Origin of the sequence: Ferrimonas sp. SCSIO 43195 (assembly GCF_023716685.1) — a bacterium.
In the GTDB taxonomy this organism is placed as follows: Bacteria; Pseudomonadota; Gammaproteobacteria; order Enterobacterales; family Shewanellaceae; genus Ferrimonas; species Ferrimonas kyonanensis.
Map to the genome: position 1 here is coordinate 2,225,436 of NZ_CP072679.1, position 57,671 is coordinate 2,283,106.

Here is a 57,671-nt window from a genome sequence, read left to right on the forward strand (position 1 = left end):
AGAGCGTGCTGCGCACTGGCCTCAGTAAAGTGGGCCTGCCCGGTGCCGACATCGGCCTGCAGGCCGAAGACGGCACCATCGCCGAGATGCTCAAACCCCTGGGCTACGCCACCGGCCAGTTCGGCAAAAACCACCTCGGTGACAAGGATGAGTTTTTGCCCAGCAATCATGGTTTCGATGAGTTTTTGGGCAACCTGTACCACCTGAACGCCGAAGAGGAGCCGGAGCTGCCGGACTACCCGAAAGATCCCAAGTTCCGTGAGCAGTTTGGCCCGCGCGGCGTGATTCACTCCTTTGCCGATGGTCGCATTCAAGACACCGGCCCGCTGACCCGCAAGCGCATGGAGACCATTGACGATGAAACCGTGGCGGCGGCGATGACCTTCATGGATCGTTCGGTGAAGGCGGGCAAGCCGTTCTTCGTATGGTGGAACGCCACCCGCATGCACTTTCGAACCCACGTGAAACCCGAGCTCTCCGGCAGCACCGGCCTGGGTGAGTACGCCGATGGCATGGTGGAGCACGACAGCCATGTGGGCCAGTTGCTGAAAAAGGTCGACGATCTTGGCATCAGCGACGACACCATCGTGTTCTATTCCACCGACAACGGCCCGCACATGAACTCCTGGCCCGATGCCGGTACCACGCCGTTCCGCGGTGAGAAGAACACCAACTGGGAAGGGGCCTACCGGGTGCCGGCCATGGTGCGCTGGCCGGGTAAGATTAAGGCCGGCGAGGTCTCCAACGAGATCATGCACCACATGGACTGGTTTCCCACTCTGCTGGCGGCGGCGGGCGACGATGAGATTAAGCAGAAGCTGCTCAAGGGCCATCGCGCCGGTGACAAGACCTTTAAGAGCCACCTCGATGGCTACAATTTCCTGCCTTACCTCACCGGTAAAGAGGACAAGGGCCGCCGGGCCGAGGTGTTCTACTTCTCCGACGATGGCGATCTGACCGCGCTGCGCTACAACAATTGGAAAGCGGTGTTTATGGAGCAACGGGCCCAGGGCACCATGCAGATCTGGTCCGAACCCTTCGTCACTCTGCGCCTGCCCAAGCTGTTTAACCTCAGGCAGGATCCCTACGAGGTGGCCGACATCACCTCTAACACTTACTACGACTGGCTGTTGGACCACGCCTTTATGTTTGTGCCGGCACAGGCCTATGTGGGCAAGTTCCTGGAAACCTTCAAGGAGTTTCCGCCGAGACAGAAAGCGGCCAGCTTCAGCCTGGACCAGGTGATGGAGAAACTGCAGCAAACCACCAGTAAATAGCACTGGGGTTTACGGCCACAAAACGGCGGTTTGACCGCCGTTTTTTTACGCCTGTACGTTTTGCTGTACAACGGCAGCTGAATAGAAATGCGCCAACGGCGATTGCCGCTGCGCCGGGTTAGGCGTCATAGTGGTTCCTAACGCTAACTGCCAGCGAACGCAAGAGCAAAAACCAAATCGGTTCGGTGGCTGCACGAATAAGGATGATACCGTGACCCAGCATGCGCAGGCTTTTGACCAATGGATACGCACCGACTTTAAGGCCATCAACACCGAGCTGGAACAGCTCTACTTTCAGCAGCAGGACAAGGCCAACGTCGAAGGGGTTGGTGACGACCTCAAAGCCAAACTGGAGTCTGGCGGCCGCGCCTTTATCGAGAAGTTGCTGGCGGAAGGCAACACCGACGAGGGCTTCGACAACAACTTCGATCTGCTTGGCAACGTTGGCATGTACATGGCCGCCTGCCGTCGCCACGATCTGACCGAGCCGTCGCGTGAGCGCAAGTCGCCGCTGAAGGCCGCCTCGGCGCTGGCGCTGCACATTGGCGCCTCCCTCGGGGTAACGCCGCGGTTTGCCACCAGCCACCTGACCACCCACTGCCTGGCCAAAGCTGGGGTGCCGAAACGCTTCACCAGCCTCGACGACGAAGCACTGTTCATCGACTACAACACCCTGGCGGTGCTGGCCTACAAGCGGGCGGCAGACGCGCTGGTGCGGATACTGCCCATGGGAATCTCCCACCCGGTGGCGATTCATCTGCTGGAGGACGCTCGGCTGGCACTGGTGGACGTGGCCAAGTGGAACCAGGTGTTGTTTGACAAGCTCGACAGTGAGCGCTTTTTTAACAGCGTGCGGCCTTACTACAAGCCATTCCGCGTGGGCCAGCATGAGTATCGCGGCGCCAACGCCGGCGACTTTGCCGGCATCAATGAGATCGACATGCTGCTGGGGCTGTGTCAGGCCAACAACCCGTTCTACTCCCAGTTGCTGGTGGACAAGTTCCTGTACATGATGCCGGAAGACCAGCGACGGCTGCGCGACGTGATGCGCCGCCGCAGCTTTCTGGACGATCTGCTCAGCGCCGCCAACACCGACGCCGACAGCGACTGGTTTCAGCAGGTGTTGCCGGCGTTTCTGGCGGTGCAGCAGGCCCACGGCCACACCGCCATTCAGCATCACGATCAGTTGGTGAGCCGCTTTATCGCCAAGCCCTCGACCGAGATGGCCACTCAGCACTTAAAACAGGTGACAGCCAGCGGACCGCCGCTGGAGGTGTTGATGCGCTCGCTGCAGGGGCTTCGGGATCTGCGCGCCGCCGCCCCCCGGGACGACATTCCCAGCCGCTATCGCGACATCGATGCCTTGAGCGCCCTGGTAAAAGGCCAGCGCCATGAGTAAGCCCCTGCCGCAATTTGTGCCCATAGAAGGCATTTACTTGCTCAATCACTCCGTTGGCCGGCCATTGGCTAGCACTGCCGAGGCGTTGCAGCGGGGATTTTTAGATCACTGGCAGCAGCAGAGCGAACCCTGGCAGCATTGGCTGCGAAGCATTGATGAGTTTAATCAGGCCCTGGCCGGATTGCTGGGGGGCAGGGCGGAGCAGTTTTGTCCCCAGACCAACCTCTCCAGCGGTTTCACCAAGTTGCTGTTTGGCCTTAGCCCCGACCACGACCGCAACCAGATTCTGCTCAGCGAAGATGACTTTCCTTCCATGGCCTTTGTGGCCGAGCAGGCCCGCGCCAACGGCTATGAGCTGAAATTCATGCCCGCCGGCAGCGAGCTCACCGACCTAGAAGTCTGGCAGACCCACATTGATGAGCGGGTAGGGTTAGCGCTGGTAACTCACGTTCAGTCTAATACCGGCATGCAGGTACCGGTGGCCCGAGTGTGCCGGTTGTTGCGCCAGCACGGCGTTACCTCGGTGGTGGATGTGGCCCAGTCCATCGGCTGTCTGCCCATCAACCTGGACGACTGGCAGGCGGACGTGGTGCTGGGCTCGTGCGTTAAGTGGCTGTGCGGCGGCCCCGGTGCCGGGTTTATCTGGGTCAATGACCCGATGCTACCGAAACTGCAACCCAAAGACGTCGGCTGGTTCTCTCACCGCAACCCGTTTGAATTCGACGTACACAAGTTTGACTACCACCCCGGTGCCAACCGCCTCTGGGGCGGCACGCCGTCGGTAGTGCCCTTTGTCACCGCCGCCAACAGCATTCGCGTGCTGACTGAGGTGGGCATCGACGCCATCCGTCAGCACAACCTGGCGCTGACCCAGTCGCTGATCGACGGCTGCGACGATTCATGGATAGCCTCGCCCAAGCAGGCCAACCGCCGTGGTGGCACCGTGGTGATTCAGCCACCACAGAGCACAGTGGAAGCGGTAATCGAGGAGCTGCAACGCCAGCAAGTGCATTTCGACCGCCGCGACACCGGCCTGAGGCTGTCGCCGCACCTGTACAACACTGAGCAAGAAATCGACCAGGTACTGGCGTGTCTGCACCGGGCAGGACAATAAACCAGCACTCACACGCCAACTGCCGCAGGAGTAGGCCAGAATAGACCGCACAGTGAGCAAACGGCGCCACAGGGGCTTGCGCTGCTCGCTGCCGCGGTTACAATACGCCTCGTTGTTTAGCGACACTGGTTCGTTTAAACAGAAGATTTACGCGACACTAGCTCAGTTGGTAGAGCGCAACCTTGCCAAGGTTGAGGTCACCCGGGTTTGCAATAGCGAACCTCGTGTCGCAAAAAGGTCTCGAGGTACTCGAGCTCGTGACCCTAGCAATAAGACAGAACAGATTTACGCGACACTAGCTCAGTTGGTAGAGCGCAACTTTGCCAAGGTTGAGGTCACCCAGGTTTGCAATAGCGAACCTCGTGTCGCAAAAGGTCTCGAGGTACTCGAGCTCGTGACCTTAGCAATAAGACAGAACAGATTTACGCGACACTAGCTCAGTTGGTAGAGCGCAACCTTGCCAAGGTTGAGGTCACCCGGGTTTGCAATAGCGAACCTCGTGTCGCGAAAGGTCTCGAGGTACTCGAGCTCGTGACCCTAGTAACAAGACAGAACAGATTTACGCGACACTAGCTCAGTTGGTAGAGCGCAACCTTGCCAAGGTTGAGGTCACGAGTTCGAACCTCGTGTGTCGCTCCAAATATGGCGCGTTGGCAGAGTGGCTATGCAGCGGATTGCAAATCCGTGGACCTCGGTTCGACTCCGGGACGCGCCTCCATATTTCGACGAACGGCAACCCTAACAAGGGTTGCCGTTTTTCGTATGAGCATCCAAAAGTCTGTCTCCCCCACGAACCCTAAAATATCCTCCGTCGCCCTTGCGAACGCGAGGGCCCAGCGTCTTCTGCTCGTATTAGCAATCATCTACCATACTCTAATCAACCTCCCGTCGTGCCCGTGAACGCGGGAACCCAGCGTCTTCTGCTCGAACTAGCAATCAGCCACCACACTCCAACCAACCTCCGTCGCCCTAGCGAACGCGGTTACTCAGCGTCTTCTGCTCGAACTAGCAATCAGCCACTACACCCCAATCAACCCTCCGTCGTGCCCACGAACGCGGGTACCCAGCGCCTTTCGCTTAAACCAGTAGCAATTAGCCACCACGGCTCAACCAACCCTTCGTCGCCCTTGCGAACGCGAGGGCCCAGCGTCTTCTACTCGAACTAGCAATCAGCCACCACAGCCCAATTACCCCTCCGTCGCCCTTGCGAACGCGAGGGCCCAGCGTCTTCTGCTCGAACTAGCAATCAGCCACCACACCCCAATCAACCCTCCGTCATCCTTGCGCACGCGAGGACCCAGTGTCTTTGAATCAGCGAAACTCAGCCTCTCAAACGAACCCACCCAAAAACCTCCTCGTGCGTGATCTCTTACACGCGTAGTGTGATTTAACCCACTTTTAAACAGTCACTTAAGGGTGTACCGTTATCTTCCTATAAATCAGTTAGATACCAGATTTTATAGCCTTGCTGATGTGTGAAAACACTCATCGCATCGGCGGAGCTCGGTCGATTGAAAGTCACAACAAAATGATAGTTGTTTAAAATCAGCAATTTATGTGTTTGCACTTACTAACTTCTCAGTAAGCCCAAACCACTGGTCATCCACACAGTCATTGGTCGTCGCCGCTTTTCTTCGAGCCAGATCCGCCTTACTTGCTTTGCGACCATATGCGTAAAGATCCATAAGCTGTTTCATATCAGAATGTTGATAAGGTTCCGGCGAGCTTTGTGGGAATGATAGGCGGCAAGGTTTCTAAGGACGAAAGGCGGCGAATCGCCGCATAACATGCTGTTAGCTGCTAAACAAACATCGGATAAAACATGTCAATTTTCGATTTATTTTCAAAAAGGCAAAAAAGACTACGCGGTGAAGTACCGGATGTTTATGTGTATGAAGAAATCCCACAAAAATTTCGAGTACAAATTGTTCATATAATTCGTGACGCAATCGGAGTCGAAAGCGATTACAATCGAGCTACAAACAGTACCTATCATCAAATCCATAAGGTGTTATGTAGAGAGTATGGAGTATTCACATTAAAAGAATATGAAGACTCCAACTTTAAAGCTGTCTTTGACTATTTTTTAAAATCTGATAATTACGAACAATGCCTCGATATAATTGAACTCTCTTTCAAAGTAATTGATAAGCATGTTCGTGAGAATGAATGGAATTTCAGAGAGTTAGGAGGGAGAACTATAACTCCTGATCATGCGATCGAAGAGCTTAACGGGCGATTCAAAGAATCTGGCGTCGGCTACCAATTTGAAAGCGGTGAACTTGTTAGAGTTGACTCGCAATTTATACATTCTGAAGCAGTAAAACCAACTCTTAGGGTTTTGGGTTCTAATAAACAGTATCAAGGAGCAAACTCTGAGTTTCTTAAAGCTCATGAGCATTATAGACATAAACGATACAAAGAGTGTCTCGTGGAATGCCTAAAATCTTTTGAAAGCTTAATGAAAGCAATTTGCGAGAAAAACTCATGGAATTATGGAAAAACAGATACTGCAAAGAAATTGATAAATGTTTGTTTAACTAATGAGTTAATACCAAGCTACCTTCAAACTCAGTATGCATCGATTCGCACATTACTCGAAAGCGGTATACCAACAGTTCGAAATAAAGAAGGAGGACATGGTCAGGGCGTTGAAGTTAGTGAGGTTCCTGAACATTTAGCAAGTTATACATTGCATCTTACAGCAAGCAATCTTCTTTTTCTTGCTCAGTGCGAATCGCAGCTAACAAGTAAATCCAGGTGACGCCTACGGCGCACCTGATTTAGGCGTTATGACTTCAAATAAACTTCAAGGTAGTATTCGTGAAGATAAAATCTGTTTATATTGACAATTTCAAAGGATATAAAAAGTTTACTCTTTTCTCAGAAGAGTCATTAAATGTCGTTACAGGGACAAATAATAGTGGTAAAACAACTATTCTAGAAGCAATATCGCTCTGGTATGAATGCTTTAGGTTTCTTATTTCCAAAGCAAAGCGAAGTGATTCAACATTAAATTTAAGAAAAGGTGATTATCGACTTGGTAATAAAAATCAAAACTATATAGATTATCGAGAAATTTCATCAGTAAGAAGTTATAGGTTTGAGGATATTTTCTTTGATCTTGAAGCAACTCGACAAATAGAGATAGGAGTTACATTTCTCTGTCAAGAAAGCGGAGAAGAAAACAGCGTTAACTTTCTGATAAGAAGCGCAAGTGGTAACAATTATGAAATAAAACTCAAAGATCATGATGATTTTAATTTTTCATGGTTGAACAATTCCTTCCAGCACCTGCCAGACCCAATTGGATGCTATTTTGCGACACCTGTAGCAGCAATTTCCGTTGGTGAAGAATTCGCCTTGGATCAAAAAATAAGAGAAAAAGTAACTTCAAGGCAATCATTTATCTATATCAGAAATAGAATACACAGAATATCTCAAAAACCATTTTATAATGAATTTAAAGAAAAGATATCATACATACTTAATCAAGGTGAAAACCCAGTAAGCTTCAATATTGTTGGCGATATCAGTGAGGATATAAATATAGATGTAAACATTTCAATAGGGATACAAGGAAATCCCAAAGAAATATCATTGCTCGGGAGTGGTACTCTGCAAATCATCGAATTGTTATTAGCAAGCTTTGAAGAAGAGAGAGATTTAAATATAATTCTGTTGGATGAGCCTGATTCACATATACACAGGGATATACAGAAACGTTTAGTAGAAGTACTTTTACAGCGATCGTCCAAAACACAAATCTTCATTACAACCCACAACGAAGGATTAATTAGAAGCGTTGAACCAAAAAATATCTTCAACATTACAGGCAATGTTTCTAATGACGAAGAGTCAAATTATTACCCAGTAACAAGTCAATCCTTGCCTAGAAGAAGAACTGGTATTACAACAAGCTATCACAATACAGTGATGCAAAGTTTAGGTAATGAAAATTCATTAGATCTACTTAACGCTTTAGAAGCAGACTTGTTGGTTTTTGTTGAAGGTGCTGATGATTCTGATTTCATTGAAGAAATATTAAGGGCGAACCAAACAAACAAAAAAATTGTATATTGGTCATTTGGCGGCCTTGATACCCTTATAAAGAAGATAAGTCACTACAAAGATTTCTTACAACATATTGGAGCATCTTGCTCTTTGTGGGATAAGGCATTGATAATTATTGATGCAGACTTCATGACGGATCAACAGAAAACGCGACTAGCCAATAATTTTCAGCAAAGATTAAATATTAGAACTCATGTCTGGAATGCTTATACAATAGAGTCAACCATATTGTCTGATGATAATGCTTTGCATTCCATCATATCTAGGCAATGTGCACTATATGAACTAGAAGTAAACGAGCAAGAAATCACCGATGCCATAAATCAAGCTAAGCAAAATATTCTAACATCTAAGTCTAATTGTCTTAGAAATGATGCAGCTTATAGAGAAAGGATTTCGAGACAAATACAGAATAGAGCCTCGGCATTAAGAGACGATCTGAATTTTACCAACATTTTCTCTGGCGGAGAGGTAATGTATTTCCAGAACTTCGACACCTTTGCTTCAGAGCAGTTGGATCAAGGAAAAATAGATCATCTATGTGACAAAAATGATGTACAAGATTTCTTAAATACTGTGTTCACTCAGCTAGGTATCAGTGAAAGTACTCATGATACGCCAGAATTTGGAAGTTTAATCAATCTTGCTAACACATTAACTATGCCAATCGAATGGCAACGTCTTAACAACTTTATCGTGCAATGAAGTCATAACAAGTGGTCCCAGGTGACGCCTACGGCGCACCTGAACCAAGCGATATGATTCCCCCTGTCAATAGGCACAGATCTGTCCATGCCGGGCCCAAAAAGGCCGGCGTGGGCACCCTGATAAGCAACCTTTGGCAAGTCAATGTTCGGCGGTTGACCTTGCTGATATTCGCGGGTTTGGTTATCCGCATTACTTGTTTGCGCCGCTGGAGCCTTGCCTCATTCTATGATCGCGTAGATAAACGCCTAACGCCGTCGAGGATTGCTCTCACCGCTGCCGCCGGTTTGTCTCATCAGGGTGATAATCTCACTCGTTAGCCGAGGCGAACTTGACCCTCGGGTTCAAAGCGCTGGGCCAAGTCCCAGATATAACCCGTCAACTCTCGGGCAACCGCCGTCACGATTTTGTTGTATTCCTTGCCTCTGGTTTGGAGCTTGCGAAATCGGCTGCAAAGCCGCAGTTGTACCTCCTAGGAGCGTTGTTGCAGAGTAACTGAATGATGTTGCTGACGTACCTGCAGTTCGCGTGACACTTTGGGGCTGAAGCGATTGGCCCAAGCGGCTTCGATGAGAATGCACCGCGCGTGTGTATTGCCGCCACCGCGCTTTTCGCGTTGGCCACTAGAGCGTTCGCTTGGCGTAAGACCAATGAAGTTCATCAGTTGTCTGGGGTTCGAGAAGCGGCGAAGGTCACCAAGTTCGGCCATCAAGGTAATGGCTGACAAGAAGCGGTACCCCGCAAGGTGGCGTTATCAGCCCGATACTGGCGAACATCTACCTGCATTATGTCGTGGACATCTGGTTCGAGAAGGTGGTGAAACCTCGATTAAGAGGTGATGCGATGATCATTCGTTATGCGGATGATTTTGTGTGTGCTTTTCAACACGAACAGGATGCAGAAGCATTCTATCGGGTGCTACCAAAACGGCTGAAGAAATTCGACCTTGAGGTAGCCGAAGAAAAGACCAAAATCATTCGATTCAACCGTTATAATCCAGGGCGAGACAAGAAATTTCAGTTCCTTGGGTTCGAGTTTCTTTGGGAGTTGAATGCAAAAGGTAAAGCCTGCTGAGACGGCGCATCGCGCCAAAGAAGCAGAAAGCCACGTTAACGGAGTTCTATCTCTAGATAAAATTCAGTCGATTTAAACGGTTAAGAGAGTGGCTGCCCAGTCTCAAACGCAAACTGACTGGCTTTGGCAACTATTTTGGTTTGCCAGACAACAGCCGTAGCCTCACAGGCCTGTACAAGCATGTCATTGATAGTTTGTACAAATGGTTGAATAGGCGAAGTCAGCGGCGCAGTTACAACTGGGCTGGCCTGAAGCAGATGCTAATGTGCTTTGGAATTGGGGGGATGCGACTTCGCAGACGTATTAACGTTAAAGTGGACTGGTATCTGGGCGCGTGTATTACACGAGCATATGTATAACTGAGGAGCCGGATGCGGTAGTTCCGCACGTCCGGATCTGTGTGGGGGCGGCACGGGTAACTGGCCGCTCTACTACGACTAAATCTAAATCTAGCATGGAGTGCTAATGTCAGAATCCTGTAGTTGCGGCGAGAAGGCCGAAATTGGTGCAACAGTTAAATTTCATTGTAAAACCTGTGCAAGTGTTATTGAAAAATTCACGGTGAAAAAGCCACTAAAAGCTGCAGGTATAGCGGCAATACTTGCTTATGGTGGCAGTCAATTTATTGATTACGCAATAACCGATAACCGTTATCCTCTAAACGTCGAATACGCAGTTTTAGAAGCGTGCTCTAGTTCATATAAGGAACCGCTATCATATAGCAATTATGGTTCCAAGAAGAAGTTATGTCTTTGTGCTTTAGAGGATACGATGAACGAAATTTCATATATTCGATACAAAGTTGATGAAGAAGGTTTTTTGAAAGCTTTTGAAAGGAATGCTGAGCAATGTAAGTAGCTTGGGCAAGCCCAAGCTACTTTTATTTAATCATCCAAGTAATCATTGTTGTTTGGATTATGGGCATCAGCCCAGTCATCCATATCAGCATCGTTATTCGGATTATTGATATCTGACCAAAGGTTTAGCTCCTCGTCAGACATGTTCGGTGTATCTGGCATAGATACCCCTATTTGCTTTTTGGTGGATTGTTACCGCGACCACCGCCAGAAGGATTGCCAGTTTTACTTGGACCGTTAGGTGGAGGAGTGGAGCCCGATTGGCTTGCTGCAGATTGCGCTCTTGCAGCGAATGATCCTTTAGGGACTACTCCTCCATTTGCTTTTGCAGTTGCCGACTGAATTCGAGCAGCAGCGGCTTTTGACATTGAGTTTTTAGACATGATTTATTCCTATTGAGTTAAAGGATACTGTCCCCGCTAGGACAGCCAGTTAAAAGTAACAGAGGTATCAGAGACAAATGGGGACAACGGAGCTTCAGGAAGAAATTAAAAGGTTGTTAGGTAAGTTAAAGTGGTCGCAAAAAAGGCTTGGACGAGAACTTTATTATGCAAAATATAATGACGATGATGTTGTTGAAATAAGTCGTCATGAAGAGAAAGTAAAAAAAGACCTAATAAGGAAAAGCACTAAGACTGAGGTGTTACAATCCTACATGGATATCATTGTGAATCATTCTGAATTTCAGAATCTTGATATCATGGTTCCTACATACCAAAAAACTGGTGTATTAAGTGAATGTATGGAAAGTGGTATGAATAATATTTCAAGGCTGGTTGGCGACCTAATTTCTAAGTAAACGACTTATAACACATATAAGCCTTTTCTCAGTCAAAGGGTAAAGCACACCTCCACCGACTGAATTGGCAGTGTATCGGAAGTTGCTTCGCCAGTCTGGACTAGCGCTGACGTAAACACCTATAGAGGCTCTCTTATAAGACTTTCGGCTACTGCCAGCGGTGGTGTCGCTGCCGTTGTGGTATTTGATATTTATCGTTGGGCACTAGACATTCATTGTTGACCTCGGGTTGTCTTTTTAGAAAATATAGAGTGTACTGGCCTTGGTAGACTGCAATTTGAACAGCTTGTTGAAGGCTCTCAGATTGGTTGGGATGGTTCCGTATTAACAGACGGTATCACCAAAAAATAATGCAACATCCGTGCTTTCCTTGTGTACATTCATCCCGACGAAAAATGTATTAGCTTTAATCATGCCGACATCATTTCCTGTTTGATTACGTCATTCAATGAACAATATGGCTTTGGTTTTGCAGATTCACGATAAAACACATGAGGCCAAGATTTGCATAGGGGATTATGGTATTCACTTTAATTAGTGAATAAAATACATATGGTTTTTATACAGTTGTAATCATCCATTAATGAAAATATAGGGACGTGAAATGAATAAGCTTGTAGCACCGCTGTTACTTATTTCTCTTGTAGGTTGTTCGTCGAAATTTGATTCAAGTAATTCGTTAAATGGGAAAAGATTTTTGAATAATGACGTTACGCAGCATGAGATTGGACAAAGAGATAATAATTTAGGTGCAGTTCATTTCTCACTAATTTTGAATGATGCTTCAAATAGCACTGTTAAAGTCAATTTTGACCAACTTCCTTATCACTCAAGGTTTGATCTTTGTGAAGATACTGGCAATTACGATGATCTTAGTAAAGTGGTAACTAATAATAATGGTGACTCTCACCCCATTTATGAAAGAAAAAAGGTTGATTGCAATAGTGAAGTTTTTGTAACTAAAGATTCCCAAGGTAATTACCTGATTTCGTATAATTTGAATTTCTTAATTGGTTATAGAGTTGTATCATTAAAAGGTTATGATGCAATGCTACCCCAAACAAAACACCGTTTGCTCGAACGTCGTTTTGTGCAAAGTAACAGCGTACAACTGATTGATTCAAAGGCACAGATTTCTTTAGATATTTGAATTTGAAATTCACATATCATATATGAGCCATCTTCCAGTCAATGGGTAACGCACACCCCACCGACTGAACTGTCAGTGTGTCGGTGGGGTGTACGGTGCTGATTCGCTTGATTGAAAGAGCGCTTGCCGCAAACACCTATATAGGCTCTCTTACGCGACTCTCGGTTGCTGCTAGCAGCGGTGTTCCTGCTGTTGAGGCACTCGATATTCATCGCTGGTCTCGGGTCGGTTTCGTAGACAATAGAGAGTTTATTGGTCTTGGAAGAACTGCAGTTTTAACAATTAGTCGAAGGCTCTTGGGTTGGTAGGATAGTACCGTAGTTACACATGTTACCACCCGGCGTATTAGAAATTCATATACTATTAGTGTTTCTTTTATTCATTCAATTTAACAAATGTGTTCAAGTTTTAAGCATGTCGCAAAAGGAATCATGATGCCTATTTTTCAGGGGAATTATGAAGAAGTTATTAGATAGCGCAATCATCTTAGCTTTTATAACTGCATTTATTTATAGCGTTAGCACTGCATATTACCAAGGTTTTCTTAGTTACTTTAATTTAGACTACAATATACTTGATAGGAATTTCAATCAAACATTATATAATGGAATGTTAGCTGCCTTACCGTCGTTTCTAGCATTTCTCTTAGTGATGACTGTTTTTCTAGTTTTCTTCTCATATATGTTTTTTCCAGTTTTCATCTCATTTTGTAAAAATAGTTTTTTTATCAGCAAGCTTTATTGTCGAGCGTTAGATTTTTTCAAGACCGAACAAGATAATAATATCTACGTGACGAAATTATGCCGAGTTGCTGATTTGTCCTTAATTGCCTTTATAGTATCTATAGCTCCAATAGTCTATCTTACATACATTGAAGGAAAAGCTGTTGAAAAGGCTCAAAGTATTGAAAAGGGAATAGTTGATGGGAATTTTGACTCAAATGATTTGATGCGTGTCAAAGTTGGTGGTGAGCCAAAAAATTTATATGTTTTGGCTTGTGGTTCAAGAAACTGCGCCGGCTTAAACATAGAAACTAATGAAATTTACTACTTTGAGCAAAAAGAAATTTCATTCACACGAGAACTTAAGTATAAAAAGGAACCTTAGACGGGATTGAAATTAACCCAATTCATGCTATTTAAAGTTTGCTCGAGTCCAGACGCCATTGAGGTAAACTTGCCCACTTTCACTATGAGGCCAACTGGGAAAACAGCCGATGAAGAGTGAGCTCATTGAACTCGCCAATGAGATGCGGTCCATTTTTGAGCAGGCTCGAAAAGAGTGCGTTGCCTTGTTCGTGGGTTCGTTTCGGTTTCCGAATCGTGGTTGCGAAGGGGCGTGTCGTTACTTTGCCCATAGGGTGATGACTCAGTACCCCGAGTGTCGGGTGTCTGTGGTTGAAGGCTATGATCGCCGCAGTGACGAGCGGCACTTCTGGGTTGTGGTCGATGACCGCGTGTACGATTTAACCTGCGATCGCTTTGAGGGTGTGTCGGCGCCAATTCTTGGGGAGCAGGATACTCCGCTGAGCCAGCGCTTTAAAGAGCTGAAGTTTATCGAAGGTGGCGCCATTTTTGACAACTGGAACCCGGGTGAGCGATTTCAGAAGGCGAGGGTGCTCAGATACATCCACTACAAGTCGGCGCAGCCGCACCTGTATTTGGTAAAGTGCTGAATGGCTTCGATGTGGTTAACGGTGATTAAGTGCGATCAGCGAACTTTGGCTTGGCAAACAGGCACGTTGATGAGACCACCATTACAGATAAAACGCAGGAACCCCCATGTTTGAACCTATGGCAGAGCTTGAGCCTGTCCAAGTTGGTCTGGCCTTTGCGGACTCAATCGAGAGTCATCGTAGTGGCGCTATCCTACCGGTGCAGTTGTCGGCGACTCCGCTGGCCCAATTGTCGGCAACATCGATTGCGGCAAGCGGTCTGGATCTGCTGCTGGTGGGTGGGGCCAGTTCACAACAGATTGAGACGATTACCGAGGCCTGTGATAGCTGCGGCTGCATCGTTGCCTTTATAGATGGACATGGCGGTGACAAACAGGTGGCCTGGAATGCAATGGTCAACATCAAGGCTAAGCTGGAAGCTCACGAGATGCCGGCGAATCTTGGGGTGACCGATGTTCGCGAATTGGCAAGTCTTGCCGATGCGTTGCTGGCTTTTGACAGCGAACAAAGTCTGCTGGAATTTTTGCACGCCACCGCAACTGAACGCCACTGCGGTGTTATTTATCTGGCCAGCGGCAGTGTTGGTTTAGCGCGCTATAGCGAGATGAATCAGGCCATCGCCGCTGTGCTGTCACCTTCTGCCTATTTTGTTTCCAGTGTCTATTCCGCCAACAGCCACGACTGCATTGCCCTAGTGGGTATTCGACAGCCCTGATACGCCGGGGGATGCGCCGGTATCTGCGCGTTTCCCTCTTTCTACTTACCTCTTTCTGTACTCATCTTTTTCCGATCTATACCTTTCTCTATTCACCTATTTCTTTACCTAAGCCTTTCTCTACTCACATCTGGCTCGTTTTCTGATTCCCTCGCTGGTTTTTTTGTTTTCCCCATATCGTTTTGCGAGTCGCCTTTTCTTTCACGCCTTCCTAGATTCCCTTTGTTTCCTTTCTTCCATTTGCACCGGTTGCTTGTTCGCGGCTAAGGTAACGCCAGTTATGGTGTGAAAGGCGGTGAATGTGAACAAGGGCAGGGAGCCATTTTGGCAGCGGCTGGCAAAATGGGTGGTGGCAACAGTGGTGGTAACGGTGGCCCTGTATCAGGGGTACCTGTTTGTGCTGCCGTCCATCACCGTGATTAACGCCTCTGGCGGGGCTGTTAGCGTGACGGTGCGCCTGCCCAGCAATCGTCTGGATTTTGGCCGCATCGCGCCGGGGGCGGATAACACCCTGTATTACACCCTGGCTCAGCAACCGGGTGATTACCGCTATCGGTTGCAGCGCAGTGGCGCCGAAGTCACCGGCCACTGCGGCCGGGTGGCGGAGAACGAGGTGCACAAGCGAGTGAAGATGACTATTGGCAGCGATGGCCAGTTACGTTGTCTCAGTAATAACAACCTGGAACGCTAGTAATGAGAGAAGTGGTAGTAGTGGCGCATCGGCCACAATGGCGTGATGCCTTTATCAGTGAGTCGGCGCAACTTCGCCCGGCACTGGCGGGGCTCACTGTATCGATTCATCACATCGGCAGCACCTCGGTGCCCGGGCTGTGCGCCAAGCCGGTTATCGACATTCTTATCGAGGTGGAGGCGGTCTCGTTGTTGGATACGCCGGAGATCACCGCCCAACTGGCGAGGCTGGGTTATTCGGCCCGCGGCGAAAACGGCATTGCCGGGCGGCGCTATTTCGAAAAGGGCGGCGAAGACAGGACTCACCAGATCCATGCTTTTGCCGGTGGCAGCGCTGGTGCGCGGCGTCACCTGGCGTTTCGGGATTATCTGCGGGCGCACCCGAGTGTGGCCGACGCCTATGGCCAGCTTAAACAACGGGTGGCGCTGGGGTGTGACCACGACATTGTCCGTTACTGCCAGGGTAAAGACGCCTTCATCAAATTGCATGAGCAGCGGGCACTGGCGTGGATCAGCGCTCGCGGCCAATCCGCCGGTGGTTAATGCCGCTGCGTTGTTGATGGTTTTGGCCTAGGCGTCCGCGGTGGAGTGTGAGTCACTGTGGGTTGCCGGTTCCCCTTCGATGGTGTTCTATGCGCCAAGCATTTTCCTCTCAATCGATCGGCGTAACGGTGGCCGCGGTTTTTCGACAAGCCGATCAACAATCTATACTCAATCACCATAGACTCTAAACCGATCCGTCGACAGAAGAGGTGGTGGTGTGGCAACAACGGATGACCGGGCCGAAGCCGACAGCCTTCGGGACAATGACCGATTCTTAGTCCAGCCCCACAGCGTTGCCATCGATGAGGTGCTGGCGTTACTGCACAGTTCGCGCCAAGGTCTGTCGGAGTCCCACGCCAGTGAGCGCCTGACCCTGTATGGCCCCAATACACTTCCCAGTGGCAAGCCGCCGGGGATGCTGGTGATCTTTTTCAGGCAGTTTAAGAGCCCGCTTATCTACATCCTGTTGGCGGCGGCCCTGCTGTCTGCGGTAACCACCGCCTGGTCTGACGCGGTGTTCATAACCGCCATTCTGTTACTCAACGCCATCATCGGCTCGATTCAGGAGTACTCGGCACAGCGGGCCACCGAGGCGCTGCAGAAGATTGTCTCCGCCCGGGCGAGGGTGCTTCGAGACGGCCAGCTGCATGACAAAGACGCCAGCGTGTTGGTGCCCGGTGATGTGGTGGCGCTGGAGTCCGGCGATCGGGTGCCGGCGGATCTGCGCCTGTTCACCGTCCATGACACCGTCATCGATGAATCCCTGTTAACCGGGGAGTCTGAGGCGGTAAGCAAGAAGCCGGATGTGGTGCTCGAGCCGATGACGCCGCCGGGCGACCGCTGCAACATGGCCTTTGCCGGCACCATGGTCGAGCGGGGCCGGGCCTGGGGCGTGGTGGTCAATACCGGCTTGGCCACCGAAATTGGCCGCATCGCCACCCATGTGTTGCTGCGCCCGGTTACCAAGTCGCCGCTGCTGTTGCGGATGGAGCGATTCACTCGGCGGGTGGCGGTGTTTGTCGGTGTGGCGGCAATGGTGGTGGCGCTTATCTCCATTGCCCGGGGCACCGAGTTGGCAGAGATCTTCTTCCTGGCGGTGGCCCTGGCGGTCTCCGCCATTCCTGAGGGCCTGCCGGTGGCGCTGACCGTTGCCCTGGCCATCGGGCTCAGGCGAATGGCCAATCGCAACGTCATCGTTCGGCGCCTGATCTCGGTCGAAGCACTGGGATCGTGCACCTGCATCGCCACCGATAAGACCGGCACCCTGACCGTCAATCGAATCACGGTGAAGCGGGTTGAGCTGGCCGATGGCAGCCAACTGGAGGTGGCGGGCGAGGGGATCGTTCCCAGCGGCAGGCTAACCCTCAACGGTGACGCCCCCGGTGAGGCGCAGCAAGTTCCCCTAAGTCGGCTGGCCCGCGCCTCGGTTCTGAGCAATGAGGCCCAGCTTATGGTGCGCGATGGCGAGTGGACCGCGCAGGGGGACGCGGTCGATGTCGCCCTGTTGGTGATGGCGCACAAGCTGGGCATGGTGAAAGAGAAACTGGCGGTCCAGTGTCCCGAAATCGACACCATTCCGTTTGAGTCCGAGCACATGTTTTCCGCCAGCGTCAACCGGGTCGAGGCAAGCACCCTGTGGTCGGTGAAAGGGGCGCCGGAGACGATCCTGTCCATGTGCAGCGCCATGGCGGTGGCCGGCGGGGATTTGGCCATCGACCGGGCTGGCATTCAGCGGCGGGCCGAGGCGTTGGCGGCACAAGGCTACCGCATGTTGGCGGTGGCTGAGGGCCAGATGGACGAACCGGTTGAGGCGGCCGTGTCCGAGCGGCACTTAAGCAACCTGACCTTTTTGGGGCTATTGGGCATGGTGGATCCGCTGAGGCCAGAATCGGCTCAGGCGGTGGCGAGTTGCCAGCAGGCGGGCATTCGAGTGGTGATGGTCACCGGCGATCACCCCATTACCGCCCTTGCCGTGGCCCGGCAACTGCAGCTGGCAGACGACGAGCGCGCCATCGTCACCGGGGCGGATCTGAAGCTGGCCGACAGCGAGCAGGGGCTGGATCGGCTGACGGAATCGGCGCGGGTCTACGCCCGGGCCGAGCCGGTGCAAAAATTGGAGGTGGTTAAATCCCTGCAGCGTCATGGTCACTTTGTGGCCGTCAGTGGCGACGGCGCCAACGACGCTCCGGCGCTGAAGGCGGCCCAGGTCGGCGTGGCCATGGGTGCCTCCGGTACCGAGGTGGCCAGGGAGACCGCCGATCTGATCATCACCGATGACAATTTCAGCTCCATCCTGGCCGGGGTGGAGGAGGGGCGCGTTGCCTACTCCAACGTGCGTAAGGTGATCTTCTTACTGATCTCCACCGGCGCGGCCGAACTGGTGCTGTTTACCCTTGCCCTAATTACTGGCACACCGCTGCCGCTGATGGCGGTGCAGCTGCTGTGGCTGAACCTGGTCACCAATGGCATCCAGGACATCGCCCTGGCGTTTGAACCGGCCGAGGGCAATGAGCTGTCGCGGCCGCCGCGCCCGCCGAACGAGGCGATTTTTAACCGGGTGATGATCGAGCGAGTGGCGGTGTCGGCTTTGACCATCGGCGGCATCGCCTTTGTGTTGTTCCAGTGGTTGCTGATGCAGGGGTACAGCATCGAGGCGGCGCGCAACGGCACCCTGTTATTGATGGTGCTGTTTGAAAATGTTCAGGTGTTCAACAGCCGTTCCGAGACCTTGTCGGTGTTTCGCCATAACCCGCTAAGGAATCCTCTGCTGCTGTTTGGCACCCTGGCGGCGCAGCTGATCCACATCGGCTCGATGTACACCCCCGGCCTCAGTGCGGTGCTGCAGGTGCAGCCGGTGTCGTTTGTGCACTGGGCGCAGTTGTTGCTGTTGGCCCTGCTGCTGTTGGTGGTGATGGAGGTCCACAAGGCCGTTCGGGGTCAAGGCTAGCGCCAAGGTCACTGGCGAGGATTACAGCTTGCGGGCACTGAGCAGGTAGTTGACGTCGGCGCTGTGGCTCGGGCGCCAGCGGCGGCTGAAGGGGTTGTAGCTCATGCCGGTCAGGTCGTTGATCTCAAATCCCTGCGGCGCAATGGCCTGAATGATCTCGGTGGGGCTGACGAACGCGCGCCAGTCGTGGGTGCCACGGGGCAGGGCGCGCAGCACGTACTCGGCGCCAATAATGGCCACGAAAAAGCTTTTGATGGTGCGATTGAGGGTGGCCACGATCAGCAACCCGCCGGGTTTAAGCAGTTGGCCGCACTCGGTCAGCAGGGCCTGTGGGTCTGGCACGTGCTCCACCACTTCGGTGTTGAGCACCACATCATATTGCTGGCGTTCTTGAAGCAGGGCGGTGGTCAGGCAGTGGCGGTAGTCTACCTGGGTGGCGGAGAGTCTGGCGTGACGACGGGCCACCTCAATATTGTGGGCACTGGCATCGATGGCGGTGACGCGGTGGCCTTGGCGGGCCAGCGGTTCGGCCAGCAGTCCGGCGCCGCAGCCCACATCCAACACCGTCAGTGGCTGATTTTCACTGGTTTGGCCAAGGCCAGCCGCATCGGCCAGATGGGCATCGATGGCGTCGGTGATGTACTGCAGCCGAACGGCATTGAAGGCCAGCACGGTTTTGAACGGGCCGTCGGGATCCCACCAGGCTTCGGCCAGGGCATCAAATTTCTCAATCTCCCGCTCAGACAGATTGGCGGCCAGCTCCGGGCTGAGTTTGTCTCGATGCAGCATGGTATCGACTCAAATAAACGCAATACTGACAGGTACGCAGGGCACAGGGAAGGGGATCAACAACGGGCCTGGAGTCAGGCCCGTGTGGGGGCGGGTTAGCCGTGCTTTTTCAGCAGCGAGTCCACCAGTTCAACGTAGCGGCGCTTGCACTCGGCGGCGTCCAGTCCAGACAGCGCTTTCCAGGCCTGGTACTTGGCGTGTTCGGCCATCTTAAACATGGAAGGGGCGGAGCCGGTCACGTCACCGGAAACCGCTTGCTTGTACAGCCCGTACAGAGACAACAGGTGCTCATTGGCCGGGCGCTGGGTCAGGGTTTTGACTTGCTGTTGGGATTGTTCGAATCGTTGGTTCAGTTCTTCCATGTTGCGTTCTCCTTGTTAAGCAGTCTAAAAATTAGCGTGGATCCGCACCGAGGGAAAGGAGCCAGATCAATTAAGCGGTGAATAGTGTGGGTGGCGTTTATGACAGCATTACTGTTGCACCGTTATTTCGCAGGTTGCTCATTTTTCTGATTTTTAATTCGGTTGGCAACGCACTACGGTCCGGCTTGGACTACCCTTGTGGCTATCAGGGATGAGGGGAGTACAGGATGAAAACGAGTTTAGGAGTGGCTGCCTGCGTGGCGATGCCGTGTTGGGCCGCAGCGCCACTTTTCCCCGAGATGGGCAATCTGAGCGCCTCTACCGCCGGCGCCGGCTCGGCGGCCATCGCCGAAGGGGCGGAAACCGCCTTTGCCAATCCGGCGGGGATGGTGCGGTTTTCGCGCCCGGCCTGGGCGGTGCAGTCGCAACTGGTGTCCTCCAGCATTAACTACAAAGACAACGGCTCCAGCGGCCTGTTTGCCAGTGGCAGTGATGGCGGCGACGCCGGCACCAATGCGTTGGCGGCGGGGCTGTACTGGGTGCAGCCGCTGAACCGGGAGTGGGTGTTCGGCTTGGCGCTGGCGTCTCAGGGAGGCTCGGCACTGGACTACGGCTCCGATTTTCGCGGCGCCTTGCTGGTCACCGACGTCGAGGTGCTGTCATTGCAGTTCAACCCCAGCGTCGCCTATGCCATCAGCTCCCATTGGTCGTTGGCGTTGGGGGTGGCGCTGGAGTACGCCAAGCTGGAGCAGACGCTGGGGATTCCCGAGACCCAGCGGCAACTGTTCACCGACGGTGACAGCTGGAACATGGGCATCAACCTGGGGCTGATGTACCAATTCAACCACGATCATCGCCTCGGTCTCAGCTTTCGAATGGAAGCCGACCATCAGTTTGAAGGCAATGCCAGCCTGTCCGGTCGTGACGGCGAGGTGGCCGACAGCGTTAATTTTCCATTTCCTGCCACCGCCGTGCTCAGCGGAGTGCACGAGTTTCATTACCTGACCGTGCTGTGGAACCTGGGTTACGGCTGGTTGGATGCGTTCGATACCACCACCTTTGAGCTGGGGGAGCAGCCTCTGCTGGCGATCGAGCGTCAGTGGCAGGATACCTGGAACGGCGCGCTGGGCGTTCATGTGCCGCTGAACCGCTACTGGCGATTGGAGTTTGGGGTTGGTTACGAGCAGTCGCCCCAGGACGACCCCGCCTATCAATACCCGGATCTGCCGGTGGACACCCTCATTCGTTATGGACTGGGGGCCAGTTACCGCTTTAACGATCACTGGCGCTTGCAGCTGTTTTACGAGTATCTGGATGCGGGAGAGCCGCACATCGATCGGGCCTTTGGTGATCAGGGGCGCCTCGGTCGGCTCACGGGGCAGTGGAATAACGCTATCGAATTCATGGGCTTGGCGCTGAATTACCGCTATTGAGGTCTGACCAGAGGCCGTAAATCGGCTCCATTGGCCGACGGCCATGCCTATATAGAGGTAAATCACAGTTTTCATGGTGTCAGGTCAATAAACGCCGTGATGCGGGGGGTAGTATGGAGGCATCAGCGAGATTCAAGGAGGAGTTATGCACCAATTTGCCCATCGCGAGTCTGCTGCGGCCGTGCCCGCCATCAGCCACGCCGAAACCTGGCGCTATCTGAAGCAGGGATGGCGGCATTGGGTCCCGGATCAGGCCCGCACTCTGGCCTGGGGCGTGGAGCCGGAGCTGGCGGAGTGTCTGGCGAAACTGGGTTACCAGGTTGGCTATGTGGTGCCCCATAAGCCCGAGTGTGCTGATGACAGCCTCATTCAATGGCACGTCGGTAGCCTGAGCGATGTTCCCAACTCGGCCGACATCGAGTTAATGGTGGTGAAAACCGCGGAGTGCACACCGTCGCGATCCGCCGGATTGTTTGCCGAAGCCAAGCGGCTGCTGCGTTACTCCGGAGTGCTGGTACAAATTTGTGGACGCGGTGGCAAGGAGTCCGCCGGTCGCAACATCGTCCAGGGGTTTAAGGCGGGCTGGTCGCTGCGGGCCCGTTACGATGCCGGTAGCGCCGAGGGCGCGGTCACCCTGGTGTGGCAAAAGCTGTAACAGTTGTACAGTGGAAAAAATTGGTAAATCAGGGCAGTATCTTCAATCTTATTGATTTTAGGACCCTGTTATCATGTTGCGCACCTCTGCTCTGGCACTGGCGATGCTGTCGGCGTCTGCCTCGGCGGCCCCGACTCTGCCCAAAAACGTCATCTTCTTTATCGGCGATGGCATGGGCCCGGCGTACACCACCGCCTACCGTTACTACCAGGCCGACAGTGAGGTGGGCCAGGTGGCGCCGACGGTGTTTGACCGGCTGATGCTGGGCAGCGCCAGTACTTTCCCCCATGATGACACCGTGGTCACCGACTCTGCCGCCTCGGCCACCGCCCTGGCTACCGGAGTAAAAAGCTACAACGGTGCCATCGGCGTCGATGAGCACAAGCAGCCGTTAGACTCGATGTTGGTGGAAGCCAAGCGGTTGGGCTGGCAAACCGGTATCGTCTCCACCTCCCAGGTTAACCACGCCACCCCGGCCAGTTTTGTGGCCCACGCCGAACTGCGCAGCCAGTACGATCTCATCGCCGAGCAGTTTTACAGCCGCCGCCTGCAGGAAAACCAGCCGCTGGTGGACGTGATCCTCGGCGGCGGACAGAAGTACTTTCCCATGGGCGACGGCGGCCTGGGGCAATCGATGCTGGAGTGGGGCTACCAATACACCGACAGCCTGACAACGCTGGACAGCCTGACCCGGACCCCGGCCATGGGGCTGTTTGCCGATAAGGGGCTGGAGTACGCCATCGACTCAAACCAGCCTCATCGCCTCAGCGCCATGGTCTCCACCGCGCTGCGGCTGTTCGAGGGATCCCAGCAACCGTTCTTTATGCTGGTGGAGGGCAGTGAGATCGATTGGTGTGGCCACGGCAACGACATCGCCTGCGCCATGAAAGAGATGGACGACTTTGCCAAGGCACTGGAAGTGGCGGAAACCTATGCCAAACGCCATGGTGATACCCTGGTGGTGTTTACCGCCGATCACTCCACCGGCGGCCTGACCCTGGGCAACAACGGCGAGTACCAGTGGGACGCCAAGGTGGTGAAGCAGGTTAACGCCTCATTGCCGATCATTAGCAAGGCGATCATCAATCAGTCCGCCGCCGAGATGGCCAAGACCCTTACCCAGTATGTGGAGTTTGCCTTTACCGAGCAGGAACTGGCGCGCCTGGCGTCGCTGAATCAGGATAACGAGGCGCTGTACTGGGCCCTGTCCGAGATCATCAGCGATCGCAGCTTTACCGGCTGGACCACCAGCGGTCATGACGCCATCGATGTGCCGGTGGGCGCCATGGGGCCGCAATCGCAGCGGTTTATTGGCCACCACGACAACATCGACCTGTCCAAGCAGTTGACCGAGATCATTCAGGCTCAGCGCTGATGCAAGCCCCTGGCCGGTGCCGGACAGGGTCATTGAAGCGGGTTCTTTTCGATGTGGGCGCAGTGGCTGCCACTGCGCCTCATTGGCCCGATAGGGGTTTTGAGGATCTCTGGTCACTGCGGCGGTGGCTCATGCTGCTGCGGCAATTGAATACAGACAAAGCCTCTGACCACTCCATGTCGCTTTATCCCACTTTCCTGAACAACAACGAAACCAAGTTGCTGAAATGTAGTCCTAAATGGTCAGTGGCGTGATAAGTTAGCGTTTTAGGATAAAGGGAAGGGACTGACGGTGAATAGATTGAAAATAAAAACGACTCTCCTGGCCGCCGTGGTGCTGTTGTCCGGATGCACCGATCCCTCCGTTCCCCCGTCCGAGCTGGAGGCCTCCGACTTTACCCGTACTCACCAGAATATGGTCAAAGACACCCTGCCTCTGGATGATCCCACCGATTTTGACCGCGCCACCAAGGGGCTGATCGCCAGCGACGACAGCCTGATCATCAACAACGCCAACGGCGAACCGATCTGGAACATGGATCAGTACCGGTTCCTGCAGGGGCAGGCGCCCTATACCGTCAATCCCAGTCTGTGGCGCCAGGCCAAGCTCAATGCCATTCATGGCCTGTTTGAGGTGGCGCCGGGCCTGTACCAATTGCGCGGCTATGATCTGGCCAACATGACGGTGATTAAAGGCGAGCGTGGCTGGATCATCGTCGATCCCCTGACCACTGCCGAGACCGCGGCCCGGGCGATGAAGATGCTCAACCAGCAGCTGGGCAAACGACCGGTAACCGCGGTGATTTTCACCCACTCCCATGCCGACCACTTTGGCGGCGTGGATGGGGTGCTGGCGGGTCAGGATCGCGACGGCGTCGAGGTGATTGCCCCGGCCGGATTCATGAAAGAAGCCACCAGTGAAAACCTGCTGGCGGGGCCGGCCATGGTGCGCCGGGCCGGCTACCAATACGGTAAGGATCTGACAGCCTCCGCCAAGGGTCACGTCGACCTGGGGCTGGGGAAGTCCCTGGCCATGGGCAGCGTTGGCATCGAGGTGCCCACCCGCGAGGTGGATGACACCGGTGAGGTGGTCGAGGTCGATGGCGTCACCCTGCAGTTTCAGATGGTGTCCGGCTCCGAAGCGCCGGCGGAATTCACCTTCTATCTGCCGCAGTGGAAGGCGTTTTGCGGCGCCGAGTTGGTGTCGCAGACCATGCACAACATCTACACCCTGCGCGGTGCCAAGGTGCGTGATGCCCTGCAGTGGAGTCGCTACATCGATGAGGCGCGGCTGCGCTTTGCCGATGCCGAGCTGTATTTTGGCAGCCACCACTGGCCGGTGTGGGGCCAGCAGAGTGTGCAGGAGTTTCTGATTAAGCAGCGGGACTTGTACAAGTTCATTCACGATCAGACCTTAAGGTTTGCCAACCAGGGCTACAGCGCCGATGAAATTGCCGAGCGGGTGCACCTGCCGGACGGGCTCAAGCAGACGTTCTCGGCCCGTGGCTACTACGGCACCCTTAAGCACAATATTCGTGGCGTCTACCAGTACTACTATGGCTGGTACGATGCCAATCCCGCCCACCTGGATCCCTTGCCGCGTTCCACCGTGGCCCGGCGTTACGTGGAGTTGGCTGGCGGCGCTCAGGCGATGCGCGAGAAGGCCCAGGTGGCGCTGGATCTCGGTGAGTACCGCTGGGCGGCAGAGCTATTGAATCACCTGGTGTTCTTCGATGCCTCGGATCAGCGCTCAAGGCAGATGCTGGCCCAGGCCTATCGGCAGATGGGCTACCAGGCTGAGTCCGGTCCCTGGCGTGACGTTTACCTGAGCGGGGCCCAGGAGCTGATCGAAGGGGTGAAGCGCGATGGCCCCAGTCTGGAGAAAAACATGGCCGAAGTGCTGGCCAAAACGCCGATGGTGCATTTTCTGGATGTGTGGGCCACTCGACTGGATTACGAGGCAGCCGGTAATAAGCATTATCAGTTTGTCCTGGGCCTGACCGATAAAAACCAGTACTACCTGTTGGAAGTGACCAACGGCGTGATGACTTACCGACAGATCCCCGATTCGGTGCCGGACGGCGTGCCGGCGTTGGTGCTGACCCATTCTTTGTTCATCGATATCGCCACCCGGCGGATCGAGCTGCGATCGATCCTGGGTCACGACGAGCTGGAGGTGTCCGGTGATGTGGTCGACATCGTCAGCTTCTTCCGTCTGTTTGACAGTCCGGAGCCGGGGTTCGCCATCATCGAGCCCTAGGGCGGGGCGGCTGTGATGCCGCCTTTGTCACTTGGTTGTTGCCATCGAAGCGGCGTTGTCCGTCAGCGAGGCCGCAGTTGATCTTCTCGTGGTACCTCAGTAGTCTTGCGGGCCAATTGCCACCACTGGGGCTGTGCGGTGGCGCCGGCGTTTCAGTGATGGCCGCTTCGGGTCGTTGTGTTACAGAGTCCGGCAGTGGCTATTGGCCCCAAGCAGGGGCGAGTATTGGCCGTGAAGCGTTGCTCGGGAACTCCGGCAACGACTGGGGCTCTAAACAGGCAGCGGAATTTGGGGAGTATAAAAAGTGAAGTTTAAGTCCTTGTTGCAGGGGTTGGCGGCGGCGGTGTTTCTGTTTCCGCTGTTGGCGCCGGTGATGGACCTGCCGTTGGTGTTTGAAACCCAGAATCGCGGTATGCAAGTGATCCCGGCCAGCAACGAGTTGCAGCACTTTGCCCTGATCAGCTACTGGCTGCCCGCCTGTTGGTTGAGTGCGGCGCTGCTGCTGATTGCCTATGGCACGGAGCATGGTGCCGGATTGTTGCGGTTCGGCGCGCTGCTACTGGTGGCGTTTCCCTTGGTGCATTACGGGGTGGCCTGGCTGATCGCCGAGCTGATCGTCTCCTGTGGTGAGTGCCTGGTGTTCAGTGCCTGGGAGCTGGTTTTCGATGGCGTTTGCCTGCTGGCGGGATTGGCCGTCTTGGCCTACGCTCGGCGGCTGCAGCATCGAACGCTGGCCTGAGGGCAATACCACTCGATGATGAAGACCGCCGCGAGGCGGTCTTCGTCGTTTTGGCGCTGGATAAGCGCCAGCTGGCAACGACTGCTCGGCCGTGGTGAGGGCCTCGGTGGCAACTTAAGGGGACAAGACCAAGCGCTTGCTTGTTCGCGATCCCTTTGTTAGCTTGCACAGAGACACACGGCCAGCCCGTGAGCACCGAGCGCCAGCACCGACAGGGAGTGGCAATTGACCCGGCATCGACGGAGAGGCTATGCCAATACGACAACGATTTGAGTATCAGGGCGTCGAGGGAGCCAGGGTGGGGCGGCTCAATCGTGGCATCAATACCACCTTCGTGGTCTATCGCCTCGGCGAAACCGTCATCGACACCGGCCCCAGCAACCAGTGGTCGTCGGTGCGCCGTTTCCTCGATAGCCGGCCACCCCGGCAGTTGCTGCTGACCCACCACCATGAAGATCACAGCGGCAACGCCGCCCGCATTGCCCAGCGATTCGGATTAACCCCTCTGGCCCCGGAACTGGGCCGGGCCAAGCTGGCGTCGGGTTATCGCACCCCGCCGATTCAGCGCTTCATCTGGGGCCGGCCCTATCCGGTTCAGACCGAGCCCTTGCCGGAGCGGATCAGGCTGATCAGCGGCGACACCCTGACCGCGGTGGCCACCCCGGGCCATGCCAAAGATCTCACCTGTTTCCATTGGCGGGAGCGGGGCTGGTTGTTCAGCGGCGATCTCTATATCTCCAAATCCCTGCGTTACCTACGCTCCGATGAGGAGTTGCAACTGTTGATGCACAGCATTCATAAGGTGCTGCAGCTGGAGTTTGAAGTGGTGTTCTGTCCTCATCGCGGGGTAGTGGAACAGGGGCACCAGGCGCTGTCGGACAAGCTGGAGAATCTGAAACAGCTGTGCCATCAGGCCAGGCATCTGCGTCAGCAGGGGCTGGATGAGCAGGAGATGGTGCGACGGTTGTTGGGGCCGGAGGATTGGCTGGCCAAGGTGAGTTTCTACAACATCAGCAAGGGCAACCTGGTGCGCCAGGCCGCCCGAGTGTCCTTGGGCGGCCTGGGGGGTTAGTCGTTGATGCGGGGCACGCTGGCCTTGGCCCGCTCGGACAGGCGGTGAACGATCTGGTTGCTGCTGCCGCGGTACAGCAGCGACGGGTCGGCCAGATCCTGTTCGAAGCGGCCGTCCACCAGTACATCCAGGTAGGGCAACAGCTGCTGTTGGTGGGCACTGAGTTCATCCAGCCGATAGCCGGTCCAGCACCAGATGTCTTTGTCCGGGCACTCGGTATGGACTCGGGTCACCAGTGCCAGCACGTCATCGACGTTGGCCGGATGCAGCGGATCGCCGCCGGACAGGGTCAGTCCGCGCCGTGAAATGCGGGTATCGGACAGATCCTTGATGATCTGATCCGCTAACGCCTCGGGAAAGCGGTGGCCGGAGTCCAGGCGCTGGGTGCTTTGGTTGTAGCAGCCTTTGCACTGATGTTCGCATCCAGACACAAACAGGGTGCAGCGAGTGCCCGGGCCGTTAACGACGTCAACGCTGTGGTAGGTGTGATAGTTCATGGTTGCCTCACTGAAAAAGGGGCCGCAGCCCCTTTTTGTTATTGCTGCCTGATGCCTACAGGTGCTTGACCCGGCGTTTTACCTCTTCCTGCTTCCCTTCGTTGAACGGCCGTGCGTCCGGGCTGCCCAGGTAACCGCACACTCGGCGGGTTACCGACACCTTGGATGGATCGTGGTTGCCGCATTTCGGGCAGGTAAAGCCTTTGGAGGTGCACTCGAACTCACCGGTAAAGCCACACTCGTAGCACTCGTCGATGGGGGTGTTGGTGCCGTAGTACGGCACATGCTGATAGGCATAGTCCCAGACGTCTTCCAGCGCTTCGACGTTGTGCTGCATGTTGGGGTATTCGCCGTAGCAGATAAAGCCGCCGTTGGCGATGGCCGGGTAGGGCTTCTCGAAGTCAATCTTGTCGTAGGGATTGACGTTCTTTTCCACGTCCAGGTGGAAGCTGTTGGTGTAGTAGCCCTTGTCGTTGACCCCTTCCACCACGCCGTAGTGGCGCTGGTCGATCTTGCAGAAGCGGGTGCACAGGTTTTCACTCGGCGTGCTGTAGAGGCTGAAGCCATAACCGGTCTGGGCTTTCCAGGCGTCGGTGGCGGCGCGCAGACGCTCAACGATGGTCAGGGCGCGAGCTCGCAGCTCCTCGGAGTCGTACAGGTGCGCTTCGGTGCCGTACAGGGCGTTGACGGTTTCGTGCAGGCCGATGTAACCCAGAGAGATGGAGGCGCGGCCGTTCTTGAAGATCTCGCTGATGTCGTCGTCCGGCTGCAGACGCACACCACAGGCACCTTCCATATACAGGATCGGAGCCACTCGGGCTTTCACCCCTTCCAGACGGTTGATGCGGGTCATCAGCGCTTTCTTGGCGATGGCCAGACGCTCATCCAGCAGCTCGAAGAAACGGGTTTCAGAGCCCTTGGCTTCGATGGCGATGCGCGGCAGGTTGAGGCTGACCACACCCAGGTTGTTGCGGCCTTCGTGGATCAGTTCGCCATTCTCTTCGTAGGCGGACAGGAAGCTGCGACAGCCCATCGGGGTCTTAAACGAGCCGGTGACTTCAACCACTTTGTCGTAGTTGAGAATGTCCGGGTACATCCGCTTGGTGGAGCACTCCAGCGCCAGTTGCTTGATGTCGTAGTTGGCGTCGCCGGATTTGTGGTTGAGGCCGTCTTTAATGGCGAACACCAGTTTCGGGAACACCGGGGTCTTACGGTTTTTACCCAGGCCCACCATCCGCACTTTGAGGATCGATTGCTGAATCAGGCGGCACTGCCAGCTGGTGCCCAGGCCAAAGCCAAAGGTAACGAACGGGGTCTGGCCGTTGGCGGTGTGCAGGGTGTTGACCTCGTACTCCAGGCTCTGGAACGCGTCGTAACACTCTTTCTCGGTGCGGGCACGGGCGTAGGCTTCGGCATCGGCCACCTGCCACTCTTCGCCTACCTCGAGGTGTTTCTCGTAGCTCTTGGTGACGTAGGGCGCCAGAATCTCATCGATGCGGTTGATGGTGGTGCCGCCATAGATGTGGCTGGCCACCTGAGCGATGATCTGGGCGGTGACGGCGGTGGCGGTGGAGATGGACTTGGGCACGTCGATCTCGGCGTTGCCCATCTTGAAGCCGCCGGTCAGCATGCCGTGCAGATCGATCAGCATGCAGTTGAACATTGGGAAGAACGGGGCGTAGTCGAGATCGTGATAGTGGATCTCGCCATTCTCGTGGGCCTTGACCACGTCGCGGGGCAGAATGTGGCGGGTGGCGTAGTGCTTGGCCACAATCCCTGCCAGCAGATCGCGCTGGGTCGGAATCACCTTGGAGTCTTTGTTGGCGTTCTCATGCAGCAGCGCGGCGTTGCTCTGATCCACCAGGCCACGAATCTCACGGTTCAAGCGGCTGTTGGACTCTCGGGCGATGTCACGATCGTGGCGGTACTCGATGTAGGCACGGGCCACGGCCTTGTACGGGCCTGCCATCAGATGGTTTTCCACCATCTGCTGAATTTCGTCAATGTTGACCTGTTGCAACTCCGCCAGCTCGAGTTCAATGGTTTGGGCTACCCGCCCTGCGTAGTCGTCGTCTTTGACGTCGGCAGCCAGCGCAGCCCGACTGATAGCTTCGCAAATCCTTGCGCTATCAAAAGGGACATGGCAACCGTCTCGCTTAATCACAACTGGCATGACAAAATTTCCTTAAATTTGTGTTTTCGGTCTTGACAGGCACAACATATTGGTGTGTCGATTCAATTATGACCTATATGTAGGATGGACGTCGCATATTAGGCGCTAAAACAGCGGCTAATAAATTGATCCGGATCAAGAAGTTACCCAAGCGAAAAATGGCAAGCGTTGGTTTTTTGTGATCCATTGGCGAAGATCAGGTTTTGGTTAAGTAGCGGCTTTGTTTGGCTTGTGTTTCTAATTTGTGTGTGTTGGATAGAGAGTCAGCGACCGCTGCTGTTTCTTTGTAATAAAAAAGTGATTGACTCTGGAGCCGGTTAATCACCGCCATTTCAGTGGACAGAGTTCAGCTTGTGGAAAACCCAATTCACACCTAGGGCTGGCGCGCTCTGAGGCTGTGGTTAGATCTTTGTGATCATTCTGATCCAATAAACTCGATTCTGATAACAAAAAAAGGGAGCGTTTGCTCCCTTTTTGACCAGTCAAAAAATTGGCGTTATGGCTGGCGGTTGAGAATGGTTTCCATCTCATCCATGAGGCGATTCATGCGGGCAAACACCGCCTCGTAAGGCGCCGCGGTGGCCAGATCGACGCCGGCACGCTTGACCAGATCGTAAGGGTAGTCGCTGCCACCGGATTTCAGCAGCGTCAGGTAGCGGTCGTAGGCGGCGCGGTCGCCACTGAGGACCTCATCGGCAAAGGCGGCCGAGGCGGCGATGGAGGTGGCGTACTGATAGACGTAGAAGTTGTAGTAGAAGTGCGGCACGTAGGCCCACTCAATGCCGTAATCCTCGTCGATGGTCATTACCCCCTTGTCATGGCCATGGTAACGACGCAGCAGGTCGAGAAACAGCGCTGAGGCCTTGGTGTCGCTCAGGGGCTCACCGGCTTCCACGGTTTCGTGAATCGCCCGCTCAAACTCGGCAAACATGGTCTGACGGAAGAAGGTGCCGCGGAAGGTCTCCAGAGTCTGGCCGAGGAAGTACAGCTTTTCGGCGTCGTCCTTGGCGTTGGCCAGGGCGTAGTCGGTCAGCAGGTGCTCCTGGAAGGTGGAGGCGATCTCGGCGGTAAAGGTGGCGTAAGCGGCCGTGGGGTATGGCTGATTGGCGTTGGCGAACACCGAGTGGTTGGCGTGGCCCCATTCGTGGGTCAGGGTCGACACCGAGGCGTAGTCGTCGTTGTAGTTCATCAATACATAAGGATGAACGTCGTAGGCGCTGCCACTCATGTAAGCACCGGAGCGCTTGCCGGTCTTAGGGTAGGTGTCCATCCAGCGCTGCTTGAGGCCGGTACGGATGTTGTTGACGTAGCTTTCGCCCATGGGCGCCAGGGAGGACAGCATCATGTCGATGCCGGTGTCGATGGGGTAGTTGCGGGTGGCCTTCACCACCGGGGTGTAGATGTCGAAATACTGTTGGTCCTGCAGCTTAAGCAGGCGAGCCCGCAATTTCAGGTAGCGTTGCAGGGTATCCAGGTTGGCGTTGGTGGTGTCCACCAGGGCGCTGTAGACCTCAACCGGAATGTTGTCTTGGGCCAGGGCCGACTCCAGGGCGCTGTCGTAGTGGCGGCTCTGGGCGTTGAACACGTCGGCTTTGACGTTGGCGTCCAGCATCGAGGCGATGGTGCGGCGGTACTGGCTGAGGGTACCAAAGAACTGATCGAACGCCTGCTTGCGTACGGCCCGATCGCCATGGCTGCGGTATTTGGCATAGTTGGCTTGATTCAGGGTAACCGTGTCACCGGCCAGTTCCACCTGAGGCCAGGGCAGTTCGGCGTTAGTAAAGGTGGCGTAGCTGGAGTAGGGGCTGCCGGTGAGGGCGCCGGTGGCGGCCATGATCTGTTCGGTCTGCGGGCTCAGGGTGTGGGCCTTGGCCCGAAGGATGTCCTGCAGCGGAAAGCGGTACGGTTGCAGGCGCGGCTCCTGGTTGATCATCGCCTCGACCTTGGCATCGCCCAGGGCGATCAGCTCCGGCTTGATAAACGCGCTGATCTGATCGAACTGATTGGATAACATGTTCATCGACTGACGTTTGGCGCCATTGTCGGAGTTTCGCAGATCGGTATCGGCATTAAGGTTGGCATACACCGACAGTTGGGATAGGGTTTTGGCCAGATCATAATAGAGGTCCAATGCGTCGGCCAGTTGGCCTGCGCCGTTGCCCAACTGGCCCTGATAGCGACTCAACTGCTTCATGTCGCGGGTCAGGGTGTCTTTCTGTTGTTGCCATTGCTGCCAATCTGTATACAAAGGTGACAGATCCCAGTTTTGCTGGGAATCGCTGCTGGCCACCACGGTGGTGCTGCCGGCGCACGCAATCAAAAAGGTTGCGCAAATTAATGATTTTTTAAACATTCTTTGTCCATATTATCGTTATGGTTACTGGAATGCTGAGATTACCACGGTCGGTGTGCGGCCACCACTGAGACTCGGCCAGGCTGTGACTGGCATGGGCAATAAACGCATAAGGAACAGCGATGAGCATTAAGATGTCGCCCAAGCAGCAGGTGCTGGCGCTGCTGGATCAATGCCTGGCCACCGGCGTTCGCGGCCGGGTACAGGCGGTGATTAAGCAGGCCATTGCCGACATCGAGGGCCAGAGCAGTCAGCGGGGCTATCAGCACGCCGACAGCGACATCAATGAAACCGACTGCCCCGGCCTGATCTTCAAGGTGGGCAAACACACCCGCCGCTGGGTGTACCGCTATACCCCATCCGGTGCCCGCAGTACCCGCCAGGTAACCCTGGGTTACTACCCGCAGATGGATCGCGCCGCCGCCGTTGCGGCCTGGGAGGCACAGCGCCTCGCCCTGGCGGGCTCGGTGCCTCAGACTGAGGCACCGTTGAGCCTCAACGACGCCATTAGTCGCTACATCGACGACTACGCACGTCAGCACCGGCCGCAGTGGCGGCGGGAACGGCAGCAACTGGAGCGCTGGTTGGGGGATGAGTGGGGCGAGGTGGCCGCCGACGCCCTGACTCCGGACCAGGCTTTGCAGGTGGTTCGGCCACAGCAAAGCGGTGCCCGCCAGCGGCTGGCGCTGCTGCGTCACTTCTACCGGGTGGGACGCGGCTTGTGTGACGAGCTGCAACAGGGCTGGCTGCCGCCAACCCTGGCGTGTCCCTTTGAGCAGGTTCAGGTGTCTCAAGGCAAGCGTCATAGCGTTCAGGTTGGCTGGCCCCAGGTGGGGCGCTATCTGCGGGAGGTCAATGGGCTGGAAGACAGTGACCCGCGAAAACTGGTGTTGCAGCTGCAGTTGACCAACCTGGGGAGCCTGGCGTTCTGGTGCCAATTGCAGTGGCAGGACATCGACTGGCAAGCCGGATTGGCCCAGGTCGGCCAGGGCAGTGACAGCGCCATTATGCCGTTATCGCCCGCCAGCCTGGAGCTGCTCAAGCGTCGTCAGCGCAGTGCCGGCCCCAGCGTCTGGGTGTTCCCCAGTCACAGCGATGACCACAAATCGATGCCGCATCATTACCCAGCAAAACTAATGCAAAATCTGAGGGCAAGCCTGGGGCTGCCACCGCACTTCACCGCCAGCGCCCTGGCTCGTCTTGGTCAACACTGGCTGGCAGAGCAGGGCAGGGAGATCGACTCACCCCGCTGGCCGTTGGCCACCACTCGGCCATCGGCGGCGGTGTTGGCACAGCAAAATGACTGCCTTAAATTGTGGGTCAAAAGGCTACACATCCAAAAGCAGAGTGATTGATGATGCCGGGTTCAGGGTGGAATTTGCCACTTTTACCAAAATTACACGCTGTAACCAATTTTGTAATTAGTAGTTGTTTTAATGGTTTTAGCGCAGATTTATTCCATTAGGGGCTTTCTAACGGTCGCTCTTGAAGGCCTGGCCCTTCGCCGGGTTTCTCCGTGCTTTCCGAGACTAACGTTTGAATTGTTTAGCCTTGTTAGCCAGTGATTCGAGTCGTTGCCCTCATCGAGGTGACCGGCTTGGCGAAACGAAAATTCAGCTAACGGCGGCTGACGGCCGCTCTGTTTCATCGACCTTGTCATTGCGTCATCTCTCCTCGGCGAATGACCACTCTCCAAACTTCGCGGTATTCCTCATACATCACTCCAACTTATTCGAATAATTATTCCTCATGTATTGGTTTGATTTTTGATGACCGGGCGCGGGTATTCGACTAAATGATCATTGGTGTTCTGTTGGGCATTTGTTAGGGTGGTGTGTATTGGCAGGACGCCATGATTATAATTATTTGAAGTTAAATGGACCGCCTTGTTTATGACCGCAATTTTCATCCAACGATCGCACCAACTCGGACACCAGGGGATCCGGGACCTCAGCGAGAAGATGGCTCATGACCTGCAACGCCAGTATCAGATTCGCTGGCAATGGCAGGGCGAGCGGATGACCTTTCGTCGCATGGGAGCCCGGGGCATCCTGGTTCCCGAAGCACAACTGGTGACACTGGATATGAAACTGGGACTGATTCTGGTTCCGGTGGCCCCGATGATCCGCCAGGGAATTGAAGAAACCTTGGACGACCTGCTTATTTAGTCGCCTAATTTGATTCTGCTCAATTTCCCGAGGCGGATTAGAATGCTCCTTCTAATAACTTCGCTTACGGTAGAGATGAAAAGACAATTTAATCCGTAGTGGAGGCACCATGTTAAAGAAACTGTTTGGTTCAAAAGCAACCGCTGATGTAGACGCTCAAGAAGCGCTGTATCGCAAAATCTGGTTGGCCGGTCTGGGCGCGTACTCTAAGGGTGCAGAAGAGATTGGTCAGTTGTCTGAACGCGGCTTTGGCTTGTTTGATGAGCTGATGGAGCGCGGTAAGGAGCTGGAATCTTCTACCGTCGAGAAGGTGTCCGAAGCTTCAACCCAGACCAAAGAAGCGTTTGAGTCTCAGTTGCACAGCCAGGTTCAGAAAGTAACCGGGTTGGAGGTGGACCAGCTGGAAGAGCTGGAAACCAAGATTGATCGTCTGACCGCTCTGGTGGACAAGATGGCCGCTGAAAAAGCCGCTGCCGCCAAGGCCGCCGCTAAGCCAGCACCTGCCGCCAAGCCGGCCCCTGCCAAGGCTGCCCCGAAAGCGGCACCTAAGGCAGCCGCCAAGCCTGCGGCGAAGACGACCCGTCGAACCACCACCAAATCAGCTTAATAACCGGCGAATAAGGAGCACAGTATGAACAATGAACTTCATGGAATCCCCCCTGTAGAAGGCGTAGACAACGAACAGCTGGCACGCAACATCTGGTTGGCCGGACTGGGCGTATACAGCCGCAGTGTGGAAGAAGCGAAAGATCTGGAAGGCAAGTCCAGCGATCTGTTTGAGCGTCTGGTAGAGCGCGGTCGCGAGATCGAGTCCAACACCAAACAGCGCGTTGAAGACAACCTGGATCGCGCTAACGAAGAGGTGGAAGCCCGGGTTCACAACCTGTTCTATCGCCTCAGTGGTATTCACCCGCGCCAAATCGACGAGCTGAATGCGAAAGTAGACAAGCTTGCCGAGGCGATTGAAAAGCTGGCCAAGTAGGTGTCAGCTCCAAGGAGGGCCTAATGGCGTCATTGTCTCTATCTGAACTGGTGTTCCTGCTTTTTGAAAGCGACTCGACACCGCTTCACGTGTCAGGACTGATGCTGTTTCGTCCTCCCGTCGACCAACCGGATTTCGCCGTCACCCTGCACCAGCAGATGGTGAATGGCGGCCCGGTTGCCCCCCCTTTCGATCGCGTGATCACCAGTAACCGCCTCGGGCTGCCGAAATGGCGCAACGCCGAAGACGTGGAGCTGGGTTATCACGTGCGTCTGTCGAAGTTACCCAAACCCGGCGATACCGATCAGCTGCTGGAGCTGGCGGCGCGAATTCACAGTTACCGTCTCGACCGCAGTCGGCCGTTGTGGGAACTGTGGATCATCGACGGCCTGGCCAGCGGTGAAGTGGCGATGATGGTCAAGTTCCACCATGCCCTCACCGATGGCATGCGCGCGGTGCAGTTGCTGGAGCGCAGCTTTGCCATCAGCGAGCAACGCGGGCACCTGGTGCCGTTCTGGCAGCTGGGCGAGTCCATCAGCGACCACAACGACGATGAGTTCACCAGTGTGATGGCGGTGCTGCAGCCGTCATTCTGGCGCAAACAGCTCAAAGTCGGCTTTGACAGCGCTCGCCTGTTGGCCATGGCCGGTGCTGGCAGGCTCAAGCTGATCGACACCCCGATCAAACTGCCGTTCAGCGCTCCCAGGACCCCGTTTAATCACCTGGCGGCCGGTCGCGCCAAGCAGGTAACCCTGGCCAGCCTCAGCGACGCCCGCGTCAACCGGCTGGCATTGCTGACCGGTGCTCAGAGTGACGATGTGATACTGACCCTGTGCGACATGTCGCTGCACCGCTATCTGCAGCAGCATAACTGGCAGGAGAGTGAGCCGCTGGTGGCCATGGTGCCGCTGCGGGATCACGACACCGGCGAGCGCTTGCACATGATCTCCGTCGGCCTGGTAGAACTGGGCGGCGCCTGGACGGACCCCCTTGAGCGCCTGGGCCAGATTCAGCGTACTCATCAGGGAATTCGGCGTCAGACCAACCGTACCAGCCTTAAGGCCTATAACCGCTACTCGTCGGTCATTAACGTGCTGTCGCTGATGGTGGCCCGTTTCGACGATCAACAGTATCTGCCGCCGGCGGCCAACATGCTGATCACCGAAGTGGATGCCAGCCACACCGCACTGACCTTCCAGGGCGCGGAACTGGTGGCGACCTACCCGTTGTCGCTGTTGATGCCCGGCCAGACCCTCAACATGACCCTGTTGCGCTATGGTGGTCAGTTGCACTTCGGCCTGGTGTGCTGTCGTCACTCGCTGCCGGGCTTTGAAGCCTTTGGCGATTACCTCGAGCAAAGCCTGGATGAGCTGGAAGCGACGGTGGTCGGTAACTTGTCGCGGCGCCTGAACACCTTGGCCAGTTAAGGAAGCTGAATGTCTAGTTGGCGGGCAAAAGCACTGAATAAAGTGTTGTTCCGGGCGATCCGAAGTCGCCTGGAGCGGTGTAACGACATTCTCTCCATGCGCGGAGTCATCGCCGGGCTGGACAAACTCAACGCCTACATCGGCAGCCCCACCAACCTGGAGTTCATCGACGATCACCTCAACGGTGTGCCCTGTCAGTGGCTGGTCAAGGGCCGGCCTGCCGGTGATAAGGTGCTGCTGTATTTTCACGGCGGCGGTTTTTGCTTCCGCTCCCCCAAGGTGCACAACGCCATGTTGTACCACCTGACCCAGGCTACCGGCTCTCGCGGAGTCATGGTCAACTACCGTCTGGCGCCGGAGTTTCCGTTTCCGGCGGCGACGTCGGACTGCTTCAATGCCTATAAGGCGCTGCTGGACCAGGGCATTGCCGCGGATAAGATCATCATTGGTGGTGACTCTGCCGGAGGCAACCTGGCGCTGACCACCATGCTGAAGGCCAAGGAGAAGGGCTTTCCGCAACCGTTGGCGGCGCTGCTGTTCTCGCCGGCACTGGATCTGACCATGAACACCCAGTCCGGTTTTGTGATGCGCAATGAAGACCCGTTCTTCGATCTCGGCAGCCTGATGCTGCTGCGCAACAGCTACCTCAATGGCCATACCCCCTGTGATCCCATGGCGTCACCGCTGGCGGCGGATCTGACCGATCTGGCGCCGATCATGGTGCATGTGGGCAGTGTTGAGATTCTACTGGACGATTCGGTGCGCCTGGCCAACAAGGTACGGCGCCTGGGGGGAGAGGCAGACCTGACCATCTGGCCCGGACTGCCTCATGTGTTTACCCTGTTCTATCAACTTCCCGAGGCCAAAGAGGCCATCGATCGTTGCGGCCGTTTTATCGAACGCTGTCTGCAAAATTGAGCTGACGCTTGAGGTAGGGGCTGACCAGAGACATCAACCGGTTGGCCCCGGTTCGTACCATCTCCTCCTCCTCCTTCTCCGGCCCCAGGGTGGTTTCGAAGCACAGCCAGGACAGCCCCAGCAGAAACAGGTTGTCCGCCAGCTCAAACCGCTGTTGGGCACTCATCTCCACCAGGTTCTTTTTTTGCAGGGCAGAAAGGCTGTGGGCAGTGAAGTTACGCAGCTGCTTGATCAGCCGCTGGTTACCCCGATTGCCGACGGTGCTCTGTTCGATGGCTTGAAAGTCGAGGAACAAGAACCGGTAGTGCAAACAGACCCGCAGCAGTGAGTTAAGAAACACCCAGTACTCCTGCTCGCTGATGGCGTCGAGGTCGAGCCGCGCCAACAGTTTTCCCACCGCCAGTTCGCACTCCTTGAACAGTTGGGCGATGATCTCCTCTTTGCCCTTGTAGTGGTAGTAGAGGTTGCCGGGACTGATCTCCAGCTCGGCAGCGATGTCCAGACTGGTGACGTTGCCTGAGCCCTGATGATTAAACAGGGCCAGGCTGGTCTCCAGTATCCGCTCCCGGGTGCCCATATCAGGCGGTTTCCCTGGCCAGTTGCTGCTGCAGGTAGTCGCGCTCGGCATTGGCCATGCGCTCAATCTCATCGCAGACGAAGCGGGTCAGCTTGTTGCCGATAAACGGCAGGGCGCTCTTCAACTGCAGCTCGACGTGGTTGGCACAACCGCTGTCGGTGGGGGCGAAGTGCAGGGTGCCGGTGATCTTAATCGGCACGCCAACCAGTTCTACCGCCATCTGGCAATGGTAGTGGTCGCCGTCGATGCGCCACTGCTCGGCCTGCTTGGCGACGTTGCGAGCGCCGAGCAGACGCTTGAGTACCGAGGGCACGTTGCTTTCCATCTCCCGCTTGGTGGACAGCGTCAGGCCGTCGTCCTTCGGGGTCAGTTCGGTGACCCGAACGTTGTCACAGTCGATGTCACTGTACTTCTGGGTAATCAGGTCCGGCTCGCTGAAGAAACGAAACAGTTCCGCGGTGGAGCAGCTGTACAAGTGGGTCATTGCTAGTTTCATTGTATCTCCTAAAAGTGGATGCCTCTGAGCATCGCAGCCAAACCAATCATCTGTTGTTGTTCGGTGTAATTCAGTTTGTCTTCGTGAACCTCCCCGGATTCCGGGAACATGCGAAACAGCATGTTCATGCTGATCTCGGCCAATCGTGGTGACAGCGCGTGCAGCACGGCGCCAAAGATCCCCAGTTTGGTGGCGATGCGTTTCGGTCGATGCACCACCGCCTGGGCGATGAGTTCGGCGGCCTGCTCCGAGCTGAGGGTGGGCACCGCCTGATACAGCTGGGTGGGGGCACTCATGGGCGTATCTACCAGCGGCATGTTGATGGTGGTGAAGCGCACGCCGCTGTCTGAGTACTCGGCGGCGGCGCAGCGACAGAACGATTCCAGCGCCGCGTTGGAGGCCACATAGGCACTGAACCGCGGGGCGTTGGTCAGCACGCCGATGGAGGAGACGATGATGATGTGCCCCTTCTGCTGCTCGGCCATGGGCCCGATCAGCCCCAGAATCAGCCGAAGGGCGCCAAAGTAGTTGATGGCCATGGTGCGCTGATAGTCGTGAATCCGTTCCACCGAGGCGGCGACCGAGCGTCGTATCGAGCGCCCGGCGCAGTTGATCATTACGTCCACCTTGCCGTGGCGGGACAGCAGGGTCTGCACCAGGGTGTCGGTCTGAGCCTCGTCGGTGAGATCACACAGGTAACACTGGGCTTTGCCTCCCCGTTCGCGCACCTTCTGCTGCACTTGTTGCAGTCGCTGTTTATCGCGGCCGACCAGCAGCAGGTGGGCGCCGGAAGCGGCCAGGCGCTCGGCACTGGCTTCGCCGATGCCGGAACTGGCACCGGTAATCAATACGGTCTTGTGTTGCAGGCGGTGGTTCAGTTCGTCGTCGAGGAACAGGTCCGGATCCAGCTCCCGTTCCCAGTAGTCCCATAAGCGGTTGGCGTAGCTGGCCAGATCCGGGCAGCGGATCTGGTGGGCATCGAGCAGGGTACGGGTCTTCTGGTTGTCGAAGCGGGTCGGGTAGTTCAGCAGCGCCATCAGATCCGGTGGAATGCCGTAATCCGACAGAATGCGTTGGCCAAGTTTCACCAGCGGCGGGTATTGCGACGCCAGTTGCAGCCACGGCTGTGGCAGCAGGCTGGTGAGGTTCATGTTCATCTTCAGGGTCATGGTCGGTCCGCGCCCGGCCCGAGAGATGATGTTCAGCACCTCACCGGCGTGATAGGGGCGGGGATCAGTCAGGTGGAAGCATTCGCCGTCCTGATCCGCCAGGTGCATCAGGCAGTCGAAGGCATCGGCGACGTAGTCCACCGGCACGATGTTCAGAGGGCCGCCTTCAAACCCGGCCAGGGGAAACCAGCGCGGCAGGGCATCGCGCACCTTTTGCAGCAGTTTGAAGAAATAGTAGGGCCCCTGAACCCGGTTGGCGGCGCCGGTTTCGCTGTCGCCGATGACGATGCCTGGGCGATAAATGCGATAGGGCAGGCCATTGTGTTCGCGCACCGCCTTTTCGCACAGGTGGCGAGACAGGAAATAGGGGTGAGTCAACTGTTCGGCTTCGGCAAACATCTGCTCGTCGAAGCAGCCCCGGTACAGCCCGGCCGCGGCAATGGAGCTCAGGTGGTGGAAGCAGGTGGCTCCCAGCAACTCGGCGCAGGCCAGGGCGTGCTCGGTGGCGGTGACATTGGCCTTCACCAGCTCATGGCCGTTTCGGCGAAAGTCGGAGTGGCTGGCCAGGTGGACAAAATGCACGATCTTGCCCCGCAGCGATTCGGTGTCGCGGGGACACAGGCCCAGGGCCGGATCGTTGAGGTTGCCACGAATTGGCAGCACTCGATCCAGCGCCGCCAGTTCGCTGGCGCTCTTTCGCAGTCGCTGCTCGGCCTGGTCGTCTTTTACCAGGCAATAGAGGGTGCCTTCACGGGCCAGCAGGCGCCGCAACAGCTGTTGTCCCACCAATCCGGTGGCACCGGTAACAAAGTAGCTCATCTGGATTGCTCCTTCCTTGACGCAAGAGTGCCCAGGCACTCTCAGATGGCTGTCTAACTTTTCACCTAAGTTAACCCTCAGAGTAAATAAGTGCTTGACCAGAATCAATAAAGATCTTGGAAATCGGCCATAAGCGTTATGAATTATTGATTAAACAACGTTTCTTTTGAGTCGCTGCAGTGTTGGATATTCCAGCGGTTAAATGATCCGGCCGTTGGCCAGTGAGGGGGGATGATCTAAGATGGTTCGTTTTTCTTTCAGCCCCCGAGGAGTCACATGGAAACCGCAGCAATCATCAATGGGAAACAGGTCGCCGATACCCTGGTCGACACCATTGCCACTCGAGTGGCACAACTGGACGCCGAGGGTAAGCGGTTGCCGGGATTGGCTGTGGTGATGGTGGGCAGCAATCCCGCCAGCGATGTGTACGTGCGCAATAAGACCCGCCGCTGCCAACAGGCGGGCATTGTCGGTCAGGAGTTTCGCCTCGATGAGGCCACCACCGAGTCAGACCTGCTGGGGCTGGTGGATCGCCTTAACGCCGATCCCAGTGTCGACGGCATTCTGGTGCAGTTGCCGCTGCCGTCGCACCTGAATGAGCAGCGGGTGCTCAATCGCATCGCCGTGGCCAAGGACGTGGACGGGTTTCATCCCAACAACGTCGGTAAGCTCAGCCTCGGCGACGCCACCGCGCTGGTGCCGTGCACGCCACAGGGCTGCGTAACCCTGGCTCAGAGCGTACTCGGTGAGGATCTGTCCGGTAAGCATGTGGTGATCGTCGGTCGCTCTAATATCGTCGGCAAGCCGGCGGCGCAGCTGTTCCTGGCTCAGCACTGCTCGGTCACCGTGGTGCATTCCCGTTCCAGCAATGGCGCCGAGTTGGCCCGTCAGGCCGACATCTTGGTGGTGGCCGTCGGCCGCGCCGAGATGGTGGGGCCGGAGTGGGTTAAGCCCGGGGCGGTGGTGATCGATGTCGGCATCAACCGCATCGAGGGCGACGGCAAAGCCAAGTTGGTGGGCGACGTGGCGTTTGCGCCGGTGGCCAAGGTGGCGGCGGCGATTACCCCGGTTCCCGGCGGTGTCGGGCCGATGACCATTGCCTACCTGCTTGAAAATACAATGAAAGCCTATGAGATGAATCAGCATCAATGCGACTGATTTGGGTTGCCAAAGCGCGAGTTAGTGGCGATCATTGATGCTAAACAGCTTTCCAGGATAAAACGGTTACAGTTATGGTTATTCCCGGTTTTGAAGGTCATGAAGCCACCGAGTTTGCATTGATTCGGTTGCAGGTGTCGTTTGTGGTTGATCCGGCCCAGGTGCCGCCGCTGGAGCGCCTGCTGGAGCAGTACATGGAGTCGGCGACGTCGGAGTCCAGCGTGATGTCCAGCCAGTACGTGGGTCGGGAGATGCAATTGGAGCTGAGCTTCTTTGGTGCCGGCCAGAGTACGGTAAAAAGTGAGTTGGCCCGGCTGCATAAGGTGGTGCAAAGCCTGCTTACCCCTGCGCCGGTGTTTACCGTTACCGTCGATAAGGACTGAGTCTGAGTATGGACGCAGGCGAGGCCAACAAAGCCTACGGCAAACGGGCATTGGTGGTTGAAGGGGGCGCCATGCGCGGCATCTTTGCCGCCGGCGTGCTGGATGCCTTCATTGAGCAGCAGCACTACCCCTATGACGCCTGTTACGGAGTCTCGGCCGGGTCCACTGCGCTGGCCGCTTATCTGTCCGGTCAAAAGGGCCGCACCCGGGCCATCATCGCCGATTACTCCTGCCGGCCCGAGTTTATCAATTTTCGCCGCTTTTTCGGCGGCGGCCACCTGTTGGATCTGGACTGGCTCTGGCCCATTACCCTCAATGAGCTGCCGTTTGACTTCGATGCCTTTGAGCGCCGCGCCATCCCGTTGTTGATTGGGGTCACCGAGGTCAACAGCGGCCAGGGCCGTTACCTGCGCGCCAACCGCGATGATCTGGCGATGCTGATGAAGGCCTCTTGCTCGGTGCCGGTGGGCTACCGCGGCTTTGTGTCGCTCAATGGCCAGGCCTACACCGATGGCGGCGTGGCGGACTCGATTCCGGTGCGCCAGGCCTATCAACAGGGCTATCGGGATCTTACCGTGGTGTTGTCCCAGCCTCTGGGCTATCGCAAACGCCCGAGTCGTTTTCCCTGGTTGTTGAGATGGGCCCTCAGGGAGCACCCGCCGCTGCTGGCGGCCATGGAGGCGCGTCATCGACAGTACAACCAAACCCTGGCGTTTATCTCCGAGCCTCCCAAGGATTGCCGCATTCGAGTGCTGGTGCCGCCGCCGGCGTTTGCGGTTGGCCGCCTGACCCGAGCGCCACAGGCGTTGGCCAGTGGCTATGAGTTGGGTCGCGACTGTGGATTGGCGCATGTGCGCCGGCAGGCTGAGGCGGCTGCCGAGGTGCTGGCGCCATGAGCGGCGCCGGGCCGTCATCATCATTGAGCCAGTCGCCGTGGCCGCTGGTGATTGCGGCCATAGAGCGGGCCAATGGCCGCGGTTTTGCGCCGACCCAATTGACCCGCGTCGGCGGCGGCTGCATCAACCAGTGTTATCGCCTCAGCGATGGCCACCAAAGCTGGTTCGTGAAGCTGAACCGTCATCAGTGTCTGAGCTTGTTTGAGGCCGAAGCCGATGGGCTGGCGGCCCTGGGAGACTGGTCATTGCCGCCTCTGACTTTGGGGCAGGCGGGAGAACACGCGTTTCTGGTGTTGCCGTTTGTGGCGCTGACGTCTCACGGCAATCATTTTGAGGCCGGGCGCGCCATTGCCCGCCTGCATCAGGCCGACCCCCATCACCTCGATCCTCAGGGCTATGGCTGGCACCGCCACAATTTCATTGGCGAGACGGTGCAATACAACCACTGGCAGGGGTGTTGGGCCCGGTTCTGGTGGCAGTGCCGGTTACAACCGCAACTGACGCTGGCGCGCCAGCGCGGCTTTGGCAAGGCCCTGGCGCCGGCGGTGGCCGGACTGGAGTCGATCAGTGACCGAGTGCTGGCCGAGCATCAACCCCAGGCCTGCCTGGTGCACGGCGATTTGTGGCAGGGCAACCTGGGCTTTGTCGACGGCCAGGCGCGGGTGTTTGATCCGGCCTGTTACCTGGGCGATCGGGAAACGGATCTGGCGATGACCGAACTGTTTGGCGGCTTTGACCCCGAGTTCTATCGTGGCTATGAGTCGCAGTGGCCGCTGTCACCGGGTTACCAGCGGCGACGGCCTCTGTATCAACTGTATCACTTGCTCAATCACCTCAACCTGTTCGGCGACGGCTACCTGGATTCGGTGCGCGCCAAGCTACAGCAACTTTAGCCCTGACTGTCGACCTCGAAGCGGCGTCGGCGTGTGCGCTGCATCGGGCAACCGCCGCAATAGTCAACCTCATCGAGTCGAAAACGAAGGCAGCAGCGTCGACGCTGGCCACAGTGTGGTGGTGGCAGCATCAGCCGAGTTAATGGTCCAGCCGGTTTGGCCTGTTCATCAAACAGCAACCCGTGACGCAATGCCAGCGCCTGCTCATCCCCCACTTGCAGCAGTAACCAGTCCACGATTGCCGCCACATTTCCCCAGAGAATCTTCGGTGTTAACCCGGTTTGCTCAGACAAGCGCAGGATGTCTCTGGTGATGAGGGTAGTGAGGCTGTGGGACACCAGATCGGTACTGGCCTCAACGCTGGGTTGCCAGTGACCGCAGAATCCGCTCGGCTGCCCGCGTTCATAGCGGCCATGGAGTGAGTCGGGCTGCAGTTGATAGCGCTCGGTTCCCAGTGCCGCCAGCAGCAGCGGTGGCAGCAACAACCCAAAATGCCATTGTGACCACAGTGAGGCCAGCGATTGGGTTAGCGGCGGTGTCGCCGTGGTCAGCATGGCCGCCCCATACTCTCCAAGGGGGGCGACTAAGGCCGAGCGGCTGGCAACAGGACGCCAGTCAGCGCCTTGCTGAGGCTGCCAGGCCCTGAAGCAGTGGCTGGCGTAGCGCTGCAACCGGGTTGCCAGCGGCGTCGGTAACGGGGTGGCCATCAGCGACGGGTCATCATCAGCCATAACAGGTAGGGCCCTCCGATAAGCGTGGTGAGCAAGCCGGCGGGCAGTTGCCAGGGAAAGATCAGGTATCGCCCCGCCCAGTCGGCGCTGATCAGCAGTCCGGCGCCCAGAGGCGCTGCCACCAGCAGTTGCTGGCCCAGGGTGATGGCGCCGAGTCGACGGGCGATGTGGGGCGCCATCAGGCTGATGAAGCTTAAGGGGCCAACCGCCAGAGTGGCGGCGCCACTCATCATGGCGATCAACGCCAGCAATCCAAAACGCGCTTTCGCCGGGTGAAAGCCGCAGTTGCGGCAGTTCGCATCCCCTAAAGCCAGCGCTTGCAATGGTCGCTGTGCCACTGCCGCCTGAGTCAGCAGTAGGGCGGCGGCCAGGCCACAGGTGAGCGCCACCGGGGCACTGACCCGGTAGGTTGAGCCATTGAGCCAGCTGAGCAGGGTTGCGGCACGGGGATCGCCGCTGGCGGTGATCATGACGGTCGCCCCCTCCATTAGGGCACTCAGGGCGATGCCAGACAAGATCAGGGTGGTGGCCTGATACTGGTTGCGATGGTTGACGGCGCTGATGATCATCAGGGTGATAAAAGCCCCGGCGATGGCACCGCCGAGCTGACCGCTCAGTCCTGAACGGTCAAATACCATCATGGCGACGGCGATCCCCATGGCGGCGCCGGCGCTGACGCCAAGCAGCTCCGGGCTGGCCATGGGGTTGGCCAGCAAGCGTTGCATCATCACACCGGAACTGGCCAGCAGCACACCCGCACAGGCGGCTGCCATAACCCGGGGCCAGCGCCAGGGTAACAAGCCCGGGTCGAACGCCCAGCCCGCAAATCCGTACCCGGCCAACAGCGCAATGGCGGCCAACAGCACGCACAGTAGTGCCATGACGAGCGCCAGGGCGGTGGGGTGGTGGTGGCGCCGGGTTTGGCTGGAGTGGGATTGCAGCGCCGGCGGGGATTTGGGCAAGGTAAACAGCAGTAGCATCAGCAGTGGCGCGCCAAACAGGCCCGTCACTGCGCCGGTGGGAAGCAGGCTGCCCGCCACCGGACCGATGACCTGGACCGACAGATCGATACTCCATAGGGTCAGGGCACCGAGGATCGGCGCCCATAACAGCTGCAGCCCGAAACGCTGGCAACCACACAGACGGGCCAGGGCTGGCGCCGCCAGGCCGATAAAGCCGATGATGCCGACCTGGGACGCCACCATGGCACTGAGGACGGTGGCCAGAATCAAGGCGGTGATTCGAACGCCGCCCAAATGGACGCCCAGACCGACGGCAACCTGTTCGCCGAGGCTGAGCAGAGACAGCGGCCGAATCAACAGAGTCGAGAGCAGGGCGGTGATCACCAGCGTGATGGCCAGTGCGTGCACACTGTGCCAGTCATTTTGTATCAGTGAGCCGGCGCCCCACAGCAATACGCCAGCGAGCTGATCATGATGGATCAGCACTAACCCGGCACTGGCGGCGGCGCAGTACAGGCTCAACAGCATGCCAGCCAGGATCACCGCCAGCGGGGAAAACCGGCGTCGCGACGATAGCGCCAATGCCATGCCGGCCGCCAGCAGCGCACCGGCGATGGCCACCCAGGGGCGACCGATGACCAGCAAGCTCGGTGCGTAGAGGGTGGCCAGGGTCAGGCTAAGCTGCGCTCCGGCCGAGACCCCGAGGGTGGAGGGGGAGGCCAGAGGGTTGCGTAAGCACTGTTGAAACAAACAGCCGCTCAGCCCCAGCGCGGCGCCGCAGAGCAGGGCCACCAGTTGTCGCGGGGCCCAGCTGTAGTGCAGCAACAACCGTTGCCAGCCGTCCGCCGGGCCGTGCCAAAGCTGAGTCAGGGGCATGGCACCAGCGATGTGATGCAGAGAGACAGCCGCCAGCGCCACGCTCAGCAGCGCCATAAACAGGGTCAGCCGCATGGGAGACAGGATCATGGTGCCTCCTGCAGCAATGCGTCCACCAGCAGGGTGGCCATGCGCTGGGCCGATGGCAGCGCGCCAAACATCAACACCACCGGTAGCACCTGGTAGTGGTTGTCGGCAAACCAGCGTTGATGTCGCCACAGCGGTGACTGGCCCAGGGTGGCGACGCCACCGTGAGGTACGGGATCGAGAAACAGAATCCTGGCTTGAGGCGGCTGGCTGAGTATCTCGATGCTCTGGGCGCTGAACCCCCAGGTGTTGGTGGGCTGCTGCCAGGCATTGCTGAGGCCGAGCCTGTCGATAACGGCCTGACCGAGGCTGTGTTTTCCATACACCCACAGATGGCGGTCATCGTGCATCCTGATCAGATACAGCGGCGGTGGCGACGCAACCGCGTGCTGCAGTCGCCGCTGTTGGGCCTGCAGCTGGTCGCGGCTGCGGTCGATCAGCGATTGCGCCTGTGCCTGCCGATTCAGGAGTTGACCCAGGTTGCGGGTCAGCGTCTCGGCCTTTTCTATGGCGTCGCCGGTGGACTGGTAGATTGAGAAGCTGTGAACCGGCGCAATTCGGCTCAGCAGTGGCGTCAGCTGGGCCTGGTAGGGCGTGATCAGAATCAGGTCCGGCTGGATTTGAGCCAGCAGCTCCAGATTGGGCTCATTGGCACTGCCAAGGTCGATGATGTCGCCGGGCAGGGGCGGCGTCAGTACCCAGCGCCGGTAACCCGCTACGTCGGCGATGGCCACCGGGGGCAAGCCGAGGGCGATTAAGGTGGTGGTGGTGGCGTAGTCCAGCGACACCACCTTCAGGGGCGACCGCTGGGCCAGCGCCGACAGTGGCAGCCACAGCAGGGTAAGGATCAGCATGGCCAGCCTCATTTCAGGACCCCCAGCGGCGCCCGGTTCGGCCGCTGAATGACTTCCATGGCAACGTCAAAGATCTGCTGCAAGGGCTCCGGCTGCATCAGCTGCGCCGGTGGCCCTTGGGCGATCAGCCTGCCGCCTTTGAGCGCCAGCAGTTGGTGGCAGAAACGGGCGGCCATGTTGATGTCGTGAATGATGATCACCACGCATTTGTGTTGTTCAACCGCCAGGCGCCGAATCAGGGTCAATACCTCCAATTGGTGTCCAGGATCCAGAGCCGAGGTGGGTTCGTCCAGCAACAGTACCTCGGTCTGCTGGGCCACCAGCATCGCCAGCCACAGCCGCTGGCGTTCGCCCCCGGACAGCGAGCCGATGTCAGCGCTTAATAAGGGTTGGGTTCCGGTCAGGGCGACCGCGTGTTCAATGGCGGCGCGATCGCGGGCACGTTGGCGGCCGAGCAGGCCCTGCCAGGCAAAACGGCTCATGGCCAGCAGCTCATGGCCTTTGAGGTCGTCGGTGACAGGGAGGTGTTGCGGCAGCATCGCCACCTGCCTGGCAAAGGCGCGGCCGCTCCAGCTGTCCAGCTCGCGGCCCTTGAACCGGCATTGGCCAGTGCTGGCGCTGAGTTGACGCGCCAGCACTTTCATCAGCGTGGATTTTCCTGAGCCATTGTGACCGATGAGGCCATACAGGGTACCCGACTGCAGCGTCAGCGACGTCGGGTGCAGTATGGCTTTTCGATCCACGTTGACGCTGACCTGTTGCAGCTGAAACAGATCCCTGGCCAAAGCCGAATCCGGGTCAGCCACAGGGCTGACCACGGTCAAGGGTTGATGACCACGCATCAGTGGGTCTCAGTGGCGGCGAACGCCGCAATTGGGTTGGTCAGCTGGCCCTGAAACTGCAGACTGCCGGCAGGATCGGCCAGGTCGACCATTTGCTGATTGTTGGCCAGTTGCAGCCGATTCAGGCAGGAGTGATCGAAGTGGGCACCAAACAGGTCATAACGTTGGAACTGGTCCGCCAGCTGCGGTTGGCTGGCCTGATAGCTGAGGATGCAGTCGGCAACCAGTCGCCAGAACTGAGATTGATCAAACCCGAGCTGACGGTGCAGCAAGGCCGAGAGGTAACGGAAGAAGCCGTCAAAGATGTCGGTCTGAATCGACAACACCTTCAGATCATCCGGAACATCAACGGCGATGCGGGCGATGGTCGGCGATAAGACCGCATCCTTATTCAACACCGCGCACTCCTCGGCGATGTCTTTCATCAGGCAGTACTGGGGCGTGTGGTTGTCTAACACCAGGATCAGGTTTTCTCCATGGGGCATGAACACCAGGTTGTGGGCATAGAAGCAGTGCAACAGCGGTTTCAGGTAGGCGTCCAGATAGTGCTCAAGCCAGCGGGCGGTCTCCAGACCGGAGGCGCGTATCATCGCCACCGCCAAAGAACGACCGTCTTTGCCGCAATGAAGCAACCCGGCCATGGTCATCAATCGTTGCTGGCCCTGGAGTCGGGGCTGTGGGCTTTCGCGCCACAAGGCAGACAACATCTTGAGTTGAGCGTCCCCCTTGGGCACCAGTCCCTGCCATTGCGGCCGCCGATAGCCAACGGCGGCGACCTCTTTCAGGACACTGAATCCGTTGGCGTGCAGGAAGGGATCGTGCTCGATCAGGGTGGCAATCCAATCGTTAATGGCCGGCGTGGCGTCCATGTAATCGGCAGACAACCCACGCACAAAGCCCATGTTCAATATCGACAACGCCGTTTTGACGTAGTGCTTGTGTGGCGCGGTGCGATTGAACAGGGTGCGAATGGACTGCTGCGGCTGATAGTGATCGTGGCCGCTACCCAGGTACACCAGGTCCTGGTTGGCCAAATCGGCGCCAAAACCCATGGCGATTTTGTTGTGCCATTGCCAAGGGTGCACCGGGATCAGGCAGTAGTCGCTCAGCTGCAGCTGTTTCGAGTCCAGCTGCTGTTCGAACTGCGCCAGCAGCGAGTCGCCTAGCTCCTGCTGAAACAGCTGGCTTTCTGACAAGGACTTACTGAAGCTTTGCACGCAGAGGCTGCGTCGCGCTGCCAGCCATACCGGTTGAAAGACGTTGCCGGTTTCCGGGGCATAGTCGAGGAAGTCCTGTTGACCAAATCCGATGCGGCCATTGTTGGCGATAAAGGCCGGATGGCCCTCACTCATGGCGGCTTCCAGAGTCTGGAAATCGGCGTCGAGCAGGGTGTCGACGTCACGATCACCATGGGCCAACTTATAGGCTCCGGCCCGCAGCGTGCTGGCGATCTCCTCCAGGTACAGGGGCAACTGGGCGTCGCTGATCCCCAGTGATTGCTGGAATTCACCGATGAAGGCAATGGCATCCAGCGGGGCACTGTGTTGCTGGTGGTGTTTCTCGATGCTGTCTGGATCGATCACCCAGTGTTCCAGCGCCAGTCGCTCGGCGTTAAAGCGGTAGTGGCCCTGATCAAAGTCCAGTTGGTAGTCGCCGTTTTCCAACGGCGTTGGTGCAAACAGACGCTCATGGCACCCTTCGCTGAGCGCTTTGGTGATCAGTTGGCGATTGGCCTGGTGCCAGTTGGCGGGGGTGAGAAAGTGATGATTCATGGTGTCCCGAGTCCTTGGGTTGGTGTGGTTGGTCATCATTGAATGTTGATGGCGATAGAGAAAAGCCAGGTAGGCGAGTTTGTGAGGCAGCCGCAGCACCCTTTGGTAGCGAAAGCCAGCCTGGGCGTTGAGGCGGTGTATGGCGCGGTTGTCGGCATCGGGTTCGACGACGATCCGCGCCACGTCGGGGTGGCGAAAGATAAAGGCGATCAGCGCAGTAAACACCGCCGTGCCAAATCCGGCGATGGGCCGGGTGGGCGGCCCCAGCAGAATGTGCATCCCGATGTCGCCCCGACGCACCGGATAATGCTGCGACAAAGGGTCGGCTGCAGGGTGGTAGATCTCAAACAGGGCACGAGGTTGGCCGTCGATTTCGGCCACCAGTATTTGGCTGTGGCCGGCGAGCCGAGTGTACTCGGTGATCACCTCATCGACCGTGCACCCTGGCATTCCCCAGAATGCGGCGTAGTCCATGTTCAGCCACTGCTGCAGCCACAGGGCGTCTTCGGCCACTTCGAACGGTCTTAGGCTCATGGGGTTCGTTGCCTCGAGACAAAGACGGAATCGAGACAGGACCAACTTTGGGGCGCCGGTGGTGGCAGTGGTCATAACGTGGCTCCTTTGAGGCGTTTCTCGCGGGGCATAAACCATTGCCAGAACAGCAAGGTGGTCAGGATAAATCCGCCACTGGCACAGACAAACAGCAGCTGGTCACCGCCCGCCACCATCAGCTGTCCCGCCGCATAGGACGCGACCAGCACGCCCAGGCTCTGGAAGATATGCAGGGTGGCGAAGTCTTTGCTGTACTCGTTAGGATGACTGAGGGCAAAGATCTTAAGATCCAGTTTGACGGTGGCATGGAACAGCGCCCAGCCATACAGCACGCGACCAACGATGATCCAGTGCGGTTGGGGCTGAGCCTGCAGGGCAAAACCGACGGCGCCAATGGCCAATGCCACCGGGATCTGGCCCAGAGTCTGTAGCCAGCGAGGCTGACGCGAGTGCCGTTGCAGCATCAATGCAGCGATGGCAATGGCGGCAGGAATGGCAAAGATGACGGCGGCTTCAATCTCGCCGGACTGAGGCGACAGCCGGTGCCAGTACTGAACGAAAAACGGACGGATCAGGTAAGCACTGAAGTAGAACAGCCACATGATCAGTGCCAGTTGCACTTTGGGTCGAGTAGTGGCGCGACGGGCGGCGGCCGTGGTGTCTTCGCAAGGCTGCTGGCGGTTGGCGACGAGGCTTTGGGGCTGCACTCGAAGCAGCAACCAGCCACACACCAGTATCTGTAAGCCATCACCGACGGCCATCCACAAAAACGCCTGAGGCGGGCTGGCGAACTGCAGAATGCTGCCGCCGACCAGGGCGCCGGTGATGGCACCGAGGTGCACGATCACCGACAGCAGGCCGACGGTGTGAGGCTGGTGTTTGGCCTCTTCCAGTGTCAACAGGTAGGGATAGACCAGCAGGTAGCTGGCTTTGAACAGCACCATGATCCAACCCGAGGCAAATAGGACCGCAAGCGTTGGCGCATTGGCGCAGCCGACGCTGGCCAGCAGCGCCCCTACCTGTGACAGCATCAGAATCTTGAGGGTACCGAATCGGCGAGCCACTCGAGCCCAAAGCGGCAGAGCGACGATGACAATCAGGCAACTGACGGCCAGATAGCGGCTGATGAGCAAGGGGTCGCTGCTGTGAAACATCACCTCAAAGTAGATGGGATAAAACGGCAATAACATGCTGTCGCTGATCACCGCAAACGCGGTGACCGCGATCAGTGCCCATTTGGCAAGCTGGTTTGGACTCACGCGCCTGCCTCATCGAAACCAAACTGCTGAAAGGCGATCTTTTTCTCAACCGCATAGGGTTGCCACCCCAACAGCTTGTGCAGCAGCACGCTGTTTCGATAGCAGGCCATGCCCAGATCCGGGGTCACGAAGCCATGACTGTGCAGCTCGGCGTTTTGAACAAAGATCCGTTGCTGTTTGTCGATGGCGTAGTGGCGGCTGACCGCGAGTCGCTCCTTGCTGTCCCAGCAGATCTCGTTGGCAATGCCGCCGAGAAACTCGGGCAGGGCTGCACGGTAGCCGGTGGCGAAAATCAGCGCGTTGGTGGTCAGGGTAGCGTGGCGCTGTTGCTCCTGATGATCCAGGCTCAGGTGAAACTCACCGCCGCTGGCCTCGACTCGACTCACTGCGGTGTTGGTCAGCAGCCTGACTCGGGGGGCATGATGCAGATCCATTTCATACAGGCGGTCGAAAATGGCGTTAATCAGGTCGCTGTTGATGCCTTTATACAGGTTTTGCTGTTGAGACAGCAGCGTATCCCGGGTAGCCATCGGCAGCGAGTGGAAGTAATCCACGTACTCCGGTGAGGTCATCTCCAGGGTCAGTTTACTGTATTCCAGCGGGAAGTAGCGTGGTGAGCGGGTGATCCAATCGAGATGGAACGAGCGCTGCCGCTGTTCATCCAACAGGTCGTAGACGATCTCCGCCGCACTTTGTCCACCACCAATAACGCTGATCCTTGGTTGTTCAAGTAACGTCGGTTTTTGTTGAAGGTATTCACTGGAGTGAATGGCGTGCTCACCCAGCGTGTCGCAGCCGTCGGGTCGGTGAGGGACAGGGCCGGTGCCGATCACCAGTTTGCGGGCGTAATACAGGCCGTTGTCTTGGCCATCGGGGCGGCGGGTTTCCAGGCGGTAGCAGTGGTGTTCGGCATCGAAACTGATGGCGGTGACCCGAGTATTGAAACGAAGGTTGGTCAGTTGCCGGCACACCCATTGGCAGTAGAGGTTGTACTCGTGCCGCAGAATGAAGAAATTCTCTCGAATGTAGAAGCGGTACAGTTTCTGGTGCTGTTTGAGGTAGTTCAGGAAACTGTAGGGGGAGGTTGGATCGGCCAGCGTCACCAGATCCGACATGAACGGAGTCTGAAGGTGGGTCCCTTCCAGCATCATCCCCGGGTGCCAATTGAAGTCACTGCGCTGCTCCAGGAACAGGGCGTCGGCTTGATCCAGTGGCTGAGTGAGTGCGGCCAGGCTGAGGTTAAACGGCCCCAAGCCGATGGCAATAAAGTCATAGATTTTCATGAGCGGTCCTAGGCGAATTCCGTTTCTGCAGAGGCGTTGTGAAGTTCCTGACCATAGCGGCAGATTCGTTGAACGACCTGATGGATCGCCTTGATCTCGGTGGCAGGGTTAAGCAGGGTGAATTTCAGGTACTGGTGGCCCCGATAGCGGGTGGCGGCGATCAGCGCATCGCCCTGATTCGACAACCGGGAGCGAATGGCGCGGTTCAGGGTGTCGATGTGCTCGTCGCTGGCGTCAGCGCTCGGCAGGTAGCGGAACACCAGGGTGCTGATCTGTGGCTGATGCACCACCTCAATTTCCGGTTGAGACAGCAGCAACCAATAGACCTGTTTCGCCAGGTGCTGCAACTGATCGAAGCCACGCCCCAGGGTGTCGGCCCCCAGAATTCTCAGGCTGAGCCACAGTTTTAAAGCGTCGAAGCGGCGAGTGGTTTGCAGGCTTTTGTTGATCAGATCCGGGATGCCGGCCTGATGCTGGCGCAGCGGGTTTAAATACTCGGCGTGGTAGGTCAGTGAGGAGAGGGTGGCCGCCTCTCGCACCAAAAATCCACTGCAGGCGACCGGTTGGAAAAACGCCTTGTGGTAATCCACGGTCACGGAGTCGGCCAGCTCAATGCCGGACAGTTTATGGCGAAACTTCGGTGAAATCAGCAGTCCGCCGCCATAGGCGGCATCCACATGCATCCACACCGAGTGCCGAGCGCATAAGGTTGCGATGGCGGGCAGCGGATCGATGCTGCCGAAGTCGGTGGTGCCAGCGGTTGCGACCACGGCCATGGGTACCAGTCCTTGTTGCCGTGCCTGTTGCAGTGCCTGTGACAGGGCGGTCATGTCCATGCGCTGGAATCGGTCGGAGGGGATGGCGACCACCGCATCAAACCCCAATCCCAACATGGAGGCGGCTTTCTGGATGCTGAAGTGACTGAGCTCCGAGGTATAGATGCGCAATCTGTTTGCCTGGGGCGGCAGGCCCTGCTGGTGAGGGTCCCACTGCCAGTGGCGCTGACAGGCGCGGTAGCGTGCCAACAGCATTGCCATCAGGTTGGATTGGCTGCCTCCGGAGGTGAACACGCCGTCGGCATCGGCGCTCCAACCAATTTTGTCGCAGCTCCAATCGACCAGTTTCTGCTCGATCAGGGTGGCACCGGCGCTCTGATCCCAGGTTTCCACCGCAGTATTCAAGGCCGAGGCGATGGTTTCCGCCGCCAGGCTCGGCAAGGTGATGGGGCAGTTCAGATGCGCCAGGTAGTGGCGGTGATGAAAATGAACGGCGTCGTCGAGATACAGGCGGCTGAGTTCGGTGTAGGCGGATTGCCACTGTCGCAGCGGCTGGTCGAGATCCACCTCGGCGAACAGGGTCGCCAGCGCCTCGGGGCGGGTGCCGGTAAAGGCGCGGTCACTGGTGTTGATGTGTTGGCTGACGAGCTGTATCGCTTGCGTCATTCGTGTTTGGTATTGATGTTGAGTCTGTTGAGTAAACAGGGATGCCTTGAGATCCGCTGAGAGTTCCTTCTCTGCAGTGGCATCAAACGTAGCGCAATTGTTGTCCATTAATTGCCTCTTTGTTGATAACGAGAATGGGAGTGGTTATCATTCGCAGGAATGGTAAGTGATAATCACAATAGAAATCAATGGATGAGGGATTAAAAAATGAATGGAAATCACCCAGGGCGCCGTGCGCTTGTCTGCGCGGCATTGTTGCCGGTGATTCACCAGGCTAGTTGGCCGACATCGGCCTGGGCCAGCCAGGAAGAGCAGGGACGTGAGATTGAGGTTATTGAGGTGCAGGGCGCAGCCTATCGCACCACCGGCACCAAATCCTCGTTGCGGCCGCTGGAGTCGCCGATGAGTTTTGAGGTGTACGACCGGGCGTTGCTGGACCGGCGCCAGGTGGACAGCGTCAATGAGGCGCTGCGCTATGTGCCAGGGGTTACGGCCGAGAATCGCAGCAGTGTCACCATCTTCGATCAGTACACCATTCGGGGCTTTGAGACCTACCGGAATTTCTACGACGGTTTGCCGCTTCAGTACAATGGCTTGTGGAACCTGGCGCCTCAGGTGGATGCCTTTGCCACAGAGAGCATTGAGATTTTGAAGGGACCGACCTCGGTGCTCTATGGCGCCGCGCCTCCGGGCGGGATGGTGAATCAGGTCGCGAAAAAGCCACAGGCCGACGCCATGACCGAGCTGCGAGGTCGGGTAGGCAGCAACGACCTCTATGAGCTGGCACTCGACTCGACCGGGGCGTTAACCGACGGCCTCAATGGCCGCCTCATCGCTTTGTACCGGGACCGGGACGGCCAGCAGGAAACCACCCGAGAGGAGCGTCGTTTCATTGCCCCCTCTATCGCCTGGGAGATGGGCCGTCACACCAGCATTGAGCTCAGCGCCTACTACCAGGATGATCCGTCAATTGTGCCCTCGACGCCGTTGCCTGCCTTGGGAACGGTGTATTCCGCCAGCTATGGCAAGTTAGACAGCGATGCCTATGCCGGTGACGCCAACTGGAATCGCTTCGACCGCCAGGTGTTGATGTTGGGCTATAAACTCAATCATCAGTTTTCCGATAGCCTGGAGTTTCTGCAGAACTTTCGCTACACCGATGCCGATGCGGGCCAGCGCAATATGTACAACTACGGTCTGGCAGACCAGCAGAACCTGATTCGCAGTGCCTATTTTACCGATGAGTCCATCGAGGGCTACGTGGTGGATAACCAGTTGGCGTGGTTGACCAGCCTGGGCAGCAGCGAGCATCGCTGGTTGCTGGGAGTGGAATACAGCAGCCTGGACTCCGATGTCGCCTATGGCGATACCCTGGGGCAGCAGACGCCGATGCTGGATCTGGCCAGTCCCAATTATCACTTGATTGATCCGGCCAGCTTGCCGGTGGACTTCTATCAGCAGGCCAATGTGATCGAGCAGACTCAGCTGGGGATTTACCTGCAGGACGAGGTTCGGTTCGATGCCTTGACCCTGGTTGTGGGGGCGCGCTGGGATCGCTATGAAAGCACCGACACCGCTGACAATAACTACGCTGGCACCGAGTACGGCAGTGTCACTGAGATCGATCAGGATGAGTTGAGTGCCCGGGCGGCGGCCATCTATACCTTCGACAGTGGTTGGGCGCCCTACCTCAGTTACTCGGAGTCGTTTGAGCCGGTGTCCGGTGTGGACAGCAATACCGGCGCCGCGTTCAAGCCGACCACGGCCAGTCAGTGGGAGATTGGTGTGAAGTATCACAATGCCGATCTGGCTTCGACCCTGACGGTGGCCGCCTTCGACATTCGAAAGAAGAATGTAGTGGTGAATACGCCGGATTTTGGCAAATACACGCAAAATGGTGAAGTGCAATCCCGAGGGGTGGAACTGGCGTTGTCTCAACGTCTGCTGGATAACCTGGAACTGACGTTGAATTACGGATACCTGGATGCGGAAGTGACCGACAACCCACTGGACCCCGCCATCGAGGGCACCACCCCGGTGTGGGTGGCGGATCAAACGGCGTCAGCCTGGTTGGATTACTACCCGCTGGAGGCGATGCAGGTGAGTGCCGGTGTCCGCTACGTCGGCGAAACTCAGCTGGATGCGGCCAACACCGATACGGTGCCTGCCTATACCCTCTGGGACATGGCCGCTTCCTATCAACTGGGTGAGCAGTGGAGTCTGAGCCTGTCGGCCAGCAACCTGTTTGATAAACGCTATGTGGGCGCGTGCTTTGATGGCAACAACTGCTGGATGGGCGCAGAGCGCAGCATTGAAGCGTCGGCGTCGTTCTGGTTCTGAGGCTATTGAAAAGCCCGGCACAGTGGCCGGGCTTGGATAATGCAGACGGGCGGGCTCCT

Annotated in this window: 50 protein-coding genes and 5 tRNA genes (1 of these 55 only partly in view); 37 read left to right on the top strand and 18 right to left on the bottom strand. The window is 56.7% G+C overall.

What is annotated here, in order from left to right; genetic code table 11:
* From J8Z22_RS10560 to J8Z22_RS10605, 10 genes are all read left to right on the top strand, one after another.
* Positions 1-1,277 carry the 3' portion of an arylsulfatase gene (locus tag J8Z22_RS10560; RefSeq protein WP_252010329.1) on the top strand. The gene continues 277 nt to the left of window position 1, outside the view, so only the last 1,277 of its 1,554 coding nucleotides appear in the window; the start codon falls outside the window, past its left edge; its stop codon occupies positions 1,275-1,277.
* 211 nt (positions 1,278-1,488) lie between these two features.
* Positions 1,489-2,676 carry a monodechloroaminopyrrolnitrin synthase PrnB family protein gene (locus J8Z22_RS10565; protein ID WP_252010330.1) on the top strand — a complete coding sequence of 396 codons (1,188 nt, stop codon included), beginning with the start codon at positions 1,489-1,491 and terminating at the stop codon, positions 2,674-2,676.
* The gene (locus J8Z22_RS10570; RefSeq protein ID WP_252010331.1) at positions 2,669-3,790 is read left to right on the top strand and encodes an aminotransferase class V-fold PLP-dependent enzyme; all 1,122 of its coding nucleotides are present in this window, start codon (positions 2,669-2,671) and stop codon (positions 3,788-3,790) included. The genes J8Z22_RS10565 and J8Z22_RS10570 overlap by 8 nt, the downstream gene beginning before the upstream one ends.
* A gap of 151 nt (positions 3,791-3,941) precedes the next feature.
* Positions 3,942-4,022: transfer RNA gene (locus J8Z22_RS10575), tRNA-Gly, on the top strand.
* Between the two features lie 57 nt (positions 4,023-4,079).
* A tRNA-Gly gene (locus tag J8Z22_RS10580) sits at positions 4,080-4,160 on the top strand.
* Positions 4,161-4,216: 56 nt separating this feature from the next.
* Positions 4,217-4,297: transfer RNA gene (locus J8Z22_RS10585), tRNA-Gly, on the top strand.
* Between the two features lie 56 nt (positions 4,298-4,353).
* Positions 4,354-4,429: transfer RNA gene (locus tag J8Z22_RS10590), tRNA-Gly, on the top strand.
* Between the two features lie 5 nt (positions 4,430-4,434).
* Positions 4,435-4,508, top strand: a tRNA-Cys gene (locus J8Z22_RS10595).
* A 1,104-nt stretch (positions 4,509-5,612) separates the two neighbouring features.
* Entirely contained in the window at positions 5,613-6,554 is a 942-nt protein-coding gene (locus tag J8Z22_RS10600; RefSeq protein WP_252010332.1) for an STM4504/CBY_0614 family protein, read from the top strand.
* 59 nt (positions 6,555-6,613) lie between these two features.
* Positions 6,614-8,569 carry an ATP-binding protein gene (locus tag J8Z22_RS10605; protein ID WP_252010333.1) on the top strand — a complete coding sequence of 652 codons (1,956 nt, stop codon included), beginning with the start codon at positions 6,614-6,616 and terminating at the stop codon, positions 8,567-8,569.
* Positions 8,570-9,041: 472 nt separating this feature from the next.
* Here J8Z22_RS10605 and J8Z22_RS22195 read toward each other — a convergent pair whose 3' ends face one another.
* Positions 9,042-9,278: a transposase gene (locus tag J8Z22_RS22195; RefSeq protein ID WP_371878133.1), complete on the bottom strand. Its 237-nt coding sequence runs from the start codon at positions 9,276-9,278 to the stop codon at positions 9,042-9,044.
* 71 nt (positions 9,279-9,349) lie between these two features.
* Between J8Z22_RS22195 and J8Z22_RS10610 the strand changes: the two genes are divergently transcribed.
* On the top strand, positions 9,350-9,643 hold the full coding sequence (locus J8Z22_RS10610) for a reverse transcriptase domain-containing protein (protein ID WP_252010472.1): 294 nt from the start codon (positions 9,350-9,352) through the stop codon (positions 9,641-9,643).
* Between the two features lie 465 nt (positions 9,644-10,108).
* Positions 10,109-10,501, top strand: coding sequence for a hypothetical protein (locus tag J8Z22_RS10620; protein WP_252010335.1), 393 nt, complete (start codon positions 10,109-10,111; stop codon positions 10,499-10,501).
* 169 nt (positions 10,502-10,670) lie between these two features.
* On the opposite strand, the gene J8Z22_RS10625 is transcribed toward J8Z22_RS10620, so the two are convergent.
* Positions 10,671-10,883: a hypothetical protein gene (locus J8Z22_RS10625; protein WP_252010336.1), complete on the bottom strand. Its 213-nt coding sequence runs from the start codon at positions 10,881-10,883 to the stop codon at positions 10,671-10,673.
* Between the two features lie 77 nt (positions 10,884-10,960).
* Between J8Z22_RS10625 and J8Z22_RS10630 the strand changes: the two genes are divergently transcribed.
* From J8Z22_RS10630 to J8Z22_RS10665, 8 genes are all read left to right on the top strand, one after another.
* On the top strand, positions 10,961-11,299 hold the full coding sequence (locus J8Z22_RS10630; protein WP_252010337.1) for a hypothetical protein: 339 nt from the start codon (positions 10,961-10,963) through the stop codon (positions 11,297-11,299).
* A gap of 604 nt (positions 11,300-11,903) precedes the next feature.
* Complete coding sequence (locus J8Z22_RS10635; RefSeq protein WP_252010338.1) at positions 11,904-12,449, top strand: hypothetical protein; 546 nt, start codon at positions 11,904-11,906, stop codon at positions 12,447-12,449.
* A gap of 456 nt (positions 12,450-12,905) precedes the next feature.
* On the top strand, positions 12,906-13,556 hold the full coding sequence (locus J8Z22_RS10640) for a hypothetical protein (protein ID WP_252010339.1): 651 nt from the start codon (positions 12,906-12,908) through the stop codon (positions 13,554-13,556).
* Between the two features lie 109 nt (positions 13,557-13,665).
* Positions 13,666-14,124, top strand: a complete 459-nt coding sequence (locus J8Z22_RS10645) for a hypothetical protein (RefSeq protein ID WP_252010340.1) — start codon at positions 13,666-13,668, stop codon at positions 14,122-14,124.
* A 106-nt stretch (positions 14,125-14,230) separates the two neighbouring features.
* Complete coding sequence (locus J8Z22_RS10650) at positions 14,231-14,839, top strand: hypothetical protein (RefSeq protein WP_252010341.1); 609 nt, start codon at positions 14,231-14,233, stop codon at positions 14,837-14,839.
* A gap of 301 nt (positions 14,840-15,140) precedes the next feature.
* The gene (locus J8Z22_RS10655; protein ID WP_252010342.1) at positions 15,141-15,530 is read left to right on the top strand and encodes a hypothetical protein; all 390 of its coding nucleotides are present in this window, start codon (positions 15,141-15,143) and stop codon (positions 15,528-15,530) included.
* A 2-nt stretch (positions 15,531-15,532) separates the two neighbouring features.
* The gene (locus tag J8Z22_RS10660) at positions 15,533-16,072 is read left to right on the top strand and encodes a GrpB family protein (protein WP_252010343.1); all 540 of its coding nucleotides are present in this window, start codon (positions 15,533-15,535) and stop codon (positions 16,070-16,072) included.
* A 217-nt stretch (positions 16,073-16,289) separates the two neighbouring features.
* Positions 16,290-19,019: an HAD-IC family P-type ATPase gene (locus J8Z22_RS10665; protein WP_252010344.1), complete on the top strand. Its 2,730-nt coding sequence runs from the start codon at positions 16,290-16,292 to the stop codon at positions 19,017-19,019.
* A 21-nt stretch (positions 19,020-19,040) separates the two neighbouring features.
* On the opposite strand, the gene ubiG is transcribed toward J8Z22_RS10665, so the two are convergent.
* Both ubiG and J8Z22_RS10675 read right to left on the bottom strand, forming a co-directional pair.
* Entirely contained in the window at positions 19,041-19,808 is a 768-nt protein-coding gene (ubiG, locus tag J8Z22_RS10670) for a bifunctional 2-polyprenyl-6-hydroxyphenol methylase/3-demethylubiquinol 3-O-methyltransferase UbiG (protein ID WP_252010345.1), read from the bottom strand.
* A 95-nt stretch (positions 19,809-19,903) separates the two neighbouring features.
* Positions 19,904-20,170: an acyl-CoA-binding protein gene (locus tag J8Z22_RS10675; protein ID WP_090366336.1), complete on the bottom strand. Its 267-nt coding sequence runs from the start codon at positions 20,168-20,170 to the stop codon at positions 19,904-19,906.
* Between the two features lie 227 nt (positions 20,171-20,397).
* On the opposite strand from J8Z22_RS10675, the gene J8Z22_RS10680 reads away from it, so the two are divergent.
* From J8Z22_RS10680 to J8Z22_RS10705, 6 genes are all read left to right on the top strand, one after another.
* Positions 20,398-21,603: an OmpP1/FadL family transporter gene (locus J8Z22_RS10680; RefSeq protein WP_252010346.1), complete on the top strand. Its 1,206-nt coding sequence runs from the start codon at positions 20,398-20,400 to the stop codon at positions 21,601-21,603.
* 145 nt (positions 21,604-21,748) lie between these two features.
* Complete coding sequence (locus J8Z22_RS10685) at positions 21,749-22,258, top strand: hypothetical protein (RefSeq protein WP_252010347.1); 510 nt, start codon at positions 21,749-21,751, stop codon at positions 22,256-22,258.
* Between the two features lie 73 nt (positions 22,259-22,331).
* Positions 22,332-23,633: an alkaline phosphatase gene (locus J8Z22_RS10690; protein WP_252010348.1), complete on the top strand. Its 1,302-nt coding sequence runs from the start codon at positions 22,332-22,334 to the stop codon at positions 23,631-23,633.
* A gap of 291 nt (positions 23,634-23,924) precedes the next feature.
* On the top strand, positions 23,925-25,892 hold the full coding sequence (locus tag J8Z22_RS10695; protein WP_252010349.1) for an alkyl/aryl-sulfatase: 1,968 nt from the start codon (positions 23,925-23,927) through the stop codon (positions 25,890-25,892).
* Between the two features lie 304 nt (positions 25,893-26,196).
* Positions 26,197-26,631, top strand: a complete 435-nt coding sequence (locus J8Z22_RS10700) for a hypothetical protein (protein ID WP_252010350.1) — start codon at positions 26,197-26,199, stop codon at positions 26,629-26,631.
* A gap of 250 nt (positions 26,632-26,881) precedes the next feature.
* A complete protein-coding gene (locus tag J8Z22_RS10705; RefSeq protein ID WP_252010351.1) occupies positions 26,882-27,703 on the top strand; it encodes an MBL fold metallo-hydrolase in 822 nt (273 codons plus the stop codon).
* On the opposite strand, the gene nrdG is transcribed toward J8Z22_RS10705, so the two are convergent.
* From nrdG to pepF, 3 genes are all read right to left on the bottom strand, one after another.
* Positions 27,700-28,200, bottom strand: a complete 501-nt coding sequence (gene nrdG, locus J8Z22_RS10710; protein ID WP_252010352.1) for an anaerobic ribonucleoside-triphosphate reductase-activating protein — start codon at positions 28,198-28,200, stop codon at positions 27,700-27,702. The two genes, J8Z22_RS10705 and nrdG, sit on opposite strands and share 4 nt — an antisense overlap.
* Before the next feature lie 55 nt (positions 28,201-28,255).
* Positions 28,256-30,373, bottom strand: coding sequence for an anaerobic ribonucleoside-triphosphate reductase (gene nrdD, locus J8Z22_RS10715; RefSeq protein WP_035415732.1), 2,118 nt, complete (start codon positions 30,371-30,373; stop codon positions 28,256-28,258).
* Between the two features lie 496 nt (positions 30,374-30,869).
* On the bottom strand, positions 30,870-32,726 hold the full coding sequence (gene pepF / locus J8Z22_RS10720) for an oligoendopeptidase F (protein WP_252010353.1): 1,857 nt from the start codon (positions 32,724-32,726) through the stop codon (positions 30,870-30,872).
* A gap of 122 nt (positions 32,727-32,848) precedes the next feature.
* On the opposite strand from pepF, the gene J8Z22_RS10725 reads away from it, so the two are divergent.
* The 6 genes from J8Z22_RS10725 to J8Z22_RS10750 all read left to right on the top strand — a co-directional run bounded on the left by J8Z22_RS10725 (position 32,849) and on the right by J8Z22_RS10750 (position 38,221).
* Positions 32,849-34,081 carry an integrase family protein gene (locus tag J8Z22_RS10725; RefSeq protein ID WP_252010354.1) on the top strand — a complete coding sequence of 411 codons (1,233 nt, stop codon included), beginning with the start codon at positions 32,849-32,851 and terminating at the stop codon, positions 34,079-34,081.
* Between the two features lie 537 nt (positions 34,082-34,618).
* Positions 34,619-34,894, top strand: a complete 276-nt coding sequence (locus J8Z22_RS10730; protein WP_028112712.1) for a polyhydroxyalkanoic acid system family protein — start codon at positions 34,619-34,621, stop codon at positions 34,892-34,894.
* A gap of 109 nt (positions 34,895-35,003) precedes the next feature.
* Entirely contained in the window at positions 35,004-35,501 is a 498-nt protein-coding gene (locus J8Z22_RS10735; protein WP_051252612.1) for a phasin family protein, read from the top strand.
* Between the two features lie 24 nt (positions 35,502-35,525).
* Positions 35,526-35,876, top strand: a complete 351-nt coding sequence (locus tag J8Z22_RS10740) for a phasin family protein (protein WP_051252613.1) — start codon at positions 35,526-35,528, stop codon at positions 35,874-35,876.
* Positions 35,877-35,899: 23 nt separating this feature from the next.
* Positions 35,900-37,303, top strand: a complete 1,404-nt coding sequence (locus tag J8Z22_RS10745) for a wax ester/triacylglycerol synthase domain-containing protein (RefSeq protein ID WP_028112714.1) — start codon at positions 35,900-35,902, stop codon at positions 37,301-37,303.
* A 9-nt stretch (positions 37,304-37,312) separates the two neighbouring features.
* Complete coding sequence (locus J8Z22_RS10750; RefSeq protein WP_035415733.1) at positions 37,313-38,221, top strand: alpha/beta hydrolase; 909 nt, start codon at positions 37,313-37,315, stop codon at positions 38,219-38,221.
* On the opposite strand, the gene J8Z22_RS10755 is transcribed toward J8Z22_RS10750, so the two are convergent.
* Genes J8Z22_RS10755 through J8Z22_RS10765 form a run of 3 tightly spaced genes read right to left on the bottom strand, consistent with a single transcriptional unit; the run spans position 38,196 to position 41,282 of the window.
* Complete coding sequence (locus tag J8Z22_RS10755) at positions 38,196-38,798, bottom strand: TetR/AcrR family transcriptional regulator (RefSeq protein ID WP_028112715.1); 603 nt, start codon at positions 38,796-38,798, stop codon at positions 38,196-38,198. The two genes, J8Z22_RS10750 and J8Z22_RS10755, sit on opposite strands and share 26 nt — an antisense overlap.
* Before the next feature lies 1 nt (position 38,799).
* Positions 38,800-39,294, bottom strand: a complete 495-nt coding sequence (locus J8Z22_RS10760) for a DUF2505 domain-containing protein (protein WP_084144395.1) — start codon at positions 39,292-39,294, stop codon at positions 38,800-38,802.
* Positions 39,295-39,302: 8 nt separating this feature from the next.
* Positions 39,303-41,282 carry an SDR family oxidoreductase gene (locus J8Z22_RS10765; RefSeq protein WP_252010355.1) on the bottom strand — a complete coding sequence of 660 codons (1,980 nt, stop codon included), beginning with the start codon at positions 41,280-41,282 and terminating at the stop codon, positions 39,303-39,305.
* A 276-nt stretch (positions 41,283-41,558) separates the two neighbouring features.
* Here J8Z22_RS10765 and folD point away from each other — a divergent pair, with 276 nt between their 5' ends.
* From folD to J8Z22_RS10785, 4 genes are all read left to right on the top strand, one after another.
* A complete protein-coding gene (gene folD, locus J8Z22_RS10770) occupies positions 41,559-42,440 on the top strand; it encodes a bifunctional methylenetetrahydrofolate dehydrogenase/methenyltetrahydrofolate cyclohydrolase FolD (RefSeq protein ID WP_252010356.1) in 882 nt (293 codons plus the stop codon).
* Positions 42,441-42,514: 74 nt separating this feature from the next.
* The gene (locus J8Z22_RS10775) at positions 42,515-42,823 is read left to right on the top strand and encodes a hypothetical protein (RefSeq protein ID WP_028112719.1); all 309 of its coding nucleotides are present in this window, start codon (positions 42,515-42,517) and stop codon (positions 42,821-42,823) included.
* An 8-nt stretch (positions 42,824-42,831) separates the two neighbouring features.
* A complete protein-coding gene (locus J8Z22_RS10780) occupies positions 42,832-43,719 on the top strand; it encodes a patatin family protein (protein WP_252010357.1) in 888 nt (295 codons plus the stop codon).
* Positions 43,716-44,612: a fructosamine kinase family protein gene (locus J8Z22_RS10785; protein WP_252010358.1), complete on the top strand. Its 897-nt coding sequence runs from the start codon at positions 43,716-43,718 to the stop codon at positions 44,610-44,612. Before J8Z22_RS10780 ends, J8Z22_RS10785 begins: the two co-directional genes overlap by 4 nt.
* Here J8Z22_RS10785 and fhuF read toward each other — a convergent pair.
* Genes fhuF through J8Z22_RS10825 form a run of 8 tightly spaced genes read right to left on the bottom strand, consistent with a single transcriptional unit; the run spans position 44,609 to position 55,380 of the window.
* On the bottom strand, positions 44,609-45,343 hold the full coding sequence (fhuF, locus tag J8Z22_RS10790) for a siderophore-iron reductase FhuF (protein ID WP_252010359.1): 735 nt from the start codon (positions 45,341-45,343) through the stop codon (positions 44,609-44,611). The two genes, J8Z22_RS10785 and fhuF, sit on opposite strands and share 4 nt — an antisense overlap.
* Positions 45,319-47,271 (bottom strand): Fe(3+)-hydroxamate ABC transporter permease FhuB, encoded by a 1,953-nt coding sequence (gene fhuB, locus J8Z22_RS10795; RefSeq protein ID WP_252010360.1) that lies wholly within the window; start codon positions 47,269-47,271, stop codon positions 45,319-45,321. The genes fhuF and fhuB overlap by 25 nt, the downstream gene beginning before the upstream one ends.
* Positions 47,268-48,122, bottom strand: a complete 855-nt coding sequence (locus J8Z22_RS10800; RefSeq protein ID WP_252010361.1) for an ABC transporter substrate-binding protein — start codon at positions 48,120-48,122, stop codon at positions 47,268-47,270. Before J8Z22_RS10800 ends, fhuB begins: the two co-directional genes overlap by 4 nt.
* 8 nt (positions 48,123-48,130) lie before the next feature.
* A complete protein-coding gene (locus J8Z22_RS10805) occupies positions 48,131-48,964 on the bottom strand; it encodes an ABC transporter ATP-binding protein (protein WP_252010362.1) in 834 nt (277 codons plus the stop codon).
* Positions 48,964-51,345, bottom strand: coding sequence for a GNAT family N-acetyltransferase (locus J8Z22_RS10810; protein WP_252010363.1), 2,382 nt, complete (start codon positions 51,343-51,345; stop codon positions 48,964-48,966). The genes J8Z22_RS10805 and J8Z22_RS10810 overlap by 1 nt, the downstream gene beginning before the upstream one ends.
* A complete protein-coding gene (locus tag J8Z22_RS10815) occupies positions 51,342-52,547 on the bottom strand; it encodes an MFS transporter (RefSeq protein WP_252010364.1) in 1,206 nt (401 codons plus the stop codon). Before J8Z22_RS10815 ends, J8Z22_RS10810 begins: the two co-directional genes overlap by 4 nt.
* A complete protein-coding gene (locus J8Z22_RS10820; protein ID WP_252010365.1) occupies positions 52,544-53,830 on the bottom strand; it encodes a lysine N(6)-hydroxylase/L-ornithine N(5)-oxygenase family protein in 1,287 nt (428 codons plus the stop codon). Before J8Z22_RS10820 ends, J8Z22_RS10815 begins: the two co-directional genes overlap by 4 nt.
* 8 nt (positions 53,831-53,838) lie before the next feature.
* Positions 53,839-55,380: an aspartate aminotransferase family protein gene (locus J8Z22_RS10825; protein ID WP_252010366.1), complete on the bottom strand. Its 1,542-nt coding sequence runs from the start codon at positions 55,378-55,380 to the stop codon at positions 53,839-53,841.
* 99 nt (positions 55,381-55,479) lie between these two features.
* On the opposite strand from J8Z22_RS10825, the gene J8Z22_RS10830 reads away from it, so the two are divergent.
* A complete protein-coding gene (locus J8Z22_RS10830; protein ID WP_252010367.1) occupies positions 55,480-57,612 on the top strand; it encodes a TonB-dependent siderophore receptor in 2,133 nt (710 codons plus the stop codon).
* Positions 57,613-57,671: the final 59 nt, after the last annotated feature.

What these genes read in the sequence shown, in the direction of transcription:
- J8Z22_RS10760 (WP_084144395.1), bottom strand. Translation starts at nt 39,294, where the DNA reads ATGAAACTAGCAATGACCCACTTGTACAGCTGCTCCACCGCGGAACTG.
- J8Z22_RS10640 (WP_252010339.1), top strand. Translation starts at nt 12,906, where the DNA reads ATGAAGAAGTTATTAGATAGCGCAATCATCTTAGCTTTTATAACTGCA.
- fhuB (WP_252010360.1), bottom strand. Translation starts at nt 47,271, where the DNA reads ATGATCCTGTCTCCCATGCGGCTGACCCTGTTTATGGCGCTGCTGAGC.
- J8Z22_RS10820 (WP_252010365.1), bottom strand. Translation starts at nt 53,830, where the DNA reads ATGAAAATCTATGACTTTATTGCCATCGGCTTGGGGCCGTTTAACCTC.
- J8Z22_RS10775 (WP_028112719.1), top strand. Translation starts at nt 42,515, where the DNA reads ATGGTTATTCCCGGTTTTGAAGGTCATGAAGCCACCGAGTTTGCATTG.
- J8Z22_RS10705 (WP_252010351.1), top strand. Translation starts at nt 26,882, where the DNA reads ATGCCAATACGACAACGATTTGAGTATCAGGGCGTCGAGGGAGCCAGG.
- nrdD (WP_035415732.1), bottom strand. Translation starts at nt 30,373, where the DNA reads ATGCCAGTTGTGATTAAGCGAGACGGTTGCCATGTCCCTTTTGATAGC.
- J8Z22_RS10630 (WP_252010337.1), top strand. Translation starts at nt 10,961, where the DNA reads ATGGGGACAACGGAGCTTCAGGAAGAAATTAAAAGGTTGTTAGGTAAG.
- J8Z22_RS10660 (WP_252010343.1), top strand. Translation starts at nt 15,533, where the DNA reads ATGAGAGAAGTGGTAGTAGTGGCGCATCGGCCACAATGGCGTGATGCC.
- ubiG (WP_252010345.1), bottom strand. Translation starts at nt 19,808, where the DNA reads ATGCTGCATCGAGACAAACTCAGCCCGGAGCTGGCCGCCAATCTGTCT.
- J8Z22_RS10620 (WP_252010335.1), top strand. Translation starts at nt 10,109, where the DNA reads ATGTCAGAATCCTGTAGTTGCGGCGAGAAGGCCGAAATTGGTGCAACA.
- J8Z22_RS10690 (WP_252010348.1), top strand. Translation starts at nt 22,332, where the DNA reads ATGTTGCGCACCTCTGCTCTGGCACTGGCGATGCTGTCGGCGTCTGCC.
- J8Z22_RS10825 (WP_252010366.1), bottom strand. Translation starts at nt 55,380, where the DNA reads ATGGACAACAATTGCGCTACGTTTGATGCCACTGCAGAGAAGGAACTC.
- J8Z22_RS10730 (WP_028112712.1), top strand. Translation starts at nt 34,619, where the DNA reads ATGACCGCAATTTTCATCCAACGATCGCACCAACTCGGACACCAGGGG.
- fhuF (WP_252010359.1), bottom strand. Translation starts at nt 45,343, where the DNA reads ATGGCTGATGATGACCCGTCGCTGATGGCCACCCCGTTACCGACGCCG.
- J8Z22_RS10725 (WP_252010354.1), top strand. Translation starts at nt 32,849, where the DNA reads ATGAGCATTAAGATGTCGCCCAAGCAGCAGGTGCTGGCGCTGCTGGAT.
- J8Z22_RS10635 (WP_252010338.1), top strand. Translation starts at nt 11,904, where the DNA reads ATGAATAAGCTTGTAGCACCGCTGTTACTTATTTCTCTTGTAGGTTGT.
- J8Z22_RS10625 (WP_252010336.1), bottom strand. Translation starts at nt 10,883, where the DNA reads ATGTCTAAAAACTCAATGTCAAAAGCCGCTGCTGCTCGAATTCAGTCG.
- J8Z22_RS10830 (WP_252010367.1), top strand. Translation starts at nt 55,480, where the DNA reads ATGAATGGAAATCACCCAGGGCGCCGTGCGCTTGTCTGCGCGGCATTG.
- J8Z22_RS22195 (WP_371878133.1), bottom strand. Translation starts at nt 9,278, where the DNA reads ATGGCCGAACTTGGTGACCTTCGCCGCTTCTCGAACCCCAGACAACTG.
- J8Z22_RS10680 (WP_252010346.1), top strand. Translation starts at nt 20,398, where the DNA reads ATGAAAACGAGTTTAGGAGTGGCTGCCTGCGTGGCGATGCCGTGTTGG.
- J8Z22_RS10735 (WP_051252612.1), top strand. Translation starts at nt 35,004, where the DNA reads ATGTTAAAGAAACTGTTTGGTTCAAAAGCAACCGCTGATGTAGACGCT.
- J8Z22_RS10765 (WP_252010355.1), bottom strand. Translation starts at nt 41,282, where the DNA reads ATGAGCTACTTTGTTACCGGTGCCACCGGATTGGTGGGACAACAGCTG.
- J8Z22_RS10750 (WP_035415733.1), top strand. Translation starts at nt 37,313, where the DNA reads ATGTCTAGTTGGCGGGCAAAAGCACTGAATAAAGTGTTGTTCCGGGCG.
- J8Z22_RS10755 (WP_028112715.1), bottom strand. Translation starts at nt 38,798, where the DNA reads ATGGGCACCCGGGAGCGGATACTGGAGACCAGCCTGGCCCTGTTTAAT.
- J8Z22_RS10785 (WP_252010358.1), top strand. Translation starts at nt 43,716, where the DNA reads ATGAGCGGCGCCGGGCCGTCATCATCATTGAGCCAGTCGCCGTGGCCG.
- pepF (WP_252010353.1), bottom strand. Translation starts at nt 32,726, where the DNA reads ATGTTTAAAAAATCATTAATTTGCGCAACCTTTTTGATTGCGTGCGCC.
- J8Z22_RS10650 (WP_252010341.1), top strand. Translation starts at nt 14,231, where the DNA reads ATGTTTGAACCTATGGCAGAGCTTGAGCCTGTCCAAGTTGGTCTGGCC.
- J8Z22_RS10600 (WP_252010332.1), top strand. Translation starts at nt 5,613, where the DNA reads ATGTCAATTTTCGATTTATTTTCAAAAAGGCAAAAAAGACTACGCGGT.
- J8Z22_RS10800 (WP_252010361.1), bottom strand. Translation starts at nt 48,122, where the DNA reads ATGCTGATCCTTACCCTGCTGTGGCTGCCACTGTCGGCGCTGGCCCAG.
- J8Z22_RS10805 (WP_252010362.1), bottom strand. Translation starts at nt 48,964, where the DNA reads ATGCGTGGTCATCAACCCTTGACCGTGGTCAGCCCTGTGGCTGACCCG.
- nrdG (WP_252010352.1), bottom strand. Translation starts at nt 28,200, where the DNA reads ATGAACTATCACACCTACCACAGCGTTGACGTCGTTAACGGCCCGGGC.
- J8Z22_RS10745 (WP_028112714.1), top strand. Translation starts at nt 35,900, where the DNA reads ATGGCGTCATTGTCTCTATCTGAACTGGTGTTCCTGCTTTTTGAAAGC.
- folD (WP_252010356.1), top strand. Translation starts at nt 41,559, where the DNA reads ATGGAAACCGCAGCAATCATCAATGGGAAACAGGTCGCCGATACCCTG.
- J8Z22_RS10675 (WP_090366336.1), bottom strand. Translation starts at nt 20,170, where the DNA reads ATGGAAGAACTGAACCAACGATTCGAACAATCCCAACAGCAAGTCAAA.
- J8Z22_RS10685 (WP_252010347.1), top strand. Translation starts at nt 21,749, where the DNA reads ATGCACCAATTTGCCCATCGCGAGTCTGCTGCGGCCGTGCCCGCCATC.
- J8Z22_RS10570 (WP_252010331.1), top strand. Translation starts at nt 2,669, where the DNA reads ATGAGTAAGCCCCTGCCGCAATTTGTGCCCATAGAAGGCATTTACTTG.
- J8Z22_RS10780 (WP_252010357.1), top strand. Translation starts at nt 42,832, where the DNA reads ATGGACGCAGGCGAGGCCAACAAAGCCTACGGCAAACGGGCATTGGTG.
- J8Z22_RS10810 (WP_252010363.1), bottom strand. Translation starts at nt 51,345, where the DNA reads ATGACCACTGCCACCACCGGCGCCCCAAAGTTGGTCCTGTCTCGATTC.
- J8Z22_RS10740 (WP_051252613.1), top strand. Translation starts at nt 35,526, where the DNA reads ATGAACAATGAACTTCATGGAATCCCCCCTGTAGAAGGCGTAGACAAC.
- J8Z22_RS10645 (WP_252010340.1), top strand. Translation starts at nt 13,666, where the DNA reads ATGAAGAGTGAGCTCATTGAACTCGCCAATGAGATGCGGTCCATTTTT.